General features: G+C 68.1%; 51 protein-coding genes and 6 pseudogenes (1 of these 57 running past the window's edge). 27 read left to right on the top strand and 30 right to left on the bottom strand.

What is annotated here, in order from left to right; genetic code table 11:
* Positions 1-3,158: the 5' portion of a LamG domain-containing protein gene (locus ABZ642_RS40525; protein WP_360494731.1), read on the bottom strand. The gene continues 463 nt to the left of window position 1, outside the view; only the first 3,158 of its 3,621 coding nucleotides appear in the window; it begins with the start codon at positions 3,156-3,158; its stop codon lies beyond the left edge, outside the window.
* A 657-nt stretch (positions 3,159-3,815) separates the two neighbouring features.
* Here ABZ642_RS40525 and ABZ642_RS40520 point away from each other — a divergent pair.
* A pseudogene (locus ABZ642_RS40520) lies at positions 3,816-4,573 on the top strand (IS5 family transposase).
* A 19-nt stretch (positions 4,574-4,592) separates the two neighbouring features.
* Here the strand turns inward: ABZ642_RS40520 and ABZ642_RS40515 are convergent.
* The 4 genes from ABZ642_RS40515 to ABZ642_RS40500 all read right to left on the bottom strand — a co-directional run bounded on the left by ABZ642_RS40515 (position 4,593) and on the right by ABZ642_RS40500 (position 7,188).
* Positions 4,593-4,994 carry a hypothetical protein gene (locus ABZ642_RS40515; RefSeq protein WP_360494728.1) on the bottom strand — a complete coding sequence of 134 codons (402 nt, stop codon included), beginning with the start codon at positions 4,992-4,994 and terminating at the stop codon, positions 4,593-4,595.
* A gap of 350 nt (positions 4,995-5,344) precedes the next feature.
* Positions 5,345-5,467 (bottom strand): hypothetical protein, encoded by a 123-nt coding sequence (locus ABZ642_RS40510; protein WP_360494801.1) that lies wholly within the window; start codon positions 5,465-5,467, stop codon positions 5,345-5,347.
* Between the two features lie 445 nt (positions 5,468-5,912).
* Positions 5,913-6,242, bottom strand: a complete 330-nt coding sequence (locus ABZ642_RS40505; protein ID WP_360494725.1) for a hypothetical protein — start codon at positions 6,240-6,242, stop codon at positions 5,913-5,915.
* Positions 6,243-6,314: 72 nt separating this feature from the next.
* A protein-coding gene (locus tag ABZ642_RS40500; protein ID WP_360494722.1) for an IS5 family transposase occupies positions 6,315-7,188 on the bottom strand; the annotation gives its coding sequence in 2 pieces (ribosomal slippage) (positions 6,315-6,572 and positions 6,574-7,188; 873 coding nt in all).
* Between the two features lie 166 nt (positions 7,189-7,354).
* Here ABZ642_RS40500 and ABZ642_RS40495 point away from each other — a divergent pair.
* Positions 7,355-8,554: a DEAD/DEAH box helicase family protein gene (locus ABZ642_RS40495; protein ID WP_360494719.1), complete on the top strand. Its 1,200-nt coding sequence runs from the start codon at positions 7,355-7,357 to the stop codon at positions 8,552-8,554.
* Positions 8,555-8,726: 172 nt separating this feature from the next.
* Here the strand turns inward: ABZ642_RS40495 and ABZ642_RS40490 are convergent, their stop codons facing one another.
* Positions 8,727-9,653, bottom strand: a complete 927-nt coding sequence (locus ABZ642_RS40490; RefSeq protein WP_360494716.1) for a GNAT family N-acetyltransferase — start codon at positions 9,651-9,653, stop codon at positions 8,727-8,729.
* Between the two features lie 44 nt (positions 9,654-9,697).
* Positions 9,698-9,844 carry a hypothetical protein gene (locus tag ABZ642_RS40485; RefSeq protein ID WP_360494713.1) on the bottom strand — a complete coding sequence of 49 codons (147 nt, stop codon included), beginning with the start codon at positions 9,842-9,844 and terminating at the stop codon, positions 9,698-9,700.
* A 436-nt stretch (positions 9,845-10,280) separates the two neighbouring features.
* On the opposite strand from ABZ642_RS40485, the gene ABZ642_RS40480 reads away from it, so the two are divergent.
* The gene (locus ABZ642_RS40480) at positions 10,281-11,540 is read left to right on the top strand and encodes an MFS transporter (RefSeq protein ID WP_360494710.1); all 1,260 of its coding nucleotides are present in this window, start codon (positions 10,281-10,283) and stop codon (positions 11,538-11,540) included.
* Positions 11,541-11,578: 38 nt separating this feature from the next.
* Here the strand turns inward: ABZ642_RS40480 and ABZ642_RS40475 are convergent, their stop codons facing one another.
* The 5 genes from ABZ642_RS40475 to ABZ642_RS40455 all read right to left on the bottom strand — a co-directional run bounded on the left by ABZ642_RS40475 (position 11,579) and on the right by ABZ642_RS40455 (position 15,614).
* Positions 11,579-12,925 carry a PLP-dependent aminotransferase family protein gene (locus ABZ642_RS40475; RefSeq protein WP_360494707.1) on the bottom strand — a complete coding sequence of 449 codons (1,347 nt, stop codon included), beginning with the start codon at positions 12,923-12,925 and terminating at the stop codon, positions 11,579-11,581.
* 80 nt (positions 12,926-13,005) lie between these two features.
* Complete coding sequence (locus ABZ642_RS40470) at positions 13,006-13,389, bottom strand: MmcQ/YjbR family DNA-binding protein (RefSeq protein ID WP_360494704.1); 384 nt, start codon at positions 13,387-13,389, stop codon at positions 13,006-13,008.
* A 520-nt stretch (positions 13,390-13,909) separates the two neighbouring features.
* Complete coding sequence (locus ABZ642_RS40465; RefSeq protein WP_360494701.1) at positions 13,910-14,578, bottom strand: TetR/AcrR family transcriptional regulator; 669 nt, start codon at positions 14,576-14,578, stop codon at positions 13,910-13,912.
* A 182-nt stretch (positions 14,579-14,760) separates the two neighbouring features.
* Entirely contained in the window at positions 14,761-15,378 is a 618-nt protein-coding gene (locus tag ABZ642_RS40460; protein ID WP_360494698.1) for a TetR/AcrR family transcriptional regulator, read from the bottom strand.
* Between the two features lie 23 nt (positions 15,379-15,401).
* A complete protein-coding gene (locus tag ABZ642_RS40455) occupies positions 15,402-15,614 on the bottom strand; it encodes a hypothetical protein (protein WP_360494695.1) in 213 nt (70 codons plus the stop codon).
* 631 nt (positions 15,615-16,245) lie between these two features.
* On the opposite strand from ABZ642_RS40455, the gene ABZ642_RS40450 reads away from it, so the two are divergent.
* The 8 genes and pseudogenes from ABZ642_RS40450 to ABZ642_RS40415 all read left to right on the top strand — a co-directional run bounded on the left by ABZ642_RS40450 (position 16,246) and on the right by ABZ642_RS40415 (position 22,951).
* Positions 16,246-16,704: a carboxymuconolactone decarboxylase family protein gene (locus ABZ642_RS40450; protein WP_360494692.1), complete on the top strand. Its 459-nt coding sequence runs from the start codon at positions 16,246-16,248 to the stop codon at positions 16,702-16,704.
* Positions 16,705-16,853: 149 nt separating this feature from the next.
* Positions 16,854-17,678 carry an isocitrate lyase/phosphoenolpyruvate mutase family protein gene (locus ABZ642_RS40445; RefSeq protein WP_360494689.1) on the top strand — a complete coding sequence of 275 codons (825 nt, stop codon included), beginning with the start codon at positions 16,854-16,856 and terminating at the stop codon, positions 17,676-17,678.
* Positions 17,679-17,740: 62 nt separating this feature from the next.
* Positions 17,741-18,388, top strand: a complete 648-nt coding sequence (locus tag ABZ642_RS40440) for a nitroreductase family protein (RefSeq protein ID WP_360494686.1) — start codon at positions 17,741-17,743, stop codon at positions 18,386-18,388.
* A 259-nt stretch (positions 18,389-18,647) separates the two neighbouring features.
* Entirely contained in the window at positions 18,648-19,547 is a 900-nt protein-coding gene (locus tag ABZ642_RS40435) for an NADP-dependent oxidoreductase (RefSeq protein WP_360494683.1), read from the top strand.
* Between the two features lie 166 nt (positions 19,548-19,713).
* Entirely contained in the window at positions 19,714-20,655 is a 942-nt protein-coding gene (locus ABZ642_RS40430; protein ID WP_360494680.1) for an NADP-dependent oxidoreductase, read from the top strand.
* Positions 20,656-20,986: 331 nt separating this feature from the next.
* The gene (locus ABZ642_RS40425) at positions 20,987-21,874 is read left to right on the top strand and encodes an SDR family oxidoreductase (protein WP_360494678.1); all 888 of its coding nucleotides are present in this window, start codon (positions 20,987-20,989) and stop codon (positions 21,872-21,874) included.
* A 215-nt stretch (positions 21,875-22,089) separates the two neighbouring features.
* Positions 22,090-22,335: pseudogene (locus tag ABZ642_RS40420) on the top strand (leucine-rich repeat domain-containing protein); the annotation flags it as partial.
* A gap of 313 nt (positions 22,336-22,648) precedes the next feature.
* Positions 22,649-22,951 (top strand): hypothetical protein, encoded by a 303-nt coding sequence (locus tag ABZ642_RS40415; RefSeq protein ID WP_360494675.1) that lies wholly within the window; start codon positions 22,649-22,651, stop codon positions 22,949-22,951.
* A 436-nt stretch (positions 22,952-23,387) separates the two neighbouring features.
* Here ABZ642_RS40415 and ABZ642_RS40410 read toward each other — a convergent pair whose 3' ends face one another.
* The 4 genes from ABZ642_RS40410 to ABZ642_RS40395 form a co-directional block, all read right to left on the bottom strand.
* Entirely contained in the window at positions 23,388-23,660 is a 273-nt protein-coding gene (locus ABZ642_RS40410; protein WP_360494672.1) for a hypothetical protein, read from the bottom strand.
* Positions 23,660-23,896: a hypothetical protein gene (locus tag ABZ642_RS40405; protein ID WP_360494670.1), complete on the bottom strand. Its 237-nt coding sequence runs from the start codon at positions 23,894-23,896 to the stop codon at positions 23,660-23,662. Before ABZ642_RS40405 ends, ABZ642_RS40410 begins: the two co-directional genes overlap by 1 nt.
* Before the next feature lie 242 nt (positions 23,897-24,138).
* The gene (locus tag ABZ642_RS40400; protein ID WP_360494667.1) at positions 24,139-24,495 is read right to left on the bottom strand and encodes a hypothetical protein; all 357 of its coding nucleotides are present in this window, start codon (positions 24,493-24,495) and stop codon (positions 24,139-24,141) included.
* Between the two features lie 280 nt (positions 24,496-24,775).
* A complete protein-coding gene (locus tag ABZ642_RS40395) occupies positions 24,776-25,183 on the bottom strand; it encodes a hypothetical protein (RefSeq protein WP_360494664.1) in 408 nt (135 codons plus the stop codon).
* A gap of 198 nt (positions 25,184-25,381) precedes the next feature.
* On the opposite strand from ABZ642_RS40395, the gene ABZ642_RS40390 reads away from it, so the two are divergent.
* Both ABZ642_RS40390 and ABZ642_RS40385 read left to right on the top strand, forming a co-directional pair.
* The gene (locus ABZ642_RS40390; protein WP_360494661.1) at positions 25,382-26,434 is read left to right on the top strand and encodes a BTAD domain-containing putative transcriptional regulator; all 1,053 of its coding nucleotides are present in this window, start codon (positions 25,382-25,384) and stop codon (positions 26,432-26,434) included.
* A gap of 199 nt (positions 26,435-26,633) precedes the next feature.
* Positions 26,634-27,563, top strand: coding sequence for a peptidoglycan-binding domain-containing protein (locus ABZ642_RS40385; protein ID WP_360494659.1), 930 nt, complete (start codon positions 26,634-26,636; stop codon positions 27,561-27,563).
* Between the two features lie 1,068 nt (positions 27,564-28,631).
* Here the strand turns inward: ABZ642_RS40385 and ABZ642_RS40380 are convergent.
* From ABZ642_RS40380 to ABZ642_RS40370, 3 genes and pseudogenes are all read right to left on the bottom strand, one after another.
* The gene (locus ABZ642_RS40380) at positions 28,632-29,207 is read right to left on the bottom strand and encodes a transcriptional regulator (RefSeq protein WP_360494656.1); all 576 of its coding nucleotides are present in this window, start codon (positions 29,205-29,207) and stop codon (positions 28,632-28,634) included.
* Between the two features lie 893 nt (positions 29,208-30,100).
* Positions 30,101-30,631, bottom strand: a pseudogene (locus tag ABZ642_RS40375) (transposase family protein); the annotation flags it as partial.
* A gap of 61 nt (positions 30,632-30,692) precedes the next feature.
* Positions 30,693-31,118, bottom strand: a complete 426-nt coding sequence (locus ABZ642_RS40370) for an SMI1/KNR4 family protein (protein ID WP_360494653.1) — start codon at positions 31,116-31,118, stop codon at positions 30,693-30,695.
* 1,894 nt (positions 31,119-33,012) lie between these two features.
* Between ABZ642_RS40370 and ABZ642_RS40365 the strand changes: the two genes are divergently transcribed.
* Positions 33,013-33,216 (top strand): hypothetical protein, encoded by a 204-nt coding sequence (locus ABZ642_RS40365; RefSeq protein ID WP_360494650.1) that lies wholly within the window; start codon positions 33,013-33,015, stop codon positions 33,214-33,216.
* 21 nt (positions 33,217-33,237) lie between these two features.
* Here the strand turns inward: ABZ642_RS40365 and ABZ642_RS40360 are convergent, their stop codons facing one another.
* The 3 genes from ABZ642_RS40360 to ABZ642_RS40350 form a co-directional block, all read right to left on the bottom strand.
* Positions 33,238-33,459, bottom strand: a complete 222-nt coding sequence (locus ABZ642_RS40360; RefSeq protein ID WP_360494647.1) for a hypothetical protein — start codon at positions 33,457-33,459, stop codon at positions 33,238-33,240.
* A 113-nt stretch (positions 33,460-33,572) separates the two neighbouring features.
* Positions 33,573-33,947, bottom strand: a complete 375-nt coding sequence (locus ABZ642_RS40355) for an STAS domain-containing protein (protein WP_360494644.1) — start codon at positions 33,945-33,947, stop codon at positions 33,573-33,575.
* Positions 33,948-33,969: 22 nt separating this feature from the next.
* Positions 33,970-34,218 (bottom strand): hypothetical protein, encoded by a 249-nt coding sequence (locus tag ABZ642_RS40350; protein ID WP_360494642.1) that lies wholly within the window; start codon positions 34,216-34,218, stop codon positions 33,970-33,972.
* Between the two features lie 135 nt (positions 34,219-34,353).
* Between ABZ642_RS40350 and ABZ642_RS40345 the strand changes: the two genes are divergently transcribed.
* Positions 34,354-35,307 carry a hypothetical protein gene (locus ABZ642_RS40345; protein WP_360494640.1) on the top strand — a complete coding sequence of 318 codons (954 nt, stop codon included), beginning with the start codon at positions 34,354-34,356 and terminating at the stop codon, positions 35,305-35,307.
* A 111-nt stretch (positions 35,308-35,418) separates the two neighbouring features.
* Here the strand turns inward: ABZ642_RS40345 and ABZ642_RS40340 are convergent, their stop codons facing one another.
* Positions 35,419-35,874, bottom strand: coding sequence for a hypothetical protein (locus ABZ642_RS40340; RefSeq protein WP_360494637.1), 456 nt, complete (start codon positions 35,872-35,874; stop codon positions 35,419-35,421).
* Between the two features lie 542 nt (positions 35,875-36,416).
* Between ABZ642_RS40340 and ABZ642_RS40335 the strand changes: the two genes are divergently transcribed.
* Both ABZ642_RS40335 and ABZ642_RS40330 read left to right on the top strand, forming a co-directional pair.
* Positions 36,417-36,983 carry a hypothetical protein gene (locus ABZ642_RS40335; RefSeq protein WP_360494634.1) on the top strand — a complete coding sequence of 189 codons (567 nt, stop codon included), beginning with the start codon at positions 36,417-36,419 and terminating at the stop codon, positions 36,981-36,983.
* Positions 36,984-37,339: 356 nt separating this feature from the next.
* On the top strand, positions 37,340-37,708 hold the full coding sequence (locus ABZ642_RS40330) for a hypothetical protein (RefSeq protein ID WP_360494631.1): 369 nt from the start codon (positions 37,340-37,342) through the stop codon (positions 37,706-37,708).
* Positions 37,709-38,043: 335 nt separating this feature from the next.
* Here the strand turns inward: ABZ642_RS40330 and ABZ642_RS40325 are convergent.
* Positions 38,044-38,139, bottom strand: a pseudogene (locus tag ABZ642_RS40325) (Hsp20/alpha crystallin family protein); the annotation flags it as partial.
* Between the two features lie 261 nt (positions 38,140-38,400).
* On the opposite strand from ABZ642_RS40325, the gene ABZ642_RS40320 reads away from it, so the two are divergent.
* The 5 genes from ABZ642_RS40320 (at position 38,401) to ABZ642_RS40300 (ending at position 47,133) form a co-directional block, all read left to right on the top strand.
* Positions 38,401-38,859, top strand: a complete 459-nt coding sequence (locus ABZ642_RS40320) for a hypothetical protein (protein WP_360494628.1) — start codon at positions 38,401-38,403, stop codon at positions 38,857-38,859.
* A gap of 92 nt (positions 38,860-38,951) precedes the next feature.
* Positions 38,952-39,617 carry a hypothetical protein gene (locus ABZ642_RS40315; RefSeq protein ID WP_360494625.1) on the top strand — a complete coding sequence of 222 codons (666 nt, stop codon included), beginning with the start codon at positions 38,952-38,954 and terminating at the stop codon, positions 39,615-39,617.
* Positions 39,618-39,839: 222 nt separating this feature from the next.
* The gene (locus ABZ642_RS40310; RefSeq protein ID WP_360494622.1) at positions 39,840-42,836 is read left to right on the top strand and encodes an AAA family ATPase; all 2,997 of its coding nucleotides are present in this window, start codon (positions 39,840-39,842) and stop codon (positions 42,834-42,836) included.
* 130 nt (positions 42,837-42,966) lie between these two features.
* Positions 42,967-43,158, top strand: coding sequence for a hypothetical protein (locus ABZ642_RS40305; RefSeq protein WP_360494619.1), 192 nt, complete (start codon positions 42,967-42,969; stop codon positions 43,156-43,158).
* A 51-nt stretch (positions 43,159-43,209) separates the two neighbouring features.
* Positions 43,210-47,133, top strand: a complete 3,924-nt coding sequence (locus tag ABZ642_RS40300) for a kelch repeat-containing protein (RefSeq protein ID WP_360494616.1) — start codon at positions 43,210-43,212, stop codon at positions 47,131-47,133.
* 126 nt (positions 47,134-47,259) lie between these two features.
* Here the strand turns inward: ABZ642_RS40300 and ABZ642_RS40295 are convergent, their stop codons facing one another.
* Complete coding sequence (locus ABZ642_RS40295) at positions 47,260-47,931, bottom strand: DUF4232 domain-containing protein (protein ID WP_360494613.1); 672 nt, start codon at positions 47,929-47,931, stop codon at positions 47,260-47,262.
* 388 nt (positions 47,932-48,319) lie between these two features.
* On the opposite strand from ABZ642_RS40295, the gene ABZ642_RS40290 reads away from it, so the two are divergent.
* The 3 genes and pseudogenes from ABZ642_RS40290 (at position 48,320) to ABZ642_RS40280 (ending at position 50,612) form a co-directional block, all read left to right on the top strand.
* Positions 48,320-49,207 (top strand): hypothetical protein, encoded by an 888-nt coding sequence (locus tag ABZ642_RS40290; protein WP_360494610.1) that lies wholly within the window; start codon positions 48,320-48,322, stop codon positions 49,205-49,207.
* A gap of 196 nt (positions 49,208-49,403) precedes the next feature.
* Positions 49,404-49,715: pseudogene (locus ABZ642_RS40285) on the top strand (transposase); the annotation flags it as partial.
* A 73-nt stretch (positions 49,716-49,788) separates the two neighbouring features.
* Positions 49,789-50,612, top strand: a protein-coding gene (locus ABZ642_RS40280; protein ID WP_360494607.1) for an IS5 family transposase whose coding sequence is annotated in 2 segments (ribosomal slippage) — positions 49,789-50,128 and positions 50,128-50,612 — 825 coding nt in all. Because the reading frame shifts where the segments join, the coding sequence is not laid out codon by codon here.
* Here the strand turns inward: ABZ642_RS40280 and ABZ642_RS40275 are convergent.
* The 5 genes and pseudogenes from ABZ642_RS40275 to ABZ642_RS40255 form a co-directional block, all read right to left on the bottom strand.
* The gene (locus ABZ642_RS40275; protein WP_360494604.1) at positions 50,606-50,914 is read right to left on the bottom strand and encodes a hypothetical protein; all 309 of its coding nucleotides are present in this window, start codon (positions 50,912-50,914) and stop codon (positions 50,606-50,608) included. The genes ABZ642_RS40280 and ABZ642_RS40275 overlap by 7 nt on opposite strands.
* A 103-nt stretch (positions 50,915-51,017) precedes the next feature.
* A pseudogene (locus tag ABZ642_RS40270) lies at positions 51,018-51,263 on the bottom strand (transposase); the annotation flags it as partial.
* A 427-nt stretch (positions 51,264-51,690) separates the two neighbouring features.
* Positions 51,691-53,151 carry an NAD(P)/FAD-dependent oxidoreductase gene (locus tag ABZ642_RS40265; protein WP_360494601.1) on the bottom strand — a complete coding sequence of 487 codons (1,461 nt, stop codon included), beginning with the start codon at positions 53,149-53,151 and terminating at the stop codon, positions 51,691-51,693.
* Positions 53,148-53,537, bottom strand: a complete 390-nt coding sequence (locus ABZ642_RS40260) for a DUF3556 domain-containing protein (RefSeq protein ID WP_360494599.1) — start codon at positions 53,535-53,537, stop codon at positions 53,148-53,150. Before ABZ642_RS40260 ends, ABZ642_RS40265 begins: the two co-directional genes overlap by 4 nt.
* Complete coding sequence (locus tag ABZ642_RS40255; protein ID WP_360494596.1) at positions 53,438-54,205, bottom strand: transposase; 768 nt, start codon at positions 54,203-54,205, stop codon at positions 53,438-53,440. The genes ABZ642_RS40260 and ABZ642_RS40255 overlap by 100 nt, the downstream gene beginning before the upstream one ends.
* A gap of 110 nt (positions 54,206-54,315) precedes the next feature.
* On the opposite strand from ABZ642_RS40255, the gene ABZ642_RS40250 reads away from it, so the two are divergent.
* Together ABZ642_RS40250 and ABZ642_RS40245 are read left to right on the top strand one after the other, a co-directional pair.
* Positions 54,316-54,807 (top strand): hypothetical protein, encoded by a 492-nt coding sequence (locus tag ABZ642_RS40250; RefSeq protein WP_360494593.1) that lies wholly within the window; start codon positions 54,316-54,318, stop codon positions 54,805-54,807.
* Positions 54,808-55,463: 656 nt separating this feature from the next.
* The coding region (locus ABZ642_RS40245) for an ice-binding family protein (RefSeq protein WP_360494590.1) at positions 55,464-56,651 on the top strand (1,188 nt) is incomplete at its 3' end.

The following is a 56,651-nucleotide window of genomic DNA, read 5'->3' as shown; positions in this document are numbered from 1 at the left end:
GCCTGCGCGGAGACCGTGAACGAGCCGGTCTCGTCGATGGCCGGGCCGGTGACCGAGGCGTAAGCACCGTTGCCGTTCAGGACCAGGGCGCTGGACTCGTCGTCGATGCTGGCTCCGCCCGACAGTGCCATGGCACCGATGGGGTACGGCGAGAACTCACCGACCGTGGTGCCGGACGAGTTCTCGGCGTTCCAGTCGGCCACCAGTTCCGTGGCCGGCAGGTCCTGCTCGGTCGCCTGTGCCTCTTGGGCAATCCTCTCCGCGCTCAGGGCGTCCTGCCAGGCGGCGACTTCGTCGATACGGCCCCGAAAGTACTGGCCTGCCGCGCCCCGCACGATCGACCGGCCCACCTGCAGGCCCTGTGAGGCCGCCCAGGGCTTGTAACTGGGCGCGGCCTGGTACAGGTTGACCGGATCGCCCTGCGGGCGGCCGTTGACGAACAGCTGGATGGTGTCGCCGCTCGGGTCAGATCCTGCCGTGTAGACGCCCGCCAGGTGTGTCCACACCCGCAGGGGCGGGTTAGTGGCCGTTGCCACCGACTTGACGAAGACCGGCGTCGCCGAGTCCGTAGCCGTGTACTGGAAGACATACGACTTCGTGGACGAGGAGTAGTAGAGCGCGAAGGCCTGCGCCTGCGCACCGGGCTCCGTGAGGATCATCCGGCTGGTCGAGGCGTCGGTGAGATTCGCCCACGCCGAGATCGTGAACGAGTGGGCCGTGTTCACGACCGGTGCGGTGGAGTCGGCGTAGGACTGCTGCAGATTGGGGTCACTGCTGTCCAGCCACAGCGAGGTGTCTTCATCGCCGCGCCGGGCCATGGTCGAGAAGCCGGCCCCGTCGTGCATGGTCAGATCATGCGTGGCAGTTCCCGGGTCGTGCGTCGCACTGTCCTTGGCCGTGGTCACGCCGGAGCCGGGGGCGCCGTCGTCGAAGTGCCAGCGGCCGACCGGCCCCGGCGGAAGACTCACCTTGAAGTCGAAAGTCTCGGGCGAACCCGTTCGCTCACGGACGTCCATGGCCCATACCGTCAGGTGGTACGTGCCGCCCAGGGACGGTGTGACGTTGTCCACCTCGGCGCTGTGGTTGGTGGCCGCTTTGACGGTGTGCGCTTTGCCTTCCTGACCGCTCGGGCCGGACAGCGTCCACTGATAGCCGTCGATGTCCGTGTCCGCGCTGTTGGGCCCGAAGATGAACGATCCGGCCAAACCCGGGCCGCCCTTGGCGGTGCACGGATCCGCCACGCACTGCACGTAGGGAGATCCCTTCACGGGATCCTTCGGTGCGATCGTCGGTTCCTTCGGCGCGGTGGAGTCGATCGTGAAGTAGCACCACGGCGAGAAGGAGGAGTAGAGGTCGCCGCTGTCACCGTCGTAGGACCAGTGGGACTGGGTTCGGGCCCGATAGCGGTAGGTCGTGCCGTCTGTGCGTTTCGTGGTCTGCTTGTCGAGCAGTTTGCCGTCCGTGAAATAGCCGCCGTCGTTGTCCTCGGCCCAGATCTCTTCCCAGCTTCCGTCCGCAAGAAGACGGGCGATGCGGTAGTTGGCCTTCAGTTGGCCCTTGCTGTCATTGGTGCCCGGCTGCACCTGGGTCTCCACCCGTGCCCGCACCGTCGGCTGGTCGACCGTGACAGCCAGCGGGGAGTCCACCGGATTGCAGTAACCGTGTGCGTTCGCCCCGGCCACGCCGGGAATGACACCGACGTTGATCGGCACGCCGGGGTTCGGCACGTAGTCCACGGTGATCTCGGCGTTGTCGTCGAAACGCTTCCACGCGCGCGTGTCGCTCTCATCTCCCGCGCGCAGCATCAGCGTGAGCCGGCCGAACTTCCCGTCGGCGAAGTCCTGCACCTGCTTCGTCAGACTGCCGTTGAACTCCACCCAGGCATCCGGCTGGGGAGGACTGCAGTTGTCGCCCCGACCTGCCGACACCGTCTTGGTATCGATGAGCGCGATGTTGCCCGGGCCAGGCCACCGCGTTCCCTCCGTGATGTTTCCGGTGCGCTCCAGGTCCACGGCCTTGGCATCGCAGTTGAACGACCAGGTCTCGTGCGCACGGAACGTGGCGTGCAGAACGTGCTTGCCGGCCAGGGCGCTGGGGCTGAACTCGAAGTACATGCGGTTGACGTAGTCGTCACCGCACGGGTAGCCGTCCGCGCTCGCACAGCGGCCCACTCCGTAGTCGCCGGAGAACTGGTAGAACTTGTCGCCGTCCGAGGACAGGACCGTCCGCTCCGACCGTGAAAGCCCCACCGCCGGGTCGATGCGCACGGGGTACACGGTCTGCTCGCCCCGCAGCAGGTTCAGGTCGGGGGTGACGGTGATGCTGCCGTCATCGACCTGCACGGGCAGGGCTGCAGTCGTGTCGCCGTCCCCCGGCTCGAACGGCTCCTGGGTATCGGTATCCGGATCGGCCATGGCGGAGGCGCCGGCCGATCGTGCCGCTGTGTTGAGTGTCTGTGTCTGAGTTCCGCCGCCGCTGCCGGCGGAGTCCCACATTTGTCCCGCCGGGCCGATGAAGACAGCGTTGTCGTCGGCGTCGACGGCGCGCAGTCCGCCCCCGGCCCCGGGGATGATAGACACGCCGTCGCCCTCGATGGCGAAGCGCAGTTGCTCCAGCGCCTGCTGCTGCGCGGCCTCAGCAGACTTGACCACCAGGACCTCGCGGTATCCGTCGGGCACCGCGGTCAACTGGAGGTCGACTCCGGGCAGTACCTCGGAGTAGGTGGCGGTCGCACCGTCCAGCGAGGGCGCGGGCAGCTCGCCCGGCCAGCGCACCGACAGCGACCGCTGGTCCTTCGCCAGGTGCACCATAGACTGCGTTCCCCCGGCGGAGAACGACTCATCGGCCGCCGCGTACCGGGGGCCGATCGACCCGTCGGCCCTGTGCACGAGTGTCGTGTCTATGTCGTGCCAGGTGCCGGCATCGTCCTTCGCCCGCTGCGGCGAGGTCGCCTGCTTCAGGGTGTAGGTGCCGTCAGGATTCGCGAAAGTCTGCGTGTACTCCGTGCGCTGGTCCACCACCTCGACCGGCTCGTCCGACGCCTTCGCCTGCTCCAGAGGCGTCGGACCGGTGTCCCCGTCAGCCTGCGCCGGCACCGCGGCGGTCACGTTCGCCACCGCCACCCCGCCGAACACCAGCGGCCACGCGGCCAAAGGCACAGCGAGCCGCCGCACCCACAGCTCTCCCGCAAGAGATCTCCGCTTTCCTGCCTGTGATTTCACAGCCCCGCCCCACGCCCCGCAGAAGATCCACAGATACGTCGCGGATAGTAATCAGACGCGCCCACAAAGTATCAAGAGTGATCCACATCACAAGCCAAGCTTTTAATTGGACAATTATTAGAAAAAGAGCATTTAAAGACTCCGCAAAAAAAGCGACGCGGAGAATATCCGCCTCATTTCGAATTAATTCAAAGTGAACTTGACATGACCACATGGAGATGACGCCCTCGCGACTCAACAGTTCGACCTGGGGAAACCACACCATCCATCACCCCTCACGACCTTCGCCTTCAAACCGATGCGCCGTCGCCCCAAGCCGACGACGCCGCAAGGAGCGTCAAAGCCTTGGCCTTCACTCACCGACCACAGGGCAATACGAGCTGCACCCCCACGCGGCTGGCGCAGTGGAGGTGAAGGCGCCGCGCATGAACGACAAATGCGTCAATGCCGGAACCAGCGAACGTCAGCGGTTCTCCTAAGAGCTCGTAACACGATCTTGGTTGAGGTGCCCTGGTTGGGCGTGACTGATGTGAAGATTCGGCCGTTCGGGAGGGTGTGAGTACTCGGCCATGGATCGTGGATGACGACTTGTGGATGCTGATCGAGCCGCTGCTGCCGCCCTGGCCGGAACGGTCGCCAGGGCCGCGCCCGGTCGCGGACCGGCTATGTCTGCAGGGGATCCTGTACGTCCTCCACAACGACATAGCCTGGCAACTGCTGTCGCTGGAGCTGGGGTTCGGCTCCGGGCAGACCTGCTGGCGCAGGTTGGAGCGGTGGCAGCAGGCAGGTGTCTTCAACCAACTGCACTGGATCCTGCTCGCCGCCGGCGAACTCGATTGGTCCAGGGCGTGCGTGGACGGCTCCCACATCCGTGCGAAAAAGGGGGAGCCGACACCGGTCCGTCGCCGGTCGACCGGCGGAAGACGGGCAGCAAGCACCACTTGATCTGCGACGGACGCGGCACCCCGCTCAAGGTCATCACGACTGCCGTCAACGTCAATGACGTCACCCAGACCCTCGCCCTGGTCGACGGCATCCCGCCGGTGGCAGGGCGTCCCGGCCGACCACGCCGCCGCCCCGATTCGCTGCTCGGGGACAAGGGTTACGACTCCAACCCCAACCGCGACGAGCTGCGCAAGCGCCGGATCCTGCCGGTCATCTCCCGCAAGGGCGCCCCGAACATCAAGGGGCTGGGCAAACTCCGCTACGTCGTCGAGCAGACCTTCGCCCTGCTCCACCAGTCCAAACGCCTTGCCATCCGCTGGGAACGCCGAACCGAACTCCACTACGCCTTCGTCTCATTGGCCTGCAGCCTCATCTGCTGGAGGCGACTGAAGAAGCACCGGTCGTGATCGTGTCACGAGCCTTTAGCTACAACTCACGCCACTCACCCAAAGGTCCGGCCGCCCTCGTCTGGGTGAAGTCGTGCACCAGGTCCCACGCCCGATCGATATCCAGGACAAAGTCGCCCGTGAACGTGGCGAGGTCGTCCATGATCGGGACTTCGACCTCGGCACCCGAGGGCACGGTGCCGTCTCCTACGAGCAGAGACATCCGCTCGGCGTCACTCATCAGATGGACGACCGCGTGATCACCTCGGAAGGCCAGGATCAGCACCGGGAAATCCCTGTCCGGCGACCGAACCTCGACGTACCCCTGACCATGGGAGCGCAGGTCGTTGAAGCGGTCTGACAGATCCTTCACCTCTGAACGCCTCTCAACCGGATGGAACAGCCCAGATTCCGGCGACGTCGCCGCCCACATCACGCTCATCCAGCCACTCTTCCCCACACAAGCCGTCGCCCGCGATCTAGGCCCACGCTCCCACGCTCCACCACGACAGGACTACTGGGACTGGGCCGCATGATCGTGTTACGAGCTCTAGGGGCTCAATGGCGTGGTACGGGTCGGTGACGTAGCCGGGCTGTTGGTTCACCGACGTCGGGGTTGACGGAGATGACGGCCAGGGCGCGGTCCAGCGCATGAGAGTCCGCCTCGCTGGTGATGTTCTCCTGCTGCCTTTCAACGGTGTCAAAGAACGCGACCCGGGCGCGGCGCGGGGCCGTGTCCTTGAGGCGTCAGGCTACGGCCGGCCGCTGGGCGGCGAGCCGGGCAAGGTGCGCCTAGCGCAACTCCTCCCACGGCGCGCAGTCGTCCACCGAGGGCAGGCCGTCGGCGGCGATGTTCTCCGAGACGGCAGCGAACGGGTCCGTGCGCTCGCGGGTCCGAGCCGCGTAGGCACGCACCGCGTCGACGGCCGCGGGCTCCAGATGGGCGCCGGTCTCTGTACGTTCGGGCTCCGCTTGGGTCTCCCGAAATCGCCTCCATAGTGCCTCACCGTGAGGCACTATGGTCGCGTCGTGTGAGACCCTGCCGATTCCCTGAGAGGTACTACCTGATGGCCACAGATCCTCCGCACTCCCCCACTACCTCAGCGGAGTTGTGGACCGTCTCTGTGGTGGCCACTTACTTGGGGTTCACGGGGGCGTCGGCGACGGGTTCGGCCCGTCGCCAGTTGTCGCGGTGGGGTATCGCCGCTGTGGGACGGGAGCCCGGCCGGAGCGGCCAGTCGCTGTATCTGGCGGCGCAGGTCCGCGCGGCGCACGAGGCGCGCCCCGGGCCCGGTCGCCGCGGGGACCGCAGGACCGAGGGCGGGCGCTTCACGACGTCCACCGACACCTAGGCCGTGTTTTAGAAGTCGGTGATCTGCCTGGTTGGCCGTCCGGGGAAGTTGCGGGCGGCCATCCAGATGGTGAGGTCGCGGGCGATGTCGTTGATGCTGGTCGAGGTGGTGACCTCGTGCTCGTTCCGGCTCGTGTCACGGCGGACGATCTCGTAGCCGCCTTCGTCCAGGACGGCCACAGAGGCGAACCACACGGGGTCGTCCTCGTCGGGCTGGACGACGACGAAGGTGTTGTCGGAGTCGTCGAGGTCGCTGATCATCATGAACAGCGCGTCCTCGGAGGGGTCGTCGATACGGTCGCCGCTCTCGCTGTCGGCGCCGTAGTACTGAGCCCCCATCGTCGTTTCTCCCTCGCCTTGTTCCCCCTGGTCGCCGTCAGCATGGCATGCGCAACGGACAGCCCAGGCCCGTCATAACCATTCGCCGATCGCAGCGATCAGGACGGTGGCCTCGAAGCGGACCGCGAGTTTGTCGAATCGCGTGGCCACCGCCCGGTTGCGCTTGATCCGATTGATCCCGCACTCGACGGCGTGCCGGGCCTTGTAGTCCTCACGGTCGAAGGCCGGAGGCCGTCCGCTAGTCTTCCCCCGCCGCTTGCGGTTGGCGATCTGGTCGGCCGGCTCCGGGATCGTGCACCGGATCCCACGCTTTCGCAGGTAGGCCCGGTTTGGCCCGTGACGAATACGCCTTGTCGCCCCGCACCCGCAGCGGACGGATACGCGGACGGCCCGGCCCGGTGCGGGGTACTCGGATGCCTTCCAGCACGGCGGCGAACTGGGGGCTGTCACCGCGCTGTCCGGCGGTGATCAGCACAGACAACGGCCGCTGTCCCTGTTCGCAGGCCAGATGGATTTTGGTGGTGAAGCCTCCCCGGGACCGGCCCAGTCCGTGGTCTTCGGGCTCGGTGCGGATCCCGCCACCAGGCGGCTCCTTCTGGGCCAGTCCATCGCGGCGGGCGCCTGCGGCGTGTTGATGGGCCCGGCAGATCGTGGAGTCGACGTTGACCTCCCACGTGATGAGCCCGGCCGCGTCGGCCCGGGCCTGGAGTCTGGTCAGCAGCACGTGCCAGGCGCCGTTACGCTGCCAGCGGCGAAAGAGTCCGTAAACCGTCTGCCAGGGTCCGTACTCCGACGGCAGATCCCTCCACGGAGCACCGGTCCGCACACGCCAGCGGATCCCGTCGATCAGCTTCCGGCGTCCCACCGGCGGTCGGCCCAACACGGCGACCGGCAACAACGGCTCCAACACCGCCCACTGCTCGTCAGAAAGATCCCCTCGCCCCACACCGAGATCATCAGGAGCCGGGACAAGGAACGGAGCCGATTTTCAAAACACGGCCTAGGCCCCGCCGCACCGACCTTGCAAAGAGCAGGGCGGCCGTCCACTTCCCGGCGTACGGCCGCCCACCCACCCAGTCACCAGAGCTCACCAGACCAGGAGGACCTCCATCGTGACCGTCACGCTGCGTCCGCATCAAGTCGAAGCCGTCGACGCGGTACTACGCCACCTCTCCGAACAGCCCGGTCAGGGCATTCCACCCGAGGGCCTGCGCACTCAGGTCATCGCCGCCACAGGGTCCGGCAAGACGCTGATCGGGGTAGCGGCGGCCGACCGTCTGTCCGCCCGCAGGGTGCTGGTCCTGGTGCCCACTCTGGACCTGCTCTTGCAGATGGCCGCCGCGTGGCGTGCGGGTGGCCGCCGGGGCGCGACGATCGGCGTCTGCTCCCTGCGGGGTGCGGACAGTCAGGGCGTGCCGTGCACGACGGACCCGGATGAACTGATCGCCTGGACCGCCGGCGGTGAGACCGTCACCGTGTTCGCGACCTACGCGTCGGTCGGCATGGGGACGCTTCAGCGGGCGCATGCCGCCGGGTTGAGGGTGTGGGACCTGATGATCGTGGATGAGGCGCACCGCGTGAGTGGTGATGGGCTGAAGCCGTGGGCGGCCGTGCACGACCAGACCCAGGTACCGGCCGTGCGGCGGCTCTACATGACTGCCACGGCACGCGTCTGGGAGGCCGACGGAGACCGGCCGCGGCTGGTCGCCTCGATGGACGAGGACTCGCCGCTGTTCGGGCCGGTCGCCTACAAGCTGAAGCTGTCGGAGGCGATCCGGCTGGGGCTGGTGGCGCCGTATCAGGTGCTGTGCCTGGACATCCGCGACCCCGACCTGTACGCCGCGCTCATCACTGAGGCGACCGGTTCCGACGCGGTGCGCGGGGCCCGGCTGGCGGCGGTACAGACCGGCCTGATGCGCGCGGCCGTTGAGGAGCAGTTCCGGCGCGTGCTCAGCTTCCACAGCCGGGTCGGCGAGGCGGAAGCCATGGCGGCCGCCGTGCCCGGAACCGCGGCCCGGCTTGCCGAGGACGACCCCGAGACGTTCCCGCCGGCACACCAGGTGTGGGCGCAGTGTTGGATTGGGATGTGTCCCTCAATAACCATGCAGGTCATGGCCCTCCTCGCCGTTTGTGCCTCGTCGTTCATCCTTTCGTCGCCGTCGTCTTCTGCCAGCAACTGCTACGGCGGATGCTCGGATCTGGACTTCACATCGCCCACGGTGGCCGTCACTGACGTGCCCCTTCCGAATCTCCCCGCCCACGCGCACCAGTCACACGCACTCTCCTCCGAGGGCCGGCGCAACACCAGGTGAAGGTCGTGGACCTACGCGAAGTCCCCGGAACGCGCTCTCACCAGGACCAAGAGGTGACGTGCGTGGTACGACGCCTCTTGGTTCGCGCGGGTCGGAGTCGTCGGGGACGGAAGGTCGAACCACGTACGATGCCGGGTCGCTATGTCAGGCCGTTCTCGATCGCGGCGGGGCGTTACTGGTCGTCGGCCTCGGCTGCGCGCCTGTGCTGCGGGTAGGCGCCGGAACCCGGATGGACCTTGTCGATGAGATCGCGGTAGTGCGGGTTGCGGGCGATGAACTCGCCCACGACCGGGCAGATGACGGTGATCTTCTTGCCGGTTGGCCGGATCTCGTCCAGCACGCGGGCGATGAGCTCCGTGGCGACCCGGTGGTGGCGGTAGGCGGGGTCGACCCAGGTTGTCAGCAACACGACGCGGCCGCCGACAAACCGGTACGAGAGCTCCGCGATCGCCTCGGGTCCGATGGCCGCGAACCATCGGCTTCGCTCCGTGTCGTTGATGACATCAAGCTCCCAGCTCGACCCCACCTGGTCGGGACCTGCCTGGTCCATTGCGGCGATGAGCGTGGCGTTGTTCTCGTCCAGGGCAGCTGCCTCGGCCTCGACGCCCGTCGTCGCTGCTTCGCCTTCTCCCCGGGGAAGCCTGAAGGCCTGGTCCATGACCGGCGTGGCTCTCCTGGCTCCCGGGTGCTCGGGGTCGATGAGGTCGGCGTACGCCGGGTTGCGCTCGATGAAGGTGTGCACGATCGGGCACGTGATGGTGACCGTTTTTCCTTGCGCGCGCACGTCGTCCAGGACGTGTCGGATCAGCCTGGTCGCGATCCCACGGTTGCGGAACTCGGGGAACACGGAGGTGGCCAGCAGTACGAGCCGGTTCTCGCCGACGGCCTGGTAGGTCAGCCCTGCCACCTCTGTGTCACCGGCCTTGGCCACGTAGGCACCGGTCTTCTCGTCGTTGACGACGTCGAAGTCGGACGCGAGAGCACGGGGATCGCTGCCGGCATCGTCGACGACGACGGCGGGATCCTGACCGGTGAGGCCTGGTTCCGCCCTCTCCACGTCGCCGGCGGTCGAGCGGTTCGGCTCGGTTGGGCTGGTCATGCGGATGGTCCTTTGCTGGTTGTGTCCGGGCATGTGCGATGGCCTCATGGGCGAACGATGATCTTGCCGTTGCCCCGCTCGGCCGGGTCGAAAGCGGAAACGGTGTCGTCGAGGGTGACGACCTGACCGATGTTCGTGCACAGCGCCCCTCCCGGGCCGCCGGTCGGCGGCGTGTCCGGTTCCGATGGCATGGGCGCCGGCCTGGCGGGCGAACTGCGTCGCTATCCCTCGATCGAGTCACTACCTCCACCCTAACTCTAAAGTGGACGTCATGGTCCAGTATTGCAAGGTGGAAGCGCTGCGGAGCGATGACGGGTGGTCCGGCGCGTGAAGGCGCTCGATCGCTGCCTACCCAGTCCCGTCGCGGCACTGATCGGAACCCGACGTGGAAGTGCTGGCGAGCGCGGGGCCGGGGGTGTGTTCGCCGAGGGCGGGATGCACGCTCGAGTCTGGACTAAACAGTCCCGTTCATGCATGATCGACGGGCCAGGCGAACCTACGGGGCACACCGCAGCCGTGACGCGGAGAGGGCGCTCCCAGGAGCCGGCAGTCGCAGGGCCGACTGTCACCGCCCACGACAGAAGCCGGTGCGCTGCCTGATTCAGAACGAGAGAAGGACGCTGCTCGATGCACAATGTGGCCCCAGTCCCCGGTCGGGATCGTCAGGGCAGAACGTTCGGGCTTGCGTTCCCGTCCGCGGTGCTCTCCCTGGCGGCCGCGTTTGCCGCGGTGGGCTCGACGATCCCCCTGTTCAACGTCTACCGGGCCCAGGACGGGTTCACCAACGCGGGCATCTCGATGACGGTCGTCGCCTACTCCGCCGCGACCATCAGCACGCTGCTGGTACTGGGACGGCTGTCCAACCATGTGGGCCGTCGGCCCGCGGCCCTCGCCAGCCTCGGACTGCTCGTGCTGGGCTGCCTGGTGCTGTTGAACGTGCACCACATAGGCGTCCTGATCGCCGGCCGGATCCTGATGGGCCTGGGTTCCGGGTTGGCCAGCAGCAGCCTCACCGCGTACGTCGTCGACACCGCACCCGCAAGACCGGCCTGGCTGGCCTCCGTCGCGTCCAGCCAGACAGTCATGCTCGGCCTTGCCCTGGGCGCCGTCGCCTCCGGTGCCCTGGTCCAGTTCGGCCCCTGGCCCCGCGGCCTCGTCTACCTCGTCTCCGTCGGCCTGCTCCTGCTGTCCATGGTGCTCACCGCCGTCAGCCCGGACACCGTAGCCACCGTCCGCGGCGCGTGGCGATCGTTGAAGCCCACTGTCCGCGTACCGGTCCGGGTCAGGCATCTGCTCGCCGTCACGGCCGCAGTCCTCTTGTCCACCTGGGCCACCGGCGCGTTCTACCAAGCCTTCGTGCCCGCGCTGGTCGAAGACCAGCTCCGCACGCACAGTCCACTCGTCCTGGGCCTGGTGTTCGCCGCCTACATGGCCCCCAGTGCTCTGGGTGCTCCCCTCAGCGGCCGATTCGCCCCGGCGGGAGCCCAACGCATCGGCATGGCGGCCTTCGCGGTCGGCTGGACCGGCATCATCACGGCGATCGCCACCGGTGCACTTCCCTTGTTCATCGCCGCAACTGTCGTCGCCGGGGCCGGTCAGGGCGTTGCCATCAGCGGCACCACCCGCGGCCTGCTGTACGCCAGCAGCCTGACGGACCGGGCACCGATCTTCGCCGTGGTGTATCTCCTCAGCTACAGCGGCGCGACCATTCCCAGCCTGATCTCCGGCCAGCTGTCCCACACCTTCTCGCTACCGAAGATCGCGCTCGGCTATGGCGCTTTCGCCCTCGTCGCCACCCTGTTCACCGTCATCGCGGCACGCGATCCGCACACCGACACGGCCGGTCAGCCCAGTGAGTGCTCACGGCGGACTCTGCCGTCGCCCTGACGGCATTCGACGCCGGGCAAGGCGGCCGCCACCACGCGTCAGGAAAGGATCCCCATGAGCGCGGAGAGTGCCTGAGGCCACGCGGCGTCGGAGGGTGTTCCGTAGCCGACGACGAGGGCGTCGCCCATGACGTGCGGGGACTGCGCGTGGCGGTATCGAGACAGGCCGGCCACTTTGAGCCCGCGCCGGGTCGCCGATTGAACGACCTGCTGTTCGGACCCGGGCGGCAGACCGAGAACCGTGTGCAGGCCGGCTGCTGTTCCTGTGACGTGCACATGGGGAGCGTGCTGGGCCAGGGCGGCGACGAGAGACTCCCGCCGATGGCGGTAGCGCCGACGCGCAGCACGTACGTGACGGCCGTAGGCGCCGGAGGTGATGAACTCCGCCATCGTGAGCTGGCTCAGCACCTCGCACGTGTCGATCTGTCCCTTTGCCGCCACGGCTTCCTCGGCCAGCGCGGGCGGCAGCGCCATCCAGGCCAGGCGCAGGCCGGGCACAAGGGTTTTGCTGGCGGTACCCAGATAGACCACGGAGTCCGGAGCGAGTGCCTGGAGCGCTCCGACGGACCGGTGGTCGAACTGGAACTCACCATCGTAGTCATCGTCCAGGACCAGGCCGCCTGTCCGTCTGGCCCAGTCCACGACAGCGGTCCGGCGATCGCGCTGCAGTGTCGTGCCCAGAGGGAACTGGTGAGCCGGCGTGAGCAGGACCGCATCGGCGCCCTGAGGCGGGACCGGGTCGGTTCCGTGCGGGTCGAAGGAAAGCGGGAGCGTCTCCAGCCCCACGGCTGCCAGCAGGCCACGGTGCCTGTCCGGCCCGTAGGACTCGACGGCGACACTCCGTGCCCGCCGGCCGGCCAGGACCTCGCTCAGGATCCGCAGACCGTGCGAGACACCAGCGCAGATCAGTATGTGTTCCGGACTCGTGTACACGCCCCGGGCTCCTGCCAGATGATCGGCGAGTGCGGCCCGTAGCTCCGGCCGGCCGCGGGGGTCGCCGTAGCCGAACGCGGCGTCGGGAGCCGCGGCCAGGGCCCGGCGTGTGGCCTTCAGCCAGGCTGCACGAGGAAACGCGGTGAGGTCGGGGCTGCCCGGGATCAGGTCGTAGCACGTGTCACCGGACGGTTCGGCAGCTGATCGGCCCGGGGCCGGCCGAGTGATCATCGAGTCTGTCACGAGTGTGCCCGACCCTCCGCGGGCGGTGAGCCATCCCTCGGCGACGAGGTCGCCATAGGCGTTGGCCACGGTGTTGCGGGCAAGCCCGAGGTCGTCGGCGAGCCGACGGGAGGAGGGCAGCCGCGTCCCGGGCGTCAGGCGGCCGCTGCGGGCAGCCTCGCGTACGGCGGCGGCGAGCGCGCGGCGCACACCCCCCTCGGCTCGGATCACATCACTCTCGATGGCCTGTCGCAGCCGCGCTGGGTCGGCGGCACTGCGGGCATCAGGAGACTCGACGGGCATGACGACGGTCAGGCCCGGCGGCCGAAGGTCTGCGGATCCACGGGTTGCTCGGACCTGGGAAGGCCGCGGACCACGAGACGGTAGGAGTCGGTCACGAGCTCCCTCACCAGCTCCTCGTCCACGGTGCCCCCGCCCTCCACCGTGATCCAGTGCCTCTTGTCCATGTGATAGCCGGGGGTGATGTCCTTGTGCCGCTCCCGCAGGGCCGCGGCGTCGTCCGGGTCGGCCTTCAGGATCACGACAGGATGCCCCGGCATCTCGGTCATCAGCATGAATACCTTGCCGCCGACCTTGTAGAGGTCCCAGTCGGGGCCGATGCGGTGCTCCAGGTCGGCGCCGGGCAGGTCAGCGGTGCTGGCGCCCGCGATCTCCTGCAGCTCCTGTCCGTCCATGGTGGTCAACTCCTCGTTCGTCGAGTACCCCGACCGGCCGGCCGGGGCCAAGGTGGTGTCTTCCTCGTCGCCGCACGAACAGCGGTGCCCGCACGGCGGCCGCGGTGACGGCAGCCGGCTTCCTGGAATCTGTTCAGGTCCAGAACGTCCCGTCGGCTCTGCCGCAGGCAGCTCCCGCCGACCGGGTTCACGGAGCAGTCGCTCCGCTCACGCAGCGATTCGACGTGCGTGGCCACAGGAGGCCGCCCTCTCCAAACGTACCGCAAGTCGACCGTTTTTCGGGACTAAATAGTCCTCTGTTGTCGAGTGGTACTCCGCTTTTGACTGAAGGCTGGGCGGCGCACGGGCGCAGAACGGACTGCGTCGGACTGTGCGGGCGGACGTCCCTCCTGTCGCCGAACCCCGTCCGGACACCCTGTGGCTGCCGGGACGCGGCGGAGGTGCCGGCACCGGAGACGGCGACACGACCGTCCGTGGTGCGGCGTCGGGACTTCTCGGTGCCGCTCCTGCCGTGGACGGCTCAGCGCCCTGAAGGGTCTTCCGTCGGCGAAGCGCCCTCGGCGGGCGCGGCGTAGGCCTTGACGTGGCCGATCGCCATGTCCAGGGCGATCCGCATGGGCTTGACGTCCTGGACCGTCTGGGCGAGGAGGTAGCCCCCCTGCAGGGCGGCCATCAGGCCGGTGGCCAGCTCTTCGGCGTCTGCGTCGGCCCTGAGGACTCCCGAGTCCTTCATTCGCTCGAGCCCGGCCTTGAGCAGTCCCTCCCAGGTGCCGAAGTGCCGGGCGAGCGCCTCGCGTGCCTCTTCGTCCTGGTCGGCCAGCTCGCTGGCGAGGGATCCGAGCGGGCAGCCGTACGCCCCCTTCCGGAGCGCGTTGTGTTCGATCAGCACGTCCCGCCAGCGCTCCAGCCCGCGGAGGGAGTTGAGCCGCTGGAGTAGCTGGTGCTGGCGTTTGAGCAGTTCGGTGGCCTGCAATGCGACGACGTCCCGCACTAGTGCATCCTTGTCGGGGTAGTGGCGGTAGAGCTGGGATTTGCTCGTTCCGCTGGCTGCCCTGACCTCGTCGAGGGTCGTGGCAGATACGCCCCTGACGTACATCATGTCGGCGGCAGCCCTCAGAATGCGCTCCCGAGTTGCCCGCCCGCGCTCGGTCAGCCGGGAGTCGTTTCTGTCGCGCGTCTGTTCCGCCACATGGGCCAGATTACCGCTGCGTACGCTAGCAGGATCAAAAAGGGACCTCAAGGTCCTTTTTTGTGAGAGGTGACTCGCATGGGACTCGATGTGTCCGTGCGCCGGGCAAGGCCGTGCCGGGACCAGCCGCTCGAAACGTGTGGCGGCGGAGACAGGCGCACGCCTCGAACCGCGCAGCGGGTTCAGGTGCGGGCGAAGGACGCGATGTGGTCCAGCGCCATGTCCAGGGCGACGGCCATCGGCTCGGAGCTGTGAGCGTTCTGCGCAAGCACGTAACCTCCCTGCAGGGCCGCGAGCAGGCCGGTGCCCAGGCGCTGTGGGTCGGCGTTCTCGGAGAGTACGCCGAGGGCACGGAGCCGGGTCAGTGTCTCGACGAGCATCCGCTGCCAGGCGTCGAACGACGCGTTGAGCGCTTGCCGGGACTGCTCGTCGTTGTCGGACAGCTCGATCGACATCGCACCCAGCGCGCACCCGTACGAGCCGTCCTGCAACGAGTTGGCCTGGACCAGGGCGTCACGCCAGCGGCGCAGACCGGCGAGGGTCCGCACGCCGCGCAGGTGCTGCTCCTCGCGGGCGAGGACGAACCTCGACTGCACGTCGATCACGGCGTGGATCAGCGCGCGTTTGTCCTCGAAGTGGTTGTACAGCTGCGACTTGCTCGTTCCGCTCGCCAGCCGGACGTCATCGAGCGTGGTGGCGGTGACGCCCCTCACGTAGAACAGCTTGGCTGCCGAGTCGACGATGCGCGAGCGGGTCTCCAGGCCGCGGGGCGTGCGGCGGACATCGCTGGTTGCGGACACGGTGTCTCCCTCAGGCACGTTACTCACTCGTACTGCTCGGCCGTTCGGTGCATGGCAAGCGTGGCGCCCTCGTTCTCCAGGTGGATCGGTTGTGACACCAATACGACCATAAAGGCCGACCGGTTGGAGATGACGCCCTTGTGATTCTTCACGCGGGTGGCGATCGCGTCGCGGCCTGTGGGCAAGGGCCGGACCTGGCCGGCATCGCCCAGGTCCGTGTCCGCCCGCTGCGGCACCCCGGCGCCCGGGGTCGTACCTCCTTGGGGACGGAGGCGGGATCGAGGTGCATGCGGAGCCGGCAGGCCTTGTCGTCGTTCCCACTGAGTCTTACCCACAGATGGACTAAATAGTCCACTAAAAAATCGGAGCGAGCCGTGCGGGGCTGGTGCGAGGTCGTCCGATCTCTCGCGCTCCGACCGGCGAAGTCGCTCGCCATAAGGCTTCACCTGCGGCTTTGACCTGCACATTTAAGAGTCGAGCCTTGGCTCGACCCACGCAGAGACGACCTGGTGGACGCTTCCCTTCCGGGAGAGGGGTTGCGTACAAGATTCTGGTCTGTATAGTCCTTTCTGTGAGGTGCTCGAGGTGGTGGAGAGATCCGGAACCCGGCACCGGAGGAGTCACCGCCCTCAACGGAGGCCACCGGGCGCAAGCGACGCGACCGTCGAGGTCGTGGCGGGCGCAGGAAGAGCCTGCGGTGGAGCTCCGAAGCACAGCGAGTCCGGCTTGGGCTCGACGACTGTTCACACCCCGATCTGAGGTCGATTCACCGTGTCACGACTGAACGTTCCCGCTCCAGAGGATGTGCCTGCCGGCGCGCAGCAGATACTCGGCACCATTGGTGCGCAGCTGGGCTTCGTCCCGAACATGTTCAAGACCCTCTCGTCGAACCCGGCGGTTCTCGAGGTCGTCACGACTCTGCAGGGCACTTTGAGCCGGGTGCTCGACGCGAGGACGCGGCACAGCATCGCCCTGGCCGTTTCGCAGGCCAACGACTGCGGCTACTGCCTTGCGATGCACACCTACGTCGCCACCGAATTCGGCGGCATGTCCCGCGACGACATCGAGCTTGGCCGGGTCGGGAGCTCGATCGATCCCCGGCGTGCCGCGGCCGCCCGCTTCGCCCAGCAGGTGGTCGAGAGCCGTGGACAGGTCAGCGACACCGACCTCGCGGAGGTACGGGGCGCCGGATACACCGACGCTCAGATCCTGGCCGTCGTCGCGGTCGCGGTGCAGTTCCTGCTCACCAACTTCATCAACAACGTCAACCGGACCGACCTCGACATCCCCGCCGCCGACTCGGCCGGTACGACCGTGCGCCAGTGAACCCGCGCCCGGAGCCGCCGACCCTGCGCGGAAGTCGTGCGTGGCTCGCTTCATCTCGCCTGTCGAGGCCGACGCGGCGTCAGAAAGCGCCGTGCGGCCGCTGGCACCCCCCCCCCCACTGAGTCAACGATCATTCAGGAAGGCTCGACATGCCGGGCTCCGAACTCTACGAGGGGTTCATGGCGCTGCACACCCGCGACGGTGGCCTCGTCATGCCCAACGCCTGGGACGGCCTCTCGGCGCTGATGCTGGCCGATGCCGGGTTCGAGGCGGTCGCGACCTCGTCCGCGGCGATCGCCGCCACGCTCGGCCGCCTCGACGGGCGGCACGAGGTCACCCGCGAGGAGCACCTTGAGCATGCGCGGCTGCTCGGCCGCCTCACAGGACTGCCCGTCAACGGAGACTTCGAGGACGGATACGGCGACACGCCCGAAGACGTCGCCATGACCGTCGAGGCCGCCGTGGAGTCCGGCCTGGCCGGCATCGGTGTGGAGGACACCTCGGGCGATCCTGCCATGCCGATCCGTGACTTCGACGAAGCGGTCCGTCGGGTGCGCAGCGCCGTCGCCGCGTCGAAGGGACGCATCGTCGTCACCGGCCGCACCGACAACTTCATCCAGGGGCGCCCCGATCTCGACGACACCATCCGGCGTCTGACGGCCTTCGCCGAGGTGGGCGCAGATGTGGTCTACGCGCCGTTCCCACCCGACCTCGACGCGCTCGTCGCGATCGTCACCGCGGTCGCCCCGACTCCGGTCAACGTCCTGGTGTCCCCGGCAGACGAGGTGCTCACCGTCGCCGAACTGCAGCGGGCCGGGGTCAAGCGCATCAGCTTGGGTCCGATGCTCTACGCCCACGCGATGGGGGCGGTCGAGGAAGCCGCGAAGGCCCTTCTCGCGGGCGACCTCGCCTCGGCGACGACAGGCATGGACTTCGCCCGCGTCGGCGAACTGCTCACCCGCAGCAGGAACTGACCCGATCAGCACGAATCACGGACTCTTCGTCTCGTGATCACACAACGCGAAGGCAGGATGACATGGACCTCGGCAAGCTCATGAACAAGCACCTCACCAGGTACTTCGACCCCAGCAAGACGATCCCCGACGCGACGCTCCAGGAACTGCTCGGCTTCCTGCGTTCGACGCCGTCCTCGACGAACGTGCAGCCCAACCACTTCTACGTCCTCGCCACGACCGAAGGCAAGGAGCGCCTGGCGGCCAACCTCGGCGAACGGTTCCAGGACAACAGCGAGAAGATCCTGAACGCCTCGCACACCATCATCCTCACCACGAGGGCGGACCTTCCCGAAGGCCACCTCCAGGCCGTGTTCGACAAGGAGCGGTCCGACGGCCGGTTCCCCGACCCGGCGAAGCAGGCACGGTGGGAATTCATGACCCGCGACTTCCTCAACCTGCGCAACTACGGCTACAAGGACCTGAACCACTGGATGGAGAAGCAGACCTACCTCGCGATGGGTCTGACCATGATGGCGGCCGCTGAGCTCGGCGTCGAAGCCATGCCCCTCGAAGGATTCGACCCCACCAGCGTCGACAAGGCGTTCAAGATCCGCGAAACCGGACACACCACGACCGTGCTGCTGGCCCTCGGCTACCCCGACCCCGCGAAGGTCTACCACAGCCCGATCTCCCGCTTCGAAACCGACCAGCTGTTCACGTTCGTCTGACCGGCCGTCGCCCCCCGCGGGGCCGTCGAACGACTTGGCACGGGGCCGGCCTTGGTAGGCGCCGACGAGCGTCGGGCCACCCTCGGGCAGCCACGGATCTGGAACAGGTCGGTCGAACCGAGCACGAAGACGAAGATCTACTGTGAAGGCGTGCGGAATGTCCCCCTTCGACACCGCCGCCGGATTTGGGTTTCCGGCCGCCACCCCTGGTCGGCCGGACCGAGTGAAAGGACGACGATCCACTATGAAGGCGTGCGGTGTGTCCGGAGCGGAGACGGAAGTCGCCCTGCTGGAACTGCCCGAACCGTCATCCCCCGAGCCGGGCCAGATCCTGGTCGCGGTCGAGGCCGCCGGGGTCGGACCGTGGGACGAACTGGAAATCGACGCCCGCTGGGACGTGGGGCTGCGCCTCCCGGCCGCGCTGGGAGTGGAGGGCGCAGGCAAGGTGCTGGCCGTCGGCGCGGGTGTCAGCCGGTTCGCGGTGGGCGACCGGGTGCTCGCGCATGAAGCCCCGCTGCCCGGGGGGAGCGGCTTCTGGGCCGAGCGGGTCCTGGTCAACGCGGATCACGCGGCGGCCTGCCCACCGGCCCTGGACGCCGCACACGCCGCGGCGCTGCCGGTCAACGGGCTCACCGCGCTGCAGGCTCTGGAGAAGCTCGACCTCGGCCGAGGACAGCGGCTCCTGATCACCAACGGGGGCGGGGGCACCGGCGCCCTGGCCGTCCAGCTCGCCGCGGCCCGGGGCATCGAGGTGACCGCGACCGCGTCTCCCGCCGCCGCGGAGCGCCTGCTCGGGCTGGGAGCGAAGGACGTCGTCGACTACCACGACCCGCACTGGTCGACCGAGGTACGCGGCGGGTTCGACGCCGCCCTCGTCATCGCCGCCGGCACGGCGGTCCAGGCCCTGCCCCTGGTGCGTGACGGCGGCCGGCTGTGCTCCCTGACCTCCGACGCGCCGCCGGAGGAACGAGGCATCACGAGTTGGGACCTCTACATCGAGCCCAACGGCGCGCAGCTCGCGCAGCTGGCCGGGCAAGCCGCGGCGGGAACCCTGGAACTCGCACCGGAACCCCTGCCGCTCAGCGAGGGACCGGCCGCGTTCACCCGGGTGGTTGCCGGACGGGCCGGAGGCAGGAAGGTCGTGCTCATTCTGGCCTGACGCGCCCAGGCACCGGCCGATCCCGGTGCCGGGCCGCAGTGCGCACGGGGCACGAGCGGCGAGACCGCATGGGACCGGCGAGGCGAGCGGCCTCCCCACCACTGCCTGCAGCGGGCGGGGGCGGGGGCGGGGGCGAACAGAGCTTGTGGAGAAGGAGGAACCACAGATGAAAGCGATCGTGGTCACGGACCCCGCCGCCGGAACTGCGGGGATGACGCTGACGGAACGGCCCGGGCCGGATACGGCGCGCCTCGCCGGCCTTGACGGCGCGAACTACGGCGACGTCGTCGTCGAAGTGCATGCGTCGGGATTCACCGGGGACGAACTGGAGTGGCCCTCGACCTGGGTCGATCGCCTCGGCCGGGATCGCACGCCCTCGATCCCCGGACACGAGGTGGCAGGCGTGGTCAGCTCTCTCGGCTATGGAACGGCAGGACTGTCGGTGGGGCAGCGCGTGTTCGGCCTCACGGACTGGACCCGTGACGGCACCCTGGCGCAGTACGTCGTCGTCGAGGCGCGCAACCTCGCGCCGCTGCCCGGGGACATCGACTTCACGGTCGGCGCGAGCGCCGCGATGACGGGCCTGACGGCCTGGCAGGGACTGTTCGAGCATGGGCACCTCGCGGTGGGGCAGAGCGTGCTCGTGCACGGCGCCGCGGGAGCGGTCGGATCGATGGCAGCTCAGCTCGCGCGAGAGGCCGGCGCGTACGTCATCGGCACCGGACGCGCCGCCCACCGCCCGAGCGCACTCGACTTCGGCGCACACGAGTTCGTGGACCTGGACAGCGACACGCTGGAAGACGTCGGCGCAGTCGACTTCGTCTTCGACGTGTTCGGCGGCGACATCGGAGCTCGCTCGGCCCGGCTGGTGCGAGGTGGAGGAACATTCGTGACCGTCACCGGCCCGCCGGAGGTGCGACCCGCCGACGGCCTGACGGTCGACTTCGTGGTCGTCTCCGACCGCGCCCAGCTGGGCGAGATCGCCCGGCGGGTACGGGAGGGCCGTCTGCGGACGCATATCGGCCAGGTCGCGGACCTCGACGACGCCGTCGCTGCCTTCAACCCGGCCCGGAAGGTCGGCGGAAAGACGGTCATCCGCATGCGGTGAGGCCGCGGACAGCCATCGCCGCGCCGCAGTACGCGAGGTCGGCCACGTCATCCGCGAGCGTCAGCTGCCCGGTGTCCTGACAGGCCGCTTCCGGTGCCCGGCACCATATCGGGACGCTGTCAGGGCTTGCTTCCGCCGCTCAGCAGAGCGGCGGGGGCACAATGGGCAACGCTACATAACAATACGTATCCACCGTTAGAATAATATGCCGGACTTATAGGACGCGGTCGCCTCAGTGGGGGAATCACCGTGGCGAGCGTCGCCGGCCCGAGCGGCCCGGCCGACGGTTCGTTCACCGACGCGGCATCGCAGCAGTCATCTGGAGCCTTCCATGCGCGTGTTCGTCACAGGTGCCAACGGCAGCATCGGCTCAGTTGTCGTTCCCGAACTCATCGCTGCCGGTCACGAGGTCCTCGGCCTCGTCCGTTCCGATGCCGCGGCCGCGGCCGTCTCCGCTGCCAGCGGGACACCGCTTCGCGGCGACCTCAGCGATCTGGACAGCCTTCGCGCCGGCGTCGCCCGGACAGAGGGCGTCATCAACCTGGCCTTCGGGAACGACTGGAGCAACTTGGGGCCGTGCATCGACGCGGAAACACGGGCCCTGCAAACCTTCGCGGCCGCCCTCGCAGGCAGCGGCAAGCCGTTCGTGCATGCCGGCCTCACGCCGATGATGCCGGGCCACATCTCCACCGAGGAGGACCCCGACACCACCGACGGACCCGTCGGCGGCCGTGGCCTCAATTCACAGATGGTGCTGACCCTGGCCGACCAGGGCGTCCGCTCCTCCGTCGTACGGCTGCCGCGCTCCGTGCATCAGCGCGCGTCGCAATACGGCTTCTGCTCGGTGCTCATCGCCGCCGCGCAGAAGACCGGCGTGTCGGCATACGTCGGCGACGGCACACAGCGCTGGCCGGCGGTCAACCGGCTCGACGCCGCCAAGCTGTTCCGCATCGCGCTCGAGGACGCTGCGCCCGGCACCGTCCTGCACGCGGTGGCCGACGAGGGCGACACCATGCGATCCCTGGCCGAGGCGGTCGGCGGCGTGCTCGCGGTCCCGGTCGAGTCGGCATCCCCTGACAGCTTCGGCCCCATTGGCCGCTTGTTCGCGCTCGACATGCCGTCCTCGGGTGCGCTGACCCGGAAGCAGTTCGGCTGGGAGCCCATCCACCCGAGCCTCATGGAGGACCTTGCCGCCGGCGACTACCCCGCCCTGGGCTAGAAGCCCCCTGCGGTGACGTCGTGCACGGGCGACCGCGACGGCTGGGGCGGCAGGGCGTGCGTACCAGGACGTCGTCGCGTTCGGCGATGCGGCTGCTCTCAGCCGGCGGGTAGGCGGGTGCCGACGATGACGCCGAGGTCTGCCGCGAGGCGTAGCTCTGTGGCTCGGAGTTCGGGGTGTTCGAGCCAGTGCAGCCGAGACCGGTCGGGGCGCCGTCGATGGGCGTCCTCACCGACCAGGGCGCCGCCGCGCTGCTGGACGGGGCGCCGCTCACCCACCTCAAGAAGCTCGACCTCCACCACAACTACCTGACCGGACCGCTCCGCGACCGCGTCCGCGGCGCCCTGGAGCCGGCCGGCGTCGAGGTCGACCTCGACCGCGACGACGCCGACGCCGACGCCGACGCCGACGAGGACAAGGACTACGACGGCACGGTGTGGCGGTACGTCGCCGTTAGCAAAGCAGCTCGTTGGCATTGTGAAGGCCACTGCGAGGTTCATGTCCTGCGTGGACAGGTACCGACCTGGCCCCCCGGAGATCCGGCCCGAAGAGTATGCGCAGGTTGACTGGGCGGTCGGGGTTGTCCATGCCGGGGATCCATGAGACGTACTGGACCTCGGGGCCTGGGAACTCGCCCACATGGCGGACTGGCCGTTCTAGTACAGCTGGGCGACCGGTTCGGCTCTCAGGCTTGCCGACCTTGGCGGTGACTTCGATGATCCGGGGCATCAGCATCCCCTTGGTGGAGCCCTCACACTGGAGTTCGGTACAGGCTTGGCGGAGGATCTGGGCGGCCATGTCGCCGCCGAACGTCGCTTCGACGACGAAGGCGTCCGCGTGAAGTTCGATGGCCAGGAGGCAGGCTGCGCGGCCCCACTCGGCTGCGCCCATCTTCTTCGACTGGTCGGCCAGGATGTACATCTCGCCAGCGGCGTCGCGGCCGGCGCCAATGAGGCCGACTTCGTCGCTGTCCTCGCGGCCGCCGACGGTGTCAATGGCGACGATGCTGCGGGGAAGGTCGAGGCCGCGGAAGGCTTGGGGGCTGATCCGGTTGTCGGTGATCCACAATCAGTGTAAGGGGGGCGGCGGACTCGATTCGGCTCCGCACGAGCGGAGGTGTCCCGCTGGCGCCGGTCGCCGCCGAGATGGACCGGGCGCCGGCTCCGCGCGAACGGAGGTGCCCCGATGGAGGACGTCCAGGGCTGTGTGGACCGGGCGCCGGCTCCGCGCGAGCGGAGGTGCCCCGGCGGACGTCACGCTGCACGAGGTGCACAAGTAGTCGGCTCCGCGCGAGCGGAGGAGTCCAGATCAGGGATATGCCGGGGCCAGCTCCGGTCCGGCCCCGGCCCCGGCCCCGGCTCCGGCCCGAGAAGCAACACCTGCGGCGCCCTCGCCCAGCTCGGCTGCCCAGCCCTCCACCACGCCGAACGGGATACCGGGCGCCATGACGACATCAGGTCCCTGACCAGCGGCCTGGCTGCGCGTACACCTCCGGCGGCGGCAACACTGTGGATCAGACTTCGATGTAAGCGACGACGACCACGGTGCGCAGCGTGGTGACGTAGTAGAGGATGCGGACGGCTTCGACGTCGTCGGTGTACTGGCGCAGTTGGGGGCCGGCGGTGTCACCGGGGATCGGTGCGCCGATCTCGGGGTCGGCGGAGATGACGACCAGGGCGCGGTCCAGGGCGTGGATGTCTGCCTCTCTGGTGAGGTTCTCCAGCTGTTTGGCGGCTGAGTCGAAGAAGGCGATCCGGGCGCGGCGGGGTCCGTGTCCCTGGGTCATCAGGCGACGGCCGGCCGCTGCGCGGCGAGTCGGGCGAGGTGCGCTTCGCGCAGGTCTTCCCAGGGCGTGCAGTCCTCGACCGGGGGCAGGCCGATTTCGGCGATGTCTTCCAGGACAGCGGCGAACTGGTCGGCCTGTTCGCGGGTTCGGGCCGCGTACGCGCGGACGGCGTCGGCGGCCGCGGGTTCCAGCTGCTGCCGGACGGCTCCGTCGGCGGGGGCCGGCTGGTCGTTCATCGGAGCCTCCAGACGCGAGACAGCGTGTGACACCACGGCATCGCCGAGCGGGTCAGCTCGGGACCAGCCTGTGCCATTCAGGATGGAGGTCCTACGCCGGTCTGTGAGCTGGTGTACGCGGACGAGAGGTCCGCCAAGTCGTCTGGTGGCCGGCCGCAGGGGTCGTATGGGCCAGCAACCAGCCCACTACACTCACCCAAACCAGCCTTGAACAGGGCAAACGTCCATGCGCTGCTGGAGTATCACCATGTAAAGCGCAAGCACAGCCCGAAAGTGTGGCCCGCCTTAAGGGAGCTCGCAATCACGGCAGAGCGGACAGGAAATCCTGCACTGCTTTTCCAGCTGAGATTCATGGACAAGCCTTTAGCCAAAGCCCAGAACCCGTTGTAGAGGTCCGTCGGGGCGGCATCGAGTTTCGTGCCGTGTTCGTCCGTCATCCTCGTGACTGCGTGGGTGAAGGAGGTCGGATCCTCGAGATCTCCCAGGGCATCGAGAATCCCCTTCGAGATTCCCTTGCTCACGAGTTGGACAACAGTCTGATACGCCTCATAGTCAGCACCTTTTGTTGCGATTTCAGATACTGCGGCCATGACGACCATTCGCGTTCCTTATCTGGGAGCAGTATCGACCCATATGAGGTAGGCAACGAAGTAGTCCGACGGGAATTTGACGAGCGGTCGTATGCAGAAAGAGCCCCTTGGCTCCAGCGGTCGTGGACTTCATGGCTCCACAGCAAGGCGCGGAGGAGGCAAGGCCGCCTCGCATTACGGAGGCGGCCTCCTCGCGCGGCGGTAGGTCTCGCATTACCGCCTGTCCGCCGACGCTCGCCGGAGCCTTGGGGGTTTCAGTGAGGACGGTGGACGCGGCGCTGACACTCAATCACCACCCAAGATGGATGCCGCACCCGAAGGCTTCGAATCCGATGCCGAACCTTGGATGAATGCCATCAGTTGAGACAGGCTGCTGGACAGGCTTGAGGGAATCCGCGATCACAGTAGAGCGGACAGGAACTCCCGCGCTGCTCTCCCAGTTGAGCTCTGCGGAGAGGCCGTTGGCCAACGTCCAGAATCCGTTGTAGAGGTCCGTCGCGGCGGCATCGAGTTTGGCGCCGTGTTCGTCCGCCATCCTCGTGACTGCGTGGGTGAAGGAGGTCGGGTCCTTGAGCTCTCCCAGGGCATCAAGGATCCCCTTCGAGATTCCCTTGCTCACGAGTTGAACGACGGTCTGGTATGACTCGTAGTCTGCGTCTGCTGACGTGGCTACTCGTGCTGGGGCTGTGGCGACCATGCGCGTTCCCTTTCTGTGGTTACTCCCGGCCATGCGTCATTCTTTTCGAATGAATCGCAGGGGGCGCGGTCGAGGTGCTTCTATGTTGAACGAACCTCGGTCCACGGCCTTCCAGTTGGGAGGAAGGCTCAGAGACTGCCACCCACGAGCATCCGCTGCCCCTGTTCGGACGACGTCGGCCGGATGGTGTGACAAGCGTTGAGTAAGCGTTGCCTGTACATCGGCGGCACGTCGTCGTCGCAGGAAGTGGGGCCGATGGGGGTGCCGAAAGGAATGGCGGAAGCAGGCTGCCACGCTGCCACCTGCGGCGATGAACAGACCAACGGGATGCGCTTGTCACATGCCAACGGCACAGTGGTGGATGTGTTTGGGAACGAATCGCCGAACGAGGTATCGCTCGAACTGCTGAATGCCTTCGAGCTCATCTCCGGCGGTAGCAGCGTGCCCGTACCTCTTGGGGCACAGCGGTTGCTGGCCCTCCTCGGCCTTAACCCTGAAGGGGTCCACCGCCGGGCGGCGGCGGAGCAGCTGTGGCCCGACTGTTCGTCCCCCCGTGCCTCGGCCAACCTGCGCTCGGCACTGTGCCAGGCGCGCCGCGCCTGCCGCGTCCCTCTGATCGACTGCGTTGGGCAGCGACTGCGGCTGTCTCCGGCGGTCCGGGTCGACGTGTTGTGGATACGCAATTCGGCCCAGCAGATCGTCGACGGATTGGCGCCGCCGTACGCCGGCAGTGAGACGCTCATAGAAGAACTTGCTCGGGAGTTGCTGCCGGCCTGGCCTGACGACTGGCTGGGCCTGGATCGTGAACGCTGGAACCAAATGCGCTTGTACGCCCTTGAGGGCCTAGCGCAGCGGTTTCTGTCCGCCCAGAGGTACCTGCCCGCCCTTCAGGCTGCTCTGGTGGCCTCCGCGATCGATCCGGTTAGAGAGACCGCCCACCGCATCATCCTTGAGATCCATCTTTCCGAAGGCAACCAGGCCAGTGCGGTCCGGTGTTATCAGCGCTATGAGGCCTACCTTCAGCGAGAACTGGGCGTTAGCCCGTCGCCGCTGATGACAGACCTGATGCAAGGTCTCCCCTGCCTCCAACGGGATCGGTACGGGCCGCAGAGTAGTACGGCGAGGCAGGCGCCGGTTTCTGCGCCCTACCGGCCGCGCCGGCAGGCCAACGGCTCACGCGCCCGAGACGAGGCAGCAACGTTCTCTTCACGCTCCGGTCAACGTCGGAACAACGGCCACGGCCGAAGGTAGTAATGGCATCTCGAGAAGAAAAGCAGCAGGGAGATCCCGGCTCCACCGAGAGACGGACAGGCCCTGTGCCGCAAGAGACGTCGCCGGCAAAATGACAACCGCGTCTACCGCCAGCCCTGCCGACACGAGAACATGCGGATTCTCCTCTGAATGCCCTTGACGACGCGCTAGGTCACCAATTAGAGGAGAGGAAGAAATCATGCACCCGAGCGTAAAAGCCGCTTTCATGCCGTTCAGTGAACCACTGGAAGGTCGTCTGAACTTCATGTATCTGGATGTCAAGAGCCTGGTGTCCACCGGGGTAGGGAATTTGCTCGACGCCGACAACGCGGATCATTTCGGGAGCAACCCGGTTCCGCTGGCCGAAATTTTCGCACTCAGCTGGTTCGACAAGAATTCCCTCGTACAAGTCTCCGATTCAGAGATCTCCGTCGAATATACGAAGGTCAAGTTCAGCGGCACTGCACTTAGCTCCATCGCGCAGAAGAAGGCGATCACTCGGCTGCGGATATCCGATCAGGACATCGATAACCTATGCAAGAAGAAGCTGGCAGGTAACGAGACTACTCTCAAGACGCGGCCTCCTTTCGCTGATCTGGACGACTGGCCTGCGGACGGCCAACTCGGGCTGTTCAGTATGACCTGGGCCATGGGGCCGCTCTTCAGCTTCCCAAAGTTCCAGAAAGCCGCAAATTCCGGCGATTGGTTGACGATGGCGCGCGAATGCAGAATGAAGGAGGCAGGGAACCCAGGTGTGATTCCGCGCAATGTCCGCAACGGGCTTCTCTTCACACTCGCGGGGTGGATGGCGGCTCCCCCGCCCGGCGATTTCAGCCAGCTCGTCTATGATCCCGGCCTCAAGCTCGACGCCAATATGCGTTCCCGGAACTTCCCTGTACCGCTCAACCTGATGATCGGAGTACAGACGGCCCTGGAAATTCTCGGTCACGACCCCAACGGCCTCGACGGTGTCATCGGTCCCGGCACCGTAGGCGCCCTGAATGCGTTTCAGGTCGCTAACGGGCTGCCCTCTACCGGCGCTGTTCAAAGCATGGATGACGTGCCACAGTCGACCATCGACGCGCTGGCAGCCGGACTAGATGTTGTGGGGGCCGGCCACTTTCCCTGATATCGCGTGTCGCAGCAGATGCTGCCCCGGATTCCTGTCGGTTGCGCATTACTCATGGCCGGACACATACAGGCCAATCTCAGGCCGGAGTTTCGCGGATTTGCGGCTAATCGCTGCCTCGTGCGGCGCCGGGGAGATTTCCTCAACCACTGGAGGAATAATGCCAGTTCAAGACATGCTCTGGAATTCAATAGCAGCGAACTCGTCGATCAGTTGGTTCTTTCACGGGTTCGGGGCCAACGAAGCTGTGACTTTCAGCATCGCAGTATTTCCCGGATCGGGCACACTCAATCCCCTGGGGCACGCAACCCTCACACAAGGCGAGTCGTTCGAGCATGTAGACGGCACGAAAGCCTATAAGATCCACATCCAGAACAACGCCCCTTTCAACTCCTGCGACGTCCACGTACTCGCGATAGTAGAGTCTCTGTAACAGCAGCCTCTGATCCGAGCATCTGGAGGCAGAGAAAATCCCACTTCATACCGAAGGGATGTGAAGCAGGATGGCAAAGGTTAGAGTTTACGTCGTTCATGACGCAAAAAGTGGACGTATCATTTCGGTGGGAAAACCAATGGGGGACGTAAAGGCCACACCAATAGTCGGGGAGGGAAGAGAGCAGCATCCACGACCTGGTCAGCGGTCAGGGAAGGGTGGATACCGAACAGGGTTCAGTTATCGCTCTTCACAGTCAGGAATAATGCTTCTCCGAAGTCAGCGTCGTGAGCTGCCATCATCTTGGATTCACGGGCGCGCTCTTCACGGCCGAAAGCGTGTGTGAAGCCTACTGTGATGCTGCACCGTTGAAGAGCGGCTACGCCTCTTCTTCGTCGGGCGACCGAAGTCGACCACTTGCTTTCCTGCTGCTGCCCGATCGAGTATGCCAAAACCCAACCGCTGTAGGGTCTCGCCGCCCCTGGCCCATGGCGCTTCGCTGACCTGCGCTGTCTCAGCGTGGCACAGCCCGTCGATCAAGCGTCTGTCTCAGCGAGTGGGCATTTTCTGGGACTACACCGGGTCCGCATTCACCTGACCTGCGGGTCTCACGGATGTGCCGTCCGACCACACGGTCATGCGGCGAATCCAATGTTGGTGACGTACTCGTACTGGCCCCACTGGGAGCCGAGGTCGACGACCGCGTCGTCCACCCAGGCGTTGTCGAGAGCGTCGTCATCGTCGGCGGCCCACGCGGCCACGATCCGGTCCCACCGTCGTACGTTCAGCGTCCGGAACTCCACGGCCCGCAGTTGGGGCCGGGTGACCTGGGACTGGTTGAGGGGGTGGAACTCCACGCGGGTGCCGCGGCCGTCCCGGTTGAGGCGGGCGAGGAGATAGCGGGCGATGTTCTCGCGTCGCACCGCGCGGTAGGCCTGCTCGATCGCGGCGAGGTTCGCGCGGGACGGGGAGCGGGTGCCGGCGAGCCAGGCCCGGATGGTGCGGGGCGTAGCGGTCAGGCCGGCTTCCCGTGCGGCGGCGCGGGCGCGGTCGGTGCGGGTGAGGTAGTGCAGGCGGGCGAGCAGGCCGCGGCGGGCCGTGATCGGGGTGGCGACGTACCCGGCGAGGGCGTCCAGCTGCCGCGCGACGGCTTCGTGGCCCTTGATGCCGCGCGCACCGAACTTGCCGAAGTCGATGTTGCGTTCAGGCATCCATGGTCCTTCGTACTCTCGTCCTCAATCCAGCCGCTTCGCGACAGTATCGTTGGGCGCGATCTTCGGACTGCGAGCCAGGTTTCCTATCGGCTGCCAGTAGTTCGTGCCTGCGAAAGCAGTCCCACGAAAGCGGCACCTCTTTCTACGCCGTAACGACCACTGCTGAGCAGGTCGAGCAGGATCCGTCCCACCTCTTCCGGTGGGAAGCCCTGCTGTCCTAGCTGCCTGACAGTCTCTTCGAGGCTTGGACTCTGGCGTGGCTGGTCTACGCGGTCTGCCGTCGCCGGTGCCTGCCGTAGCGGTGTGTTGACCGCTCCGAAGAGGGCAGGTCGGTCGCTCATCACGTCCTCCGCCCGTCGATTGCATAGATAACGCCGTTCCGGCGGTAGCAGGTACGGAGCCAGAGGCTTGAGGTCTTCGCGGGCCCGAACGAGGACACCCTGTCCGAAGGGAAGGGTTCCCCACACGTACGTGGCCTCAGGACCAGGCGTAGGTGTGCTTGCTCTGAGCCGGCCCAAGCCGGCTAGGCCGGCCCGGCTTCCGTTCGGCCGACGAGGTCGAGCGTTGCCCGGGGGGCTCCAGCGAAGCAGATCGGGGTAGGCGAAGGTGGACGCTGGGCGGCCTTGGGAGATCTCCCACATCCTCCGGGCCTCTGAGTCGATGAACTGCTCATCCTGTACCGGACCGACATAGATGTGCCGCAGGTGCTGGGTCGGTACGGCATCGGGGTAGAGGACTTCCGCCTGCGGATTGGTGGGCTGGCGAGGCTACCTGCTCAGTCGCCTGACCGATTTGCCGAAACCGTAGGCGACATGGGGGCCGAAGAGGTCATGTGCTGCCTGCGGTCCAGACGCGGGCGTGATGCCGGGGTACGCCATGTTGCCGGGTGAGTCAGCGATCACCGTGGTGCTGCCAACGGCGGCCTTCGCTCCGGACGACTCCCACGCCTTGCAGTCGTTGCGGTTGCCAGGCAGGGGCCGTCCAACTGCGACGATCAGCCGTGTATCGGCATCGATGACGACTTGGTGGTTGGTGGAGTAGCGGTAGTTTTTCGACTGCTCGGCCACCGCGTGGTCACGTGTGGGGACCAAGGTGCCGTCCACGATGAGCACGGTGTCCTTGCAGAACCGTCGGCGCGGCCGCAGGGCGAGTAGCGGTGCGAGGCGGTCGATGATGCGATCGGCAGCAGACTTTGAGATCCCGAACAGCGGCGCGAGCTGGCGCAGCGTCAAGTTCGTCCGCCAATAGGCCGCGACCAGGAGGACACGGTCTTCCAGGGCCAGGCCCCACGGCCGGCCCCGGCGGACTGTGTCCGCTCCCTCGCGGCGCAGGGCGGTCACCAGCTTGCCGAAGCAGCGCGGGCTCAGCCCCGTGAACGGGCCTATCCAGGACGGCTGTGCCGCCGTGATCACACCAGTCACGCCAAGATCATGTCATCGTGACCTCCAGGGCTTGATGAGCCGAGGTGTCACATGTCGACAGTCACAGCTTGATCTGCCCCGTCAGCCACCATTCGAGGTACTTGGCCAGGCTCGGTGCCACCCAGGTGCGGCTGTCGTCCTCGTGGTTCCAGGCGAAGACGTCAGGCCGCTGCAGGCCGGGCAGGAGCGCGAACAGATCGCCGTTGCCGGCGTCCGCGAAGAAGAGCAGCGGATCGAATGGCATGTACAGCGTGGCGAGTTCACTGTCCTCGCGAAGGGTCCGGTTCTCGGAGGCGATCCGCTCGGCCGACCAGATCAGCCCGGCCCCGTACTCGCCCTCGATGCCGTCGCTTTCGCGGAGCAGTGCGACCAGGTCAGTGGGCAGCGGATGCCCGAGGGACGAGGCGCAGCGGAGTAGCGCCGACTCCGACGCTGGGCACGGGAAGACCGCAGGCCCAGGAAGGCCCTCGACAAGCTCAATCCACACAGTTGCCCCGACCTCCACAAGACGTACCGGCAATCAAGTCCGCACGGGGCCCTATCGGCGCGAGCCGAGGGCAACCACCCGAACCCCGACGAAGAGTACGGCCCCACCCTCACCACCCTGAGGCTGCCCCGGTCAATGCGGCACAGCCTTTAGATTCTGGGATTACAGCGCACCCCCGCCCCGCCGATCGGGAATACGTCAATTCCGGAGCGGGATAATTTTTTGGCTCACACCACACCCCCGACTCAGGGTCGCTGCTCAATATGCGCAACCCAGGTAACTGCCTGAACTTTGCGGGGTACCTCGCCGATTCTCTGCGCGGCTTCTCAGTACCAGCCGGCCAGAAGATTGCATCGCCCGAGTGCGCGTAGTCCTCGGTCATGCTGCCCATAGATCTGCATACTGCAATGTCGTGTGCGTGGCTGGTCGACGGCGAATGGGAACCGGCTGCCGTGACCGCGGTAGACGCTTCCGGTGGGTTTTCCGTCGACTCAACTAACGGTGCAGTTCTGCTTGGCACCGGATCCTCCGAGATGCGCCAAATTTGACACGGTGGGACACTAGTTGCAGTAGGGCTGAGTGGAATGTCTCTCGCCAGAAAAGTGACACTCGATCAAGCCAGGTCAAGATCCGCGAGGTTCGAAGATGAAACCTGGACATCTCATCGCGGCTGCAATTCTGCTGGCTCCAATTCCGTTCATAGGAATGACGGAACCCGCTGCGGCACGCACCACTCACACCGTGACCATCAGCGGAAACCTAAGCGTGGTAGCCGATCTCGGCCTCCTCCGTGGGTTCAAAACTAAGGTCCAAAAGTTCGATACACAGCCGCCCCTTATTCTTACCCACGATGACCCTAGGGCGAATTTTAAAGTAGTGGAGTGCGCAGGCGGCGAGACCAGGGGCGAGTTGATTGTTTCGGTGAACCTCCTCAGCTCGGACAAAATCGCTGTATCCGCGCGGCTGGACCTGTATGAAGAGTCGACTTGTCACAACGATGACCTTGAAGGGGTGGGGACCAAGTGGAACAAACTGATCCCTCCGGGCGAGAGCCGGTCGGCGACTTTGGGAAAGTATAGTAACGAGTTCCAGTCCCAGGATGAAGCTGGTGCTGATGTGACGGTGAGTCACAACATCGTGGACCGACCTGCGACCCCTACTGACGTCCACGCCAAAGAACTCCCTATTCGATGCATCCCTAGAGTTCCCTGCGACAAAGGAAAGACTATTGTCGTGACGTGGCGCGACAACGCCATCAGTGAAACCGGTTATGAAATCAGAGATACCACCACCCAACAGACCGTGAGCCAGTCAGCGAATACTAGCCAATTCACCTGGTCCGGCCTCGACCCGGCTCGCTACCACTGCTTCAGGGTCCGAGCGGTCGGAGACCAGCACGCGTCAGATTGGTCGAGCCCCCTCCGCATCATCCGTCACGGCCAGCTGGGTTCGTGCGCGTGACAGCTTCGGTGTGCTCCTCGGCGGACCGGATGAAGCCCCAAAGTCTGCCAATGCTCCTAGCCGTGCGGTAGGTGCGCTCCGGCTGGCTGCTGTCGCTGATACGTCAAGGTCGTGGTCGAGCAGGAGTATGACGCTCACTTGGGCAGAGGGGCCGCAGGCTGCCCGCACGGGCGCCGACCCCTTGCGCCAGCTTTGCCGTCATCCGTGTCAGCTCACGGAGCGGCGGACTGTGGGTAGTTAGGGTTACGTTCCGAAACCAGGGGCGGATCGAGTGGGGTGTCGAGCGTGCCGTATCGCCTTCTCGGCTTCGTGGCTGTCAGTTGTGCTGTGTGGGGAGCCGGTATTCGTATTTGCGGGGGCGTAGGTCTTCTTCGGCGGGTTCCCAGTCGTGGTATTGGGTGACGGTGTCACCGGTGGCGGTGTAGGGGTCGGTGTGGGTGTCGACCTTGATGTCGCTGACGACGTAGAGGTCGACGGTGTTGTTTGTGTCGCGGGCGTGGAGGACTTCGTTGCAGCGCTGCCAATCTGTGACGCCCTGAAAGCCGCGAGCCTCCCCTGCTCTGACGGAACTTGCAGGGAGGCTCGCAAGCGCGTGGAGGCGAAGGAGCCCCTGTTGAAGGTGCTGCCGGCCGCCTGATGGCCGTCATTGCGGGAGAGGTCAGAGGCAGGACCCCTCCTTCCTGACCGTGTCGGGCCGGATGCAGGAGGAACCGGCGGTGTACTTGCCGCCGCGATCAAAGACCTGGATAACAGACGGTTCGTCGACCTGCCACCAAGCAGCGAACGCCTCGGCGATGTACTGGGACTCCTTCTCCAGCGCCATGGCTTCGTCGGTGGCCCCGTCGGCTTCGTAGTCGACCGTCGGATAGTTGGACGCCACCTCGATGGCGGGGTAGGCCTATGCGGCACCTGCCGGCCGGACACCGAGCTGGGCATCGACGTCGCCTGACCAGCCAGGACGCAGGCTCCAGCAGATCCCCCGCCGCCCTCGCCTCAGGGGGCAATCGCGTCCTGGACCGTCGACCGGACGTCCAGGACTTTGTCCGCGCCGGTGAGCTCCAGCACCCGGTGGAACTGGTGCGCGGGCCGGGCTACCCGCAGGCGGCGACCGTGATGGAAGTTCAGCAGCACGTTCAAGACGCTGGAGTCGGCGAAGGTCATCCCGGCTGCGTCCACGACGACCCTCGCGTGGGTGAGAGCCGCGTCCTGCAGGGCCGAAGCCAGGAGGGGGACGGAGTCGTGGTCGAAGGCACCGTGAACGACGACCACCCACACCCCCTCCTCCTCGTACTGAGTCAGGTAGGGCAGCGCCGACCCATGCGGCGTGGTCGGGTCCGGCCGCCTCTCACCGCCGTTCGCGGAACTCATGGCGGTGAGTATGCCGTGAAGATCAGCACTCGCAACAGGACACCGGCCCTCCGGGCAGACCGCGCAGCAGCTGGCGGACCGCGCGGCGGATCGCCAGGCCCCGGGCGAGGCCGGGTGCGGCGTAGGCGGTGACCACCAGGACCGCCACCGCGGTGAACGTAGCGAGCGGGCCGACCCAGCAGGAGACCAGCAGAGCGGTACCGGTCAGCAGCAGGACGGCGAGGGTGAGAGCCAGGCCCTGGTCGTGGTCGTGGTGCATCGCATTCCCCATCAAGGGCGGTCCCCTCGCCACGATGCTGCCGATGGTCTGGCAGGTCCTGTGCCGCCTTCCCGGTCCAGGCGGAGCCTTCACCAGCGCTGTCCGAGCCAGCACAATCGAGGGATCAGCCGGCGGAGCTTCGGGGGCATGATGGCGATCAGGGATGATGTTCGCAGGTGGTGGGCTTCTTCGGCGGCACGCGCCATGGTGTTCGTGCTCCTGGCGGCGCTTGTCTTCAACGGCTTGGTTCTTTTCGCACAGCTCAACTCGCGCGATGATGTCTTCGTTGACCACGGCTTTCGTTTTTGGGCGGCTATGGCAACCTTCTCGTTCGTCGTCTGGATCGCCCTGCTTGGCCGGGGCATCACGGCAATCCGGGCGTTTCCTGCATCGTGGCGGCGAGGGCGAAGGTGGTGGCTTGCGTCGCTCGCGTCGTACGCCGTTCTCATGCTGGCCGCGAGCACAATGCTCGGCGGGGTCAGTCGGGGCAACTCCTTCGAAGTGCCGATCCGTCACTTTCCGGCGCTCATCAGTGTGCTCACTGCGGCCGGCGCGGCGGCCGCGGCTCCGTGGGTGCTCTCCGTCTGGCTGGCGCAGGAGAGTGCGAAGAAGGCGGCGGGTCAGGAGACGTCCCCGGATGGCGCGGCCGATCCCGCGGCCATAGCCGCCGCCGTCACCGACGTCCTGATCGTGTGGCGGGTCATTGAAAGGAGCGGACTCGCTCTTTCATTGATCGTGTCGACGTCCGCCTTCAACACTGGCGCCTTACGTCTGGCGCTGATCGGTTCGGGCGCGGTCAAGCCGGACGACTTCCCACCGGCTTTTGTCCTGGGGTACGGCGCCTTCGTCGCCGCCGTCCTAGTGGCGATTCTGCTCCCCCTGGTACTTATCTGGCGGACCCGGGCGTTCGCACTCGTTGAGCAGGCACTGCCCGCGCCCGATTCGGGGCTCCTAGGTGAGGACCTGATCGCTGCCAGGACGCGGATGGAAGCGCAACTCCACGTCGACGCCGGGTTTTTGAGAAACCCGATGACGATCCTGAGCGTTCTGTCCCCCTTCGCCACCGCGTTGGTCACCACCCTGGTGCCCAACGGCGGCTGACCAGGGACGCTACATGGGGGACCCGCGATTTTCTCAGCGGCTAACTGAGACGATTCGCGACCCGTCGTGTCGGACGATTGAGCCTCGACGATCGGGATCACTCCTGCCGAGCTATCGGAAGGTGAGGGTCCGGAGCATGCCTTCGAACCGCTTGAAGGCGGGTGCGGTATCCACGACCTGGGTGGTGTCGATCGGAGTCCATGCCACCAGCGGCCTGCCGGGGACGTCGATGACGGCCACGCGGAAGTCGTAGTCAGGTTGGAGGCCGAAGCAGTCCTTGTCCAGGTCCGCTTTAGGCGTCGGACACCCGAATGATCCGTCCATCGGCTCATCGGTGCTGCCGGTCAGCAGTGTTGTGGGCCGGCCGCCGACGGTCGTGGTCTTCTCGTCCCGCCAGTTCGCGTGGTACCCGGCCTGCTCATGAAGGTATGCCATGTAGCCCTTGTAGGTGTCGGGCGGCTCCTCGGGGCTTCCGCTGCCACCTGGCCGGTACACCACCTCGGGCAGCAGGAATCGGACCTTGTTGCCGGAATTCACCCATGTCAGCAAGGAGCGGGTGTCCGACATCGGACGGCTTCCCAGCGCGGTGGGGACCCTGATCGTGAGAGGCACCCCAAAGGACCGGCTGGTGTACGAGTGCGTTGCCGTTGCGGGGGGTGACGGCTCAGCAGCCCCTCCTGCGCCGCCACCACAGCCCGCCACGGCGAGCAGGGCGCACGCGCCCGCAGCGGAACCCAATACCCGACGAGCGCGCGTACGTCGCATCCGGCCACCCCCAAGGTCGTGAGGTACGACTTTGAAGTCACCGCATCCGCTGAGGCAAGAGCAAAGACATTCAAGCCGATCCTCCCGGCCGCCGTGCTGCACGTGGTGATCACACAAACGTCGTGTCCCAGGTACGCATGGAGGCTGGCAGCACCTTCGCCGGGGGCTGTGATGGCCAACTGTGAGGTTGTGACCGCGCTCCCGTGATGAGTACGGCTGTAGGCGGATGCCAACTCTGATGAACTGTTACGAGATGAGGTCACACTGCCCTCTTCCCAGGCCGCAGGCAGGTCCTCCGAGGTGATTTTGCTGGTGGACTGGTCCAGCGGACAAGGAGGGCCACCATGTCAGACGGCGAACCACCCAAGGTCACATGGTCAAGCCCGGCCACGCCAGGTTCGCCTGTCGCCGCCGAAACGACCCAGTTCGTCGCGGCACCGCTGCTCGCCGGTGCCGCGGTCGCCACGATCGGGGTGGTAGGGGCCGATGGTGCGCAATTCCGATGGCCTGGGCCATCTATGCTCGCGCTGACTATTGCAGCCACTTGCCTGCTGAATGGGATACAGCTCGCGCTGCGTGCACGTCACTACCTCTATAACAAGGGAGACCTGGAGGCGTGGCGTGGAGCTCTGGGCGATGATTCACGGGCCAGACGTTTGGCGATGCAGCACAACCGTGACTTTATGGTGTGGCGGCGCATCAACAACTGGTCCGCCATCAGCTACGAAGCAGGACTGGGCATGCTGCTGCTTGGTCTGGCTGGGCTGGTCGCTCCCCCCGACCATGCATCCCTGGAACACGCGGTCTGCCGCTGGTGTGCAGTCGGAGTCGTGGTGAGCACCCTCCCCTCACACATCGCCTTTTCAGTACACCGGTTCCGGCCGGCAGTCCCAGCACGGCCGGATGCATGAACAGGCCGGCCCGTGCACCTAATTCTGATCTTCAGAAGCCCTGATCCATGAAACCTTTGTTCAGCGACGTGGTGCGGATCGACTCCTGTACGAAGCCATCACGCAAGCCGTGCCAGAGCCACTAGCGGGGGCTGACCGCGCTTCCGTGATGGCCACCTCCAATGCGCGGGCAGGCTGTACGTCGTCGGGAAGGTCCGTGCCTGCATTTGTCCCGTTTCCCTGGTGAGCGGATCGAACTACGGTGCCGCTCATGGACTGGGGGGACACTGCTCAGCACTGCCGTCGGCGCCCTCCTAGGGATCGGCTCGACCTTGATCGCTGACCACGCACGATCCCGTCGCGAGCAAGCGCACCGCATGCACGACACCCTTCGGGATCTCTACAGCACCTACCTTGCCTCTCTGAACGACAGCTCGTCCGTCTTGCGCGTGATCATCCTGAGGGAGAGCGATACGGCGGCGCGATACCAAGCGGCTCTGGATGCCTTTCGCGACGCCTCGGTACTGACGCAGCGTTACAGGATCGCCCTACAAGCCCCGCTGGGGGTTCAGGAGAAGTCCGACCAGGCGTACAGAATGCTTCGGCAATGGCGCGACTTGCTCGACACACACCCCGGACTCTCCCTGTCGTCGTCGGAGTACCTCGAAGGGCTGGAACGGTTTCACCAAGCCCGCAAGGACCTCCAGGCCGCCATGCGTGCAAGTCTCAATGCCCCACACCGGTAAGCCCCCGCCCGACTGGCCACCTACAGGTCTCGGTTCGGTTGTTTCCCGCGCTTCCATGACGACTACGGCAGGGAGCCAACGACTTCATCGGCGATTTCGGTGCAGGCTCCGCAACTGATATGGCCGCACCCGTGATCAGGGCGGCCGGCTGGCAGTGACCACCGGATTGCAGGACCGTTCCGCCAGGGGATCCCCCCGTCATGAAGACGGAAACGCTTGAGGATGTCCTCTTCCCCGGCCTGCACCTCACGGTGCGGCAGGTCGCGGTCGTCGATGACGATTTGATCATCGATGCAGCAGGGTGCGGACCGCCTGGAAGGTGCCCTCAGTGCGAGGTAGGCGTTTATCGGCATCGCCGACGGCTTCGACCAGGTGCCCGGGCCCATCAGCTGCTGCGCCAGCTGGTCCAGCTCACGGAAGGGGAGGGGGATGTCGGCGCCCCGACCACACCCGATGGGGCACCTGAGCTGGACGGGCACGGACCACTCCCCCAGAGCCGCGCAACCTCTGGCGCAACCCCCTGCCGCAACACCCACCCCAACCCTCGGCGCAACGTCGGCGACGTCGCCGGGACCGAGCGGCCTGGTGCCGTTCTCGCTGATCGTTTCTGCGGTGAATTCGATGGCCCGCCCGGGTGAGAGCACTGGGGAGTAGCAAGCGGCCCGGTGTCCCCTGCCGGTACACCCCCTGGCGTGATCAAGAACGTGCTGCGCTCTCTGCCCGCGCTCGCCCTGACCGTCGTCCCCCTGGCCGCGCCCGCGGCCGCCGCACCCGCCGGAACCCAGCCGGCCGGACAGCTCCGGGCAGCCGCGGTGTCCGCCCCGGCTGCCCGGCTGGCGCCACCGTCGGCGGTCGAGGTGCCCTTGTTCGAGGCGCTGTCGTGGATCGAGGGGGCCGAGGAAGGCTCCCCGGACGGCTACAGCCGGGAGCAGTTCAGGCACTGGAACCGGGGTGAGAACCCGACCGACGGCTGCGACACCCGCAAGGAGGTGATCCTGTCCGAGGCGCTGGAGGGCCCCCGAGGTCGGCCCGAAGTGCGCGCTGACCGGGGGCCGGTGGTTCTCCGAGTACGACCAGAAGTGGGTCACTTCGGCGAAGGAACTCGACGTCGGCACCTGTTATCTGTACCCGGGACGGGCCAGCGTGGATGAAGGCGCTGTTCAGCAGGTCAACGGCATACCGTTGACAACCTTCTGCTGCTCCGACTGCGGGGCTGGTCAGTGACATCGGCGATGCTGTCCCTGTGACAACCCAGGATGAAAGCCCGACCGGCAGCCAAGTCGCCGACGACCGCCTGCCTGATCCGCGTTCGGTGATCGAGGACACCGACTGGGCTGCACTGGAGCACGCCTACGGTCCGGCGCGGGACACGCCGCTTCGCCTGATCCAACTCCTGGACGACGATCCCGATGTTCAGGCCAGTGCGTTGGGGCAACTCGACATGTCCGTGCTGCACAGGAGTCCTTGTACAGCGCGACGGCACCGGCCGCGGTGTTCGTCGCTGCAATCCTGGGCGACCCCCGCACCCTGGCCCGGCACGAGAGCTACTTCCCGTGGGACGACCGAGCGCGGCGACGGCGGCTTCATCGTCACCGGCGGGTTCACCGCGGCCGACCCACGGCCGTCCATCAGCGGCATCGGCCCGGCGATGGCGGCCGTCCGCAACTTCGTCCACTCCCTGCACGGCGAGGTCGCCGGCGCCGGTGTCTACGCGGGGGTGGCCACGCCGGCCGCGCTGATCAAGGGCAGCGATGCCCACGCGGCGATGTCGCCCGAGGACCTGGCCGCCGTCACCGGCGGTGCCACCGGCCTGCACGTGCTCGACCCCGACGACCTCGCCGAGACCTACTGGCAGCTCCACACGAAGCGGGACCGGGTCGAGTACCGCTTCCCCAGGACCGAGGGGTGAGGTGGTAGTGCCCCGCCTCCCCGGTTCGCGGCCGAGGACATCGGCGCGGAACGGGTTTCCCCACCGTGAACTCTTCCACCACGCCCCCACCAGCATGTAAGCAGGAGCGATCAGGAACCAAGGCTCCTGCAGCGGGCGTCCGGACGGTGTTGCCGAGACGACCGGCATCATGTGTCGACCGTTCACCCGGGGACCGGGTCACCGGGCATATCGGAGGCGGAGATGAGCACGACGGAGAGGGCCGGCGCGTCGCGGCTCCGCAACGACCTCGCCGTACCCCGCCTGGTCGGCCGTGACCACGACCTGTCGGCTCTCGACCGGGCGCTCGACACGCGAGCAGGCCTCGTCGTGGTCGCGGGCGAGGCGGGGATCGGGAAGACCCGGCTGATCCACGAACTCCTCCTGCGGCGCGGAGGCACGGCGCTCGTCGCGGTGTGTCCGCCGTTCCGGGAGCCGTACACGCTCGGTCCGATCGTCGACGGCGTGCGCCGGCTGGCCGAGGACGTGTCCACGCTGCCGCTCAGCGGACTGGCAGGAGCCCTGCGGCCGGTCTTCCCGGAGTGGGCCGGTCAGCTGCCGGCCGCGCCGGAGCCGCTGCACGACGCCGCGGCGGCCAGGCACCGCCTTCTGCGCGCCCTGGTGGAACTCATCGACGTCCTCGGTGTCGGGTTGCTCGTGGTGGAGGACGCCCACTGGTCCGACGACACCACGCTCGAACTTCTGCTGTTCCTCCAGGCCAGGCGGGAGCGCCACCCGCGACTCGTCCTCACCTACCGGCCCGAGGACGTCCGCCCGGAGTCCCTGCTGCGCCGACTGGTCGCGCAGAGCGGGGTCACCCGGCTGGAGCCGGAAACGCTGGATACCACCGGGACGGCGGAGCTGGTCTCCTCGATGCTCGGCGGGGAGCCGGTCTCGATGGAGTTCGCCACGTTCCTGCACGACCGCACCGACGGTCTGCCGCTCGCGATCGAGGAGTCCGTCCGGCTGCTCTACGACCGCGCCGACCTGGTCTGCGAGGACGGCGCCTGGCTGCGTCGCGACGTCGCCGAGATGGACGTACCGCCCAGCATCCGCGACGCCGTGCTGGAGCGGACCTTCCGGCTGGGACCGGCGGCCGGGGCGGTGCTCGCCGCGCTGGCCGTGCTCGAAGGGGAGCGGACGCCGGCACTCGTCGCCGAGGCCGCCGGAATACCGCTGCACGAGGCGGAGGACGGTCTCGCCGAGGCCCTCGCCGGCGGGCTGCTGCACGAGGACCGCGACGGCCGGGTGGGATTCCGTCACGTGCTGGCCGCGCGCAGCGTCCATCACGAGCTCGGCGCCATGGAACGCGCCCGTCTCCACCGCCGCGCCGGCGAAGCCCTGGAACGGGAGCCGGTACGCAGTGCCGCCGAGCTGGCCCGGCATTTCCGGGCGGCCGGTGACGCGGATCGCTGGGCGGCCCACGCCGAGCAGGCGGCGGACCACGCGATCCTGTCCGGCGACCCGCGCACGGCCTTCGGGCTGCTCCAGGATCTGCTGGCCGGCGGCGCGGTGCGGGGCGCGGCGGTGTCCCGGCTGGTGCAGCGCATGCCGCTGTACGCCGCGCCGGGCAATGCGCCGCTGCGCGAACTGGTCCGCGTGCTGGGCGCGACGGTCACCTCCGACGATCTCACCGGTGCGGAACGCACCACGGCCGGCTGGCAGTTGGCCCGGCTGATGTTCCATGTCGGCGACGTGGAGGCCGCTTCGGCCGAGATGGAGCGTGCCGTGCCGGGGCTGGTACGGGACCGGCCGGTCGCCGCGGTGCACGCGATGATGATGCTCGCCCGGCCGCTCGCCACCGCGCACCCGGCGGCACATCATCGTCGCTGGCTGGAGCGGGCCGGCCGGCTCGCCGAGGACATGCCGGATCCGACGGCCGCCGAGCGGCTGGCTTTCGCGACGGACCACGCCGCCACCCTGCTGGCCCTCGGTGACCCCGCCGGCTGGGTGGCGGCACGGGAGCTGCCGGCCGAGGGGGACACACCGGGCGAAGTGCTGCAACGGGCGCGGGGGTTCGCCAACCTCGGTGAGGCGGCGATGCTGTGGGGCCGCTACGACGATGCCCGGCGCTCACTCGACGCGGCCGCCGCCCTCGCCCGGGAGCACCAGTACCTGCGCCTGCGCGACCTCGTCGGGGCGAGCCTCGCGCACCTCGACTGGCTCACCGGCGCCTGGCCGGGACCGCTGGAGTGGGCGGCCCTGGCCGTCGGTTCGGAGGAGCCCGTACCACGGACCGACGCGCTCCTGCTGACCGGGCTGCTCGCCTCGGCTCGCGGTGAGCACGAGGAGGCCCTGGCAGGGGTGCGCGCCGCGATCGCGGTCGGGCGCCCGCGCGGCCCGGCCGACGGGTCCCGCGACCCGTCGGCCGTGCTGGGGCGGCTGGCGATCGCCGCCGGCCGCCCCGGCGAAGCGCTCGCGGCGACCGAGGCCGCCTGGCGACTCGTCGAGGCGAAGGGACTGTGGCTCTGGGCCGCCGAGATCGTCCCGCTGCGGGTCCGCGCCCTGCTGGACGCCGGACGAGTGGCGGAAGCCGCCGATGCCGCCACGGCGTTCATGGCGGGGACCCGCGGCCTGGACGCCCCGGCGGCCACCGCGGCCGGCCACCTGAGCGCGGCCCTGCTCGCCCTCGCCGGCGCGGACATCACCCGCGCAGGCACCGCTCGCGCCGACGCCACCGGCGCGCGTCCCACCCCCACCGACCGCACCCGTGCCGCCGCGCTCTTCGAGCAGGCGGCTGCCGCCTGGGTCGCGCTTCCGCGGCCGTACGACGCCCAGTCGGCCCGCGAGGAGGCGGCCCGCTGCCGGCTCGCCTCGGGCGAACGGGACCGGGCCGTCGCCGAGTTGCGGGACGTGTTCACCGAGTTCACCGCGCTGGGCGCTACGGGGGACGCGGACCGGGTGCGGCGGCTCCTCGCGGACGCGGGCGTACGGGTCGGGGCGCGGGTGGGCAGGCCCGGGTACGGCGACCGGCTCTCACCACGCGAACTGGAGGTGGTGGGCCTGCTGGTGGAGGGCCTGACCAGTGCGCGCATCGCCCGCCTCCTCGGGCTCTCGCCCCGCACGGTCGAGAAGCACGTCCACTCCGCGATGCGTAAACGGGGCGCTGCCTCCCGCACCGCGCTCGCCGTCGCCGTGGTGGAGTCCGGTGACGTACCGCTGCCGGGAGGCGAGTCCCGGCCGCCGCTGATGACCGTCTGACCGGCTGGCTCAACGGCTCACCGGCCGACCGCATGGCGGACACGTGAGTTTCCCGGGTAGTTCTGCGCATTGCCCACCTCTCGCCGCGCGGCGTTCACTGCTTGCTCTGGGACAGAACGGAGCAGCCGCGATGACTTCTGGCAACGGCGACGACCGGTCCGGCGAAGAGCCGGCGGCCGATGCCGCGGACGCTTCCCCCGACGGTCGCGTCAAGGACTCCGGCGACGGTGAGGGCCCCGTCGCCGATCCGGCCCCGGAGACGAGCGCGGACCGGCCGCCTACGTCACGGCGCAAGCCGGGCGTCGAGTACCGGCCGGTCTGACCAGAGATCCCACCCGATTCGGCCTGGCCGACGTACCTCCCGAGAAGAGCGATGCAAAGACGAATACGCAGATGGGCAGCCGGGCTGGCGTTCGCCTGCGCGGCGGCGTCCGGCCTGGCGGCCGTCGCGCCTGCGCAGGCGGCACCCACCCCGGCCGACGGCGGCTCGCGAAGCACGGCGGCGTACAAGCCCGCCGGCTGCGCGGTTCCCGTTCCGGTCTCCGAGCGCAAGAGCAAGTCCCCGTACGCCACGTGTGACCTCATGGGTGTGACGAACAGCCACGGACGCCTGGCAGCGGGCGCATCCGCCCCGCCCGCCACCGCCGTCACCCCCGCCGACCTCACGGCCGCCTACGGTCTGCCGAAGGGCGGCACGGGCCGGACGGTCGCCGTCGTGGACGCCGGAGGTTACGCGACCGCCGAGGCCGACCTGTCCGTCTTCCGCAGCACCTACGGTCTTCCCGCGTGCACGACGGCGAACGGCTGCTTCACCAAGCTCGACCAGGACGGCGGGCGCAACTACCCGGCCGAGGACGCCGAGTGGTCCATCGAGACCGCGCTCGATCTCGACGCCGTCTCCTCCGTCTGCCCGAGCTGCCGCATCCTGCTGGTCGAGGGCGACTCGCCGGCCGTGGCCGATCTCGGCCAGGCCGTCGACACCGCCGCCGCCCACCACCCCGTCGCCGTCTCCAACTCCTACGGTGTCTCGGGCGAGGGCAGCGTCGCGGCGTTCGAGCACTACTACGACCACCCCGGTATCGCGGTGACCGCGTCGACCGGCGACAGGGGCAACGTCGTCAACTGGCCCGCTTCCAACGGCGATGTCGTCGCCGTCGGCGGAACGACGCTGACCCGCGACGGCTCGGCCGCCCGCGGCTGGACCGAGGCGGCCTGGGATTCGGGCGGCTCGGGCTGCTCGCGCATGGAACCGCGCCCGGCCTATCAGCAGGGCGTCGACACCGGCTGCGACAACCGCGCCACCGCCGACATCGCCGCGGACGCCGACCCGTCGACCGGTCTCGGCGTCTACAACTCCAGCGCGGTGGGCGGCTGGGCCCAGTACGGCGGCACCTCGCTGTCGGCTCCGCTCGTCGCCGCGATGTACGCCCTCGCCGGCACCCCGACGCCCGGCACCTACCCGGTCACCTACCCCTACGCCGACACGAACGCCCGCGACCTCACCGACGTCACGGCGGGCTCCGACGGATTCTGCGGCAACCAGCTCTGCAACGCCCGCGAGGGCTGGGACGGACCGACCGGCCTCGGTTCCCCCTTCGGCGTCGGCGCCCTGCGCCAGGGGCCGCACGGGCTGGTCACCGGCGTCGTACGCGCCGACCGCGCCCACACGTCCCCACAACCCGTCGAAGGCGCCTCGGTCACGGCCACCGACCCGGACGGGCGCACCTACACCGCCACGACCGACGCGTCGGGCCGCTTCACCCTGGCCCCGGCACCGGGCTCCTACACCCTGACCGTGGCACGGTTCGGCTACGCGACGGCCACCACCGGGGTGAAGGCCACCGACGGGCGCACCTCGCAGGAGAACCTCACGCTGCGCGCCCTGCCCACCCACGTCGTCTCCGGCACCGTCACCGACGCGTCGGGGCACGGCTGGCCGCTCGGCGCGACGATCACCGTGGACGGCTACCCCGGCGGCGCCGTCCACGCCGACCCGGCGACCGGCCACTATGCGGTCCGCCTGCCGGACGACGGTAAGTACACACTCCACATCTCGACGACCCTGGCGGGCTACGGAACCACGGACGACGGCGTCACCGTCGGCACCCGCGACGTGCGCCACGACCTGACCCTGCCGGTGGACGCGAGCACCTGCGCCGCGCCGGGCTACCGCTTCGGCTACCAGGGCACCACGACCCGCTTCGAAGGCTGGTCGGGCGCCGCACCGCAGGACGGCTGGACCGTCACCGACGACAGCGGCTCCGGGGTCACCTGGCGCTTCGACGACCCGGGCAACACCGGCAACGACACCGGCGGCAGCGGCCAGTTCGCCGAGGTCGACTCCTTCGACGCAGGCAGCGACACCCACGAGACGACCACCCTGGTCTCGCCGCCGCTCGACCTGAGCGGCGACGCCACGCCCATCGTCTCCTTCGACAACGCCTTCGTCTCACCCCGCTACACCTCCGACGCCTATGCCGAGGTCAGCGTCGACGGCGGCCGAACCTGGACCTCGGTCTGGCACATGGCCCGCACGATCTCCTTCGCTCCCCAGGCCGTCGCGATCCCGCAGGCCGCCCGGCAGAGCGACGTGCGGATCCGGTTCCGGTACAACGCCGTCCACTCCTGGTACTGGAAGGTCGACGACGTCTTCATCGGCGACCGCACCTGCGACACCGTCCCGGGCGGCCTCGTGGCGGGCACGGTCGCCGACGCCAACACCGGCAAGGCCCTGTCCGACGCCACCGTCGCCCTGGCCGGCACCCCGGCGGCGACGACGGCCGAAGGCGCCTACGAACTGTTCGCGCCCGCCTCGGCCGCCGACGCCTCGGGCCGGACCGCGCTCGGGGTGGCCGACGGCGCGTACACGGCGGCCTCCGCCAGGATCCGCGTCCCCCGCGACCAGGTCACCACACAGGACTGGCGCCTGGGCGCCGGCCGGATCGACGTCCTCGGCGATCCGCTGCGCGTCACCCAGCCCCTCGGCCGTACGGCGACCCGGACGGTGACCCTCCGCAACACCGGGACCGCGCCCGTCCGCGTCGTCCTTGACCCGCAGGACGGCTCGTACACGCCGGACTCGCACCCGGGCGGCCCGGACACGTCCGCCACCGGCGCACGGGTACGGCACGTCGGCGGCGACTTCACCCGCGGACCGCTGCTCGCCGGTGCCGGGCGTGGGACCGCGACGGCGGCACGCTCGACCGGCACGGACACCACGGCCGTTGGTGCCGCGTGGACGACCGCCGACGCCCTGCCCACGGAGGTGATGGACAGCGGCTCGGTGACGCTCGACGGAAAGCTCTACGCCTTCGGCGGCACCGACGGGGCGAACATGCAGTTCAAGGCATACGTCCACGACCCCGCCACCGCGGGTGGCTGGCGGCGGCTGGCGAACATGCCGCAGGCGCTGGAGAAGCCCGGGGTGGAGGCGATCGGCGGCCGGATCTACGTCGTCGGCGGCTGGGACACCACCGGCGCGGCCTCGGCCGCCGTGTACCGCTACGACCCCGACCACGACGCGTGGTCCTCGGCGGCACCGCTCCCCTCGGGAGTGGTCACCGGCGGTACGGCCGTGCTCGGCGGGCGGCTCTATGTGGTCGCCGGCTGCGGCGGCAACTGCGACCCGGTCTCGCAGGCGGCCTACGTCTACGACCCCGGTACCGACTCCTGGAGCCGCGTGGCGGACTACCCGGTGACGGACTCGTGGCTCTCCTGCGCCGGCATCGGCGGCCAGGTGGTCTGTGCCGGCGGCACCGATCCGGTCAGCGGCGCGGAGTCGGCGGCGGTCTACGCCTTCGACCCGGTCACCGGCGTGTGGACCGCACGGGCCGAACTGCCCTACCCGGTCTGGGCGATGGCCTCCGCCTCCTCGGGCGGGCGACTGCAACTGGTCGGCGGTGTCAGCGGCGGCCAGATGACCAACCAGGCCGAGGAGTACGACCCGGTCACCGACTCCTGGTCGGCGCTGCCCGCGGCGAACGCGCTGCTCTACCGGGGCGCCGGTGCCTGCGGCCTCTACGTGGTCGGCGGCGCGGACTCCGGCAACCGTCCCGTCGACGGCGTTCAGCGGCTGCCGGGGTACGGCGACTGCGCGAGTTCCGACGCCGCGTCCTGGCTGTCGGCGCCGCACACCCTCGCCGTCGCGCCCGGCGCCGCGGTGAAGGTGCGGATCACGCTCGACGCGGGCGAGGTGAACCGGGCGGGCACCTACACCAGCGGGCTGACCGTCGCCACCGACTCGCCCTACGACGTCCCCTCGCTCGCGGCCACGATGGGGGTGACCGGCACGCGCTGACCGGCGCCCGCCGGCCGGCGCGCACGGGCCTGTTCGGCACGTGAGCAAATGGCCGGCAGCGGCCGGAGGCTCCCGGGTGTCCGAACCCGGGAGCCTCCGCTCCTGTCCTGATACCGCGAGGCGGCGTCAGCGCACCCGGTGCACCGGGCCGGCCCTGAGCCCGTCGACGCCCCTGCCGCCGCACTCCTGCGCCTTCCACGGCACGTCGATCATGTCCTTCGAGCCTGGGGCGTAGACGCCGATGAAGGAGACGTCCGTGAGCTTGCACTCGTCGGCGGAGAAGCCGGACCGGCCGTCGGACGCGCTGACGTCCGCGGTGGCGTGGCCGTTCGGGAGCAGGGTCACCGTCGTCACGGAGGTGCCGCTGTCACGGGTGGCGGCGTTGCCGATCTGGGCGCCGTCACGACCGCGGAAGGAGACTCCCGGGAAGCCGCTGAGCGTGCAGGGGATCGCGCCGGTGTTCTGGAAGACGAGCTGGAAGTGGGTGGTGCTGGCGCCGGAATCGGGGTTCTCCTCCGCGACCTTCAGGTTCGAGGCGGCGCACGCCCCCGGGCCGCCGTCGCTTCCGGATCCCTGGTCCTGGCCGGCGGAGCGGCCGTTCGACGTGGAGGACGACGATCCGTCAGCGGCGGCCCGTCCGCCCGTCGAGGAGGTGCCCGACGAGGCGTCGGCGCCGGCCGCCGCCGAAGAGCCGCCGGAGGAGGCGCCGTCGGTCCCCGGGCCGCACGCGGTCAGCGCCATTCCGGTCAGGGCAAGGGCGAGAACAGGCAGGGCGCGGCGGGCGGTCGTGGCCTTCATGGGGGAATCCGTTTGTGGTCACTCAGGGCCCTGACCACTCCGTCACCCCTCTCGGCAGGAGCGCATACTCCTGTCCGCCGCTGTCACCACAGCCCGGGCCGAACAGTGTGCTGGTCCCCGAGATTGCGGCTATCTTCGTGGTCTGCACGCCTCCATCACGCTGCCGAGGCCCGCGCATCATGCAGGTCCCCAGCCGGGCCCGCATCAACACGGTCGTGTGTCGCGGCTGGATGGGTACCGTGGTCTGGAGAACTGGTTACAGGGCGGTAGTCGTCGGAGCCGTCCTTCGATAACATACCGACTAGACGGTACATTCAAATGTGTCCACGCACCGTCTTGTGCTCGCTGAACTGCAACATTTCATCCGCCTCAGGACGGCGAACCACTCATGACGCAGAACACGGACCGCGACAGTCTGGCCCTCGCTCGCCAGACCTGGAGAACTCTCGAGCCCTACCACGGGGCCGTCTACTTCTCACCCGAAGCCGCAAGTCGGTACGCCGAGTTGGGTGTGGACCCCAGGACGGGGTATTTTGCCTCCCGCTCCGCCGCGCTCGGCGCCGCTCCGGCAGATCTGGTGATCGCCACATTTTACAACTTCAATCCCGAAGTGGTGCGCCAAGCAATGTCGGCGGCTGGAAAGGCCGCCACACCGCAGCAGTTCGCCGCCGCCCGACTCGCTGGGATCGATGCCACGCTCCGCCGTGTACTCGGCGCGGACGTCTCCTCACCAGAGCTCGCCCGTGCAGCCGAATTGGCCCGCATCGCCGCTGAAGTGACTGTGCGTCACCCACAGGGGCGTCCCCTCTTCGCCGCGCACGCCGCACTGCCGTGGCCGAGTGCACCCCACCTCGTGCTCTGGCACGCGCAGACCCTGCTGCGGGAGTTCCGTGGCGACGGTCACGTGGCGGCACTTCTGACTGCCGGACTGAGCGGGCTCGAGGCGCTCGTCATGCATGCCGCCACCGGCGACATCAACGCAGCGGTGCTGCGCGACTCGCGGGCATGGTCGCCGGAGCAGTGGGGGCAGGCCGTGCAGACTCTGCGTGAGCGTGGGTGGCTCGACGACGACCCCCACCTGGCCCTGACCGAGGACGGTACGCGGTGCAGGGCCGAGATCGAGCACACCACCGACAGGCTGGCCGCCCTCCCCTACACCGCGCTCGGCCCTGCCGCCTGCGCCGAACTTCGCTCACTGGTAAGGCCGTTCAGTCTTGCACTGGCCAAGGAGCTCCTGCCGTGGGCAGTCGACCGACTCAGCGAAGAGAGCGCATGAACGAACACCCCGAGGTCGGGAACACTCCACGGCGGATCCATCTCACCCCCCGTTGCCTCTCCCACGGCACCGCAATGGAGCCTCCGACCTTCGGGCCAGGCAGGCTTCACCCGGGCCGGAAGAGGTCTCTGTAACGTGTATGTGGCAGCTCGTGCCCTGCCAGGGCCGGACGAAAGCGTGACGGAGAGGCCTGCACGTGATCGACACCGGCGGCATCGACGTCTTCCTCGGCCTGGACGTCGGCAACGGCGAACACCGTCACTCCAGTCGGGACGAAGGCGTTGGACAGGCGCCGGCCCAGGACCGAACCCAAACTCCGCGGGCTTCAGCACGCTCCGGGCCAAGCACCGAACGGTGCTGGTGGTGGTCGACCAGCCGGCTTCGATCGGGCACTGCGCTGACGGTTCCGAGGGACATGGGCCGCCCGATCGCCTATCTGCCAGGGTTCACGATGCGGCGGATCGTCGACCTCTCCCTGGGTGAGGCCAAGACGGACGCGAGGAACGCGCTTAACTGATCGTTTCAATATGAGTTGAGTCCATGCTCTTGCAGCGATCGATCTTGGTCGGCAGGCTGTGCGGGTGCGTGTTGATCTTGTTCCTGACGCTCTCTGGGAGTGGGTGGCTCCGTTGCTGCCGCCCCTTCCCGAGCGTCGTCTTCGCTACCCCGGACGCCTGCGCGTGCCGGACCGGGTGGCGCTCGCGGGCGTGCTGTACGTGCTGCGGACCGGTGTTGCCTGGCGTGACGTGCCGGCGGAGACTGTGGGCTGCTCCGGAGTCACGGCCTGGCGCAGGCTGCGGGACTGGACCGAGGCCGGTGTGTGGCCGCGTCTGCACGCTGCCCTGCTCACCGAACTGCGGCGAGCGAACCTGCTGGACCTGGATGACTGCGCCGTTGACGGCTCACATGTCCGGGCCCTGAAAGGGGGGACCACGTCGGCCCCTCGCCCGTCGACCGCGCCCGCCCCGGCTCCAAGCACCATGTGATCGTCGACCGGCACGGCATCCCGCTGGCCGTCACGCTCACCGGGGGCAACCGCCACGACGTTACCCAACTGCCGCCGCTGCTGGACGCCGTCCCGCTGATCCGCGGCCTGCGGGGACGCCCGCGTCGCAAGCCCCGGCGCTTGTATGCCGACCGGGGCTACGACTACGACAAGTACCGCCGCCTGCTGTGGAAGCGCGGCATCAAGCCGGCGATCGCCCGACGCGGCGTCGCGCACGGAAGCGGCCTGGGCAAGGTCCGCTGGGTGGTGGAGCGTGCCTTCGCCTGGCTGCACCAATTCAAACGGCTCCGCATCCGCTATGAACGACGCGCCGACCTCCACCAGGGCTTGCTAGAACTGGCTTGCAGCGTGATCTGCCTGCGACGAATCCAGAAGAGTCGCCCCTCCCCGGGTCAGTAACGGAGGCGAGCCTCGGACCCGTCGATGCGCAGCGAGCAGTCTTTGAACACCTGCAGCAAGGACCGCCCGCCGCCGACCGGAACCAGCGTGAGGTCCAAGTCACGCAATGGCTTCACCACTGCGACAGTCCTAGACCCATCTGGATCCGGACCCCGGAGAGCCGCCAAAGCCTCGAACAAGGGCCTCACGCTCTCCCATCCCGGCCCCGGCATGAAGCGCGCCAAGAAGAACGGCTGGTCACAGCCGTACTCACTCAGCTCACCGAGCAGGACGTCCCCCTGCAGAAGCTGCCACTGCGTCACGACCTGCCCCCGTCCTCGACCGCTCAGTCGAGAACGCATCCTCGCAGCGCACAACCATCTGACCAAGCACGTCATTCTGAAACGATCAGTTAGTGGAGGCGGCCACGCCGGCTCTGGACCAGATCAGGAACCGGCGATGGGCGGTGGACTTCGATATCCCGAAGCAGGGCGGCAGTGCCCGCCAGGCACAGCCGCTGACCAGGACGTAGATGATGGCCGCGAACAGCGTCTCATCAGGCACGTTGGCAGTCCCGCCGCCCTGCGGCCGTGCTCGTTGCTCAGGAATCAGCGGCTCGGCGATCTCCCACAGGCCGTCCGGCACGATCCAGCTCCAGGTTCCCCGCCCCATACCGAGTCAACGTCCGCCTCACCACGTAGGACACGGTCTAAAGGTCAGCGGCGAGAGCCGGACGGAGCCTGCGGCGGCACCGAGGTAAAACTGGGAGTGTTCCTGACGAATACGAAAGCGCGGTGTGGGAGGGTCACGGAGGACATGCTCGGGTAACTGGCCAGCCTCGGACTGGAGTGGGCCGGGGCGGCCACGGGCTATCCAGGTGGGCCGTCATCAGATGACGGCCCACCGTGTGGGATCGAGCGGCAGATGTTCTGCTCGGGGAGGGCGGGGGCATCGCTCGTCGAGGGCCGGGGCTCCTACCACACGTGGACGGAGAGCAACCGTCTGATCGAACTCGGCCGCAAGGTCGACGGTGCCGTGGGCTGGAACCTGGGGTCCGAGCAGGTCTCCGATGGCCTAGGCTGCCGAGCGAGGAGCGCTTCTACGTGCGCGAGTCCTGGGAGCGCTCCTGAGCCTTCCAGGTCGGGCGGCCCCCCAGGTGGCGCAGTGCTGATGCCGCCGCCCCGGCGCCGCACATGCCATGCACCCCGGGGCCGGGTGGGGTGGCCGCTGAGCACAGGAACACTCCGGGCAGGCCAGTGGCGTAGGGGTCCAGCGCTGGGCGGGCGCCCAGGAGGAGCTGGGAGACTGTCTTCGCTCCGGTGAGGATGTCGCCGCCGGTGAAGTTGGGGTTGGCCGCTGCGAAGTCGGCGGGGCGGGTGACGTGCCGGCCCACGATTCGTTCGTGCACGCCGGGGGCGAAGCGTTCGAGCTGCCGGAGGATCGCCTCCGTGGCGTCGCCGTCGTAGCCGTGCGGGACATGGGCGTACGTCCAGACGGGGTGGACGTCGCCGACCGACCGGGAGGGGTCGGCAAGGTACTGCTGGCCGACCAGGACGAAGGGCCGCTCGGGCATCCGGCCCTGCGTCACGTCCCGTTCCGCCTGGGCCACTTCGGCGAGCGGGCCGCCGAGGTGCACGGTGCCGGCCCGTCGTGCCCGCTCGTCCCGCCAAGGCACGCCGCCTTCGACGGCCAGGTCCACCTTGAAGGCGCCGGGGCCACGGCGGAAGCGCCGGTACGCGCCCGTCACGCGGGCGGGCAGCCTGTCGCCGTAGAGGGCGGCGACCTGACCGGGGTCGAGGTCGAGCAGAGTCACGTCAGCGGGCGGGATCTGCTGCCGGGCGGTGATCCGCACGCCGGTGTCGATCGTGCCGCCGGCGGCGAGGAGAGCTGCGGCCATGCTGCGGGCGATGGACTGCGAGCCGCCCTCGGCGACGGCCCACCCGGCGGCGTGGCCGGAGGTGAGGATGCCGAGCCCGATCGCCGAGACGAGGGGGTCCCGGAACGGCCGGAACGCGTGCGCCGCCACCCCGGCCCACAGAGCCTGGGCCTGCGGGGTCCGGAAGAGGCGCGCGAGGACCGCGGGAGGCAGCACGGCCGGCAGGCCGAACCGGGCGAGCAGCAGCGGGTGCGCCGGGATCCGCAGCAACGGACCCATCACGTCGTGCGCGAGGGCGTCCCAGCGCCGCACCAAGGGCTCCACCAGGGCCCGGTAGCGGCGGCCGTCCGGGCCGAGCCCGGCGGCGGTCTCCGTGACGGAGCGCAGCAGGACCCCGGCCGTCCCGTCGTCCAGCGGGTGCACACAGTCGATCTCCGGCAGCCGCCAGCGCAGCCCGTGGCGTTCGAGGCCGAGGGCCCGGAGCGCGGGCGAGGTGACGGCCATGGGGTGGATGGCCGAACAGTGGTCGTGCAACAGGCCGGGCAGGATCGCCTCGTGGCTGCGCGTGCCGCCGCCGACCTCGTCGGCGGCCTCCAGCAGCGTGACGTCCAGGCCATCCCGCGCCAGGAGGGCCGCAGCGGCGAGCCCGTTGGGCCCGCCACCGACGACGACCGCGGTCGTCATGACGCCGAGCCCGTGGGCGGAACGCCGGGCGCCGAGGGCAGTACGTGACGAGACACGGCGCCGCACACGGGACAGACCGGGCCATCGCTGGGGCCGGCCTGCCGGGTCACCATGTCGCGCACCGTGACGTGGCCTCGTCCGAGCAGGCCAAGGGCGGCATCGTGGATCTCATACGCCACAGTCTGGCGGTGGATGGGCTGCCCTTCCAAATGATCACTAAAGGCTGTCCCGTAAGTGATCTTCGATTTGGTCGTGAGCGAGTTTCGATCCGGTACGAACTGCTCGCCTATCCAGCGAGGGCGAGGTTGTGCAGGCGCGCGATGCCGAGCAGCGCATAGTGGACGCCGTCGCCCTTGAGGCGGCAATCGCGGAGGATCTTCCAGCACTTCATCCGGGCGAAGGTGTGCTCGACGCGGGCGCGAACCCGCTTGTGAGAGCGGTTGTTCTCCTCCTGCCAGGCCGGGAGTTCTCGCCCTTTCTGGCGGCGGTGCGGGATGACCAGGCCGGTGCCTTGGTAGTCGCCGTCAGCGATCGTCATCGTGGCGCCGACGGCGGCACTGGCACCAGATTCCTCCCAGCCCCGGGAGTCGTGTCGGTTGCCGGGCAATGGCCGGCCGATCACTACGACCAGACGGGTGTCAGCGTCGATGACGACCTGGTGGGCGGTGGAGTAGCGGTAGTTCTTGGACTGCTCGGCGATCGTGCGGTCGCGGGTGGGCACGAGCGTGCCGTCCACGATGAGCACGGTGTCTTTGCGGAACCGCTGGCGTGGCTGGAGGGTCAGTAGCGGGCCAAGATGGTCGATGATCCGGTCGGCCGCCGACTTCGAGACGCCGAACAGCGGCGCGAGCTGCGGCATTGTCAAGTTCGTGCGCCAGTAGGCCGTGACCAGCAAGATGCGATCCTCTAGCGACAGACTCCAGGGTCGGCCGCGCTGTCGATCTGCAGCCTGCTCGCGCCGTACTGCGGCTACCAACTTGCCGAAGCAGCGCGGGCTCAGCCCTGTGAAGGGGCCTATCCAGGACGGCACCGACGCCGTGATCACACCAGCCACGTCGTGATCGTTTCACTCTGGGCGAGGTCGCTGAGCGACAAGCCGGGTCCACGGATCAGCGACCAGCGTCCATCTACCTCTAGGGGTGGGATCTGCCCAGAATGCTGCCCATGAGCGACGAAGAGTGGAACGAGGCAGAGGCACCGACATTCCTGTCGGCAGCAGCCGAGGTGGCTCGACTGCTGCACCTGGACAACGCGGCGAGCGTGCCGGAAGGCCGACGCGTGCGCCACCTGGCCCATGCGGTGCGCAAGCCACTCCTCGAACACGCCAGCCTGTCCGAGGAGTTCTTCGCACCGTTGATGGCTGCCGCCGTCTATGATCCTGACCCCAGTTTCTGCCGTTGGTTCATCGAGCCCGCGCTCTATGCATTCGGGCGCCGGCGAGTCACGGCGGCCCTGCTCAACTATGCGCTGACGGGCACGGACGCGGAGCAAGCGGGTGCCAAGCGGGCCTGGTACTGCGCCCACCTGCCGCTGCGTGCCGACCGGTCACCGGCCTACGCGCCCAGTGGGAGTCGCGATCCGGCTCTCGACGACTCCCACGACGTGGTGGATAAGTGGCTGCAGTGCACCACCTCACCCGACCGCAACGGATCCTGATCCCGCGCCCCCGCGGTTACGGGACAAGCTTTAATGTCAGCCGTGCTCTTATTCCTCGGCGCTTCCATACGCCAAGGCCTCGGTGCGTCAGGGCGATCCTTGCCAGTGACCTAGTCAACTGATCGGATCATCACCGAAAGATGGGTGCAGGCTGTAGTGAAGTCCCCTTCGCGGGTACCTGGATTGCGGGGAAGTACCGCTCCGGTGACGCGCAGAAGTCGGTTCCCCTCCCTGGCCTCACACAAAGCCTTCATGGTCTTCTCGCGGTGTTCCTTCCGCTCCGCCAGTGATACGAATCTCCTCCGGAGAGAATCGCGGAGCTGCTCATTTACTCAACACGCCGGTGAGGCCTCGGGTGTCGGATGGGGGTGGTATCGGCCGAGGGGCTACGGATGCACGAATTTCCTTGCTGCCTGGGCTGACCTGGGAAGCGACGTCACCGCGTCGCCCGTCTCGACCAAGCAGGAACGACCATTCGGCCTATTAAAAATTTTCTGAGCATTTGTGATCGGCTCGCCAGGTTGGGCGAAAACACGCGCATGAGTTGCAAGTTGGAGCATGCCCCTGCGTAATATTCCAGGGGAAGAGACAGGCGATTCCGTGTGACCGAGAACCGCCGAATATGTCTCCATCCCCTCACAGGAGCTGGCCCTTCGATGACGCTCAATGTCCCTGTCGCGCCTCTGCGGCGCACTTTGTCGGTATGGATCGCGGCGGTACTTGCCGTGGTGATCTCCGCTGTCGTAGTCGCTGTGTCGCCGACACAGGCAAGTGCCCTCGCCACGTTTGTAGATCTGGGCAGGGCGGACAGCTTCGCGGTACTGGCCGGTTCGGCAACCACCAACACCGGCCCCTCGGTGATCACCGGGGATGTCGGAGTGTCTCCGGGAACGTCCATCACCGGATACGGGCCGCCCGCCGTGGTGAACGGGACCCAGCACTCTGCGGATACTGTGGCTCAGGACGCCCAGACCGACCTGATCACGGCGTACGACGACGCTGCCGGGCAGCCCTCCGACGGGGCGCTTCCCCCGGACGCCGGTGGCCTGACGCTGGATCCGGGCGTCTACACAGCCTCCACCACTCTCGGGCTCACCGGCACCCTCACCCTGGATGCCCACGGGGACCCCAACGCCGTCTGGGTGTTCCAGATCGGTTCGGGGCTGACGACGGCGTCCAGCAGCAGCGTGTCCCTCATCAACGGCGCCTCGCCGTGCAACGTGTTCTGGAAGGTCGGCAGTTCGGCCACTCTTGGCACCAGCACCGCCTTCGAGGGCAACATCCTGGCGATGACCTCGATCACTGCCACCACGAGCGCGACCATCGAGGGACGGGCGCTGGCCCGTAACGGTGCCGTGACGCTGGACACCAACACGATCACCCGCCCGCAGTGCGCGACCGGCACCACGGGTGCCACCACGACGGCCGGCACTACCGGTGCGACGACCACCGGCACCACGGGTGCGACGACCACCGGCACTACCGGTGCGACGACCACCGGCACCACGGGTGCGACGACCACCGGCACTACCGGTGCGACGACCACCGGCACCACGGGTGCCACCACCACCGGCACCACCGGCGCCACCACCACCGGCACCACCGGCGCCACCACCACCGGCACCACCGGCGCCACCACCACCGGCACCACCGGTGCCACGACCACCGGCACCACGGGTGCGACGACCACTGGTGCCACGACCACCGGCACCACCGGAGCGACAACCACCGGCACCACCGGTGGCACCTCCGGTGGGAACGGCCATGGCTGCAAACCCGAACACAACGGGTACGGCGACGAGTACGGCGACAAGCCCGGCCAGGACGACGGCTACGGCTGTGAC

The sequence above is a fragment of the Streptomyces sp. NPDC007157 genome (genome assembly GCF_040634235.1).
In the GTDB taxonomy this organism is placed as follows: Bacteria; Actinomycetota; Actinomycetes; order Streptomycetales; family Streptomycetaceae; genus Streptomyces.
The sequence above is the reverse complement of the archived record's forward strand: the minus strand, read 5'-3'. Positions and strand labels throughout refer to the sequence as shown.

Excerpts from the sequence above, each read along its gene's own strand:
- ABZ642_RS40515 (WP_360494728.1), bottom strand. The coding sequence starts at position 4,994 with ATGAGCGTGATGTGGGCGGCGACGTCGCCGGAATCTGGGCTGTTCCAT.
- ABZ642_RS40250 (WP_360494593.1), top strand. The coding sequence starts at position 54,316 with ATGAGCGACGAAGAGTGGAACGAGGCAGAGGCACCGACATTCCTGTCG.
- ABZ642_RS40450 (WP_360494692.1), top strand. The coding sequence starts at position 16,246 with ATGTTCAAGACCCTCTCGTCGAACCCGGCGGTTCTCGAGGTCGTCACG.
- ABZ642_RS40265 (WP_360494601.1), bottom strand. The coding sequence starts at position 53,151 with ATGACGACCGCGGTCGTCGTCGGTGGCGGGCCCAACGGGCTCGCCGCT.
- ABZ642_RS40290 (WP_360494610.1), top strand. The coding sequence starts at position 48,320 with ATGACGCAGAACACGGACCGCGACAGTCTGGCCCTCGCTCGCCAGACC.
- ABZ642_RS40395 (WP_360494664.1), bottom strand. The coding sequence starts at position 25,183 with ATGGTCGCCACAGCCCCAGCACGAGTAGCCACGTCAGCAGACGCAGAC.
- ABZ642_RS40480 (WP_360494710.1), top strand. The coding sequence starts at position 10,281 with ATGCACAATGTGGCCCCAGTCCCCGGTCGGGATCGTCAGGGCAGAACG.
- ABZ642_RS40410 (WP_360494672.1), bottom strand. The coding sequence starts at position 23,660 with ATGACCCAGGGACACGGACCCCGCCGCGCCCGGATCGCCTTCTTCGAC.
- ABZ642_RS40350 (WP_360494642.1), bottom strand. The coding sequence starts at position 34,218 with ATGGGGAATGCGATGCACCACGACCACGACCAGGGCCTGGCTCTCACC.
- ABZ642_RS40345 (WP_360494640.1), top strand. The coding sequence starts at position 34,354 with ATGATGGCGATCAGGGATGATGTTCGCAGGTGGTGGGCTTCTTCGGCG.
- ABZ642_RS40505 (WP_360494725.1), bottom strand. The coding sequence starts at position 6,242 with ATGGGGGCTCAGTACTACGGCGCCGACAGCGAGAGCGGCGACCGTATC.
- ABZ642_RS40305 (WP_360494619.1), top strand. The coding sequence starts at position 42,967 with ATGACTTCTGGCAACGGCGACGACCGGTCCGGCGAAGAGCCGGCGGCC.
- ABZ642_RS40445 (WP_360494689.1), top strand. The coding sequence starts at position 16,854 with ATGCCGGGCTCCGAACTCTACGAGGGGTTCATGGCGCTGCACACCCGC.
- ABZ642_RS40335 (WP_360494634.1), top strand. The coding sequence starts at position 36,417 with ATGTCAGACGGCGAACCACCCAAGGTCACATGGTCAAGCCCGGCCACG.
- ABZ642_RS40440 (WP_360494686.1), top strand. The coding sequence starts at position 17,741 with ATGGACCTCGGCAAGCTCATGAACAAGCACCTCACCAGGTACTTCGAC.
- ABZ642_RS40425 (WP_360494678.1), top strand. The coding sequence starts at position 20,987 with ATGCGCGTGTTCGTCACAGGTGCCAACGGCAGCATCGGCTCAGTTGTC.
- ABZ642_RS40430 (WP_360494680.1), top strand. The coding sequence starts at position 19,714 with ATGAAAGCGATCGTGGTCACGGACCCCGCCGCCGGAACTGCGGGGATG.
- ABZ642_RS40300 (WP_360494616.1), top strand. The coding sequence starts at position 43,210 with ATGCAAAGACGAATACGCAGATGGGCAGCCGGGCTGGCGTTCGCCTGC.
- ABZ642_RS40310 (WP_360494622.1), top strand. The coding sequence starts at position 39,840 with ATGAGCACGACGGAGAGGGCCGGCGCGTCGCGGCTCCGCAACGACCTC.
- ABZ642_RS40330 (WP_360494631.1), top strand. The coding sequence starts at position 37,340 with ATGCACGACACCCTTCGGGATCTCTACAGCACCTACCTTGCCTCTCTG.
- ABZ642_RS40400 (WP_360494667.1), bottom strand. The coding sequence starts at position 24,495 with ATGGTCGTCATGGCCGCAGTATCTGAAATCGCAACAAAAGGTGCTGAC.
- ABZ642_RS40490 (WP_360494716.1), bottom strand. The coding sequence starts at position 9,653 with ATGACCAGCCCAACCGAGCCGAACCGCTCGACCGCCGGCGACGTGGAG.
- ABZ642_RS40380 (WP_360494656.1), bottom strand. The coding sequence starts at position 29,207 with ATGCCTGAACGCAACATCGACTTCGGCAAGTTCGGTGCGCGCGGCATC.
- ABZ642_RS40295 (WP_360494613.1), bottom strand. The coding sequence starts at position 47,931 with ATGAAGGCCACGACCGCCCGCCGCGCCCTGCCTGTTCTCGCCCTTGCC.
- ABZ642_RS40470 (WP_360494704.1), bottom strand. The coding sequence starts at position 13,389 with ATGGACGGACAGGAGCTGCAGGAGATCGCGGGCGCCAGCACCGCTGAC.
- ABZ642_RS40405 (WP_360494670.1), bottom strand. The coding sequence starts at position 23,896 with ATGAACGACCAGCCGGCCCCCGCCGACGGAGCCGTCCGGCAGCAGCTG.
- ABZ642_RS40485 (WP_360494713.1), bottom strand. The coding sequence starts at position 9,844 with ATGCCATCGGAACCGGACACGCCGCCGACCGGCGGCCCGGGAGGGGCG.
- ABZ642_RS40385 (WP_360494659.1), top strand. The coding sequence starts at position 26,634 with ATGCACCCGAGCGTAAAAGCCGCTTTCATGCCGTTCAGTGAACCACTG.
- ABZ642_RS40340 (WP_360494637.1), bottom strand. The coding sequence starts at position 35,874 with ATGTCGGACACCCGCTCCTTGCTGACATGGGTGAATTCCGGCAACAAG.
- ABZ642_RS40355 (WP_360494644.1), bottom strand. The coding sequence starts at position 33,947 with ATGAGTTCCGCGAACGGCGGTGAGAGGCGGCCGGACCCGACCACGCCG.